At 34.0% G+C, this 57,671-nt stretch carries 56 protein-coding genes; 35 read left to right on the plus strand and 21 right to left on the minus strand.

Annotated features, from left to right (window positions below; genetic code table 11):
• Positions 1-88 precede the first annotated feature (88 nt).
• On the minus strand, positions 89-712 hold the full coding sequence (locus tag ACNHOZ_RS24035) for a hypothetical protein (protein ID WP_098334643.1): 624 nt from the start codon (positions 710-712) through the stop codon (positions 89-91).
• Between the two features lie 269 nt (positions 713-981).
• Positions 982-1,953, minus strand: coding sequence for a helix-turn-helix domain-containing protein (locus ACNHOZ_RS24040; protein WP_168761500.1), 972 nt, complete (start codon positions 1,951-1,953; stop codon positions 982-984).
• A 479-nt stretch (positions 1,954-2,432) separates the two neighbouring features.
• On the opposite strand from ACNHOZ_RS24040, the gene ACNHOZ_RS24045 reads away from it, so the two are divergent.
• On the plus strand, positions 2,433-3,581 hold the full coding sequence (locus ACNHOZ_RS24045; RefSeq protein WP_447697307.1) for a tyrosine-type recombinase/integrase: 1,149 nt from the start codon (positions 2,433-2,435) through the stop codon (positions 3,579-3,581).
• Between the two features lie 382 nt (positions 3,582-3,963).
• Here the strand turns inward: ACNHOZ_RS24045 and ACNHOZ_RS24050 are convergent, their stop codons facing one another.
• The 3 genes from ACNHOZ_RS24050 to ACNHOZ_RS24060 are packed head-to-tail and all read right to left on the minus strand — an operon-like array spanning position 3,964 to position 8,841.
• Positions 3,964-6,651 carry an AAA family ATPase gene (locus ACNHOZ_RS24050; protein WP_447697308.1) on the minus strand — a complete coding sequence of 896 codons (2,688 nt, stop codon included), beginning with the start codon at positions 6,649-6,651 and terminating at the stop codon, positions 3,964-3,966.
• Positions 6,641-7,177: an ABC-three component system middle component 1 gene (locus ACNHOZ_RS24055; protein WP_447697309.1), complete on the minus strand. Its 537-nt coding sequence runs from the start codon at positions 7,175-7,177 to the stop codon at positions 6,641-6,643. The genes ACNHOZ_RS24050 and ACNHOZ_RS24055 overlap by 11 nt, the downstream gene beginning before the upstream one ends.
• Positions 7,177-8,841 (minus strand): dsDNA nuclease domain-containing protein, encoded by a 1,665-nt coding sequence (locus tag ACNHOZ_RS24060; RefSeq protein WP_447697310.1) that lies wholly within the window; start codon positions 8,839-8,841, stop codon positions 7,177-7,179. Before ACNHOZ_RS24060 ends, ACNHOZ_RS24055 begins: the two co-directional genes overlap by 1 nt.
• 662 nt (positions 8,842-9,503) lie before the next feature.
• Between ACNHOZ_RS24060 and ACNHOZ_RS24065 the strand changes: the two genes are divergently transcribed.
• The gene (locus ACNHOZ_RS24065; RefSeq protein WP_447697311.1) at positions 9,504-9,863 is read left to right on the plus strand and encodes a hypothetical protein; all 360 of its coding nucleotides are present in this window, start codon (positions 9,504-9,506) and stop codon (positions 9,861-9,863) included.
• 119 nt (positions 9,864-9,982) lie between these two features.
• Here ACNHOZ_RS24065 and ACNHOZ_RS24070 read toward each other — a convergent pair whose 3' ends face one another.
• Both ACNHOZ_RS24070 and ACNHOZ_RS24075 read right to left on the minus strand, forming a co-directional pair.
• Entirely contained in the window at positions 9,983-10,204 is a 222-nt protein-coding gene (locus tag ACNHOZ_RS24070) for a DUF3006 domain-containing protein (protein WP_209369453.1), read from the minus strand.
• A gap of 2 nt (positions 10,205-10,206) precedes the next feature.
• The gene (locus ACNHOZ_RS24075) at positions 10,207-10,959 is read right to left on the minus strand and encodes a ComEC/Rec2 family competence protein (RefSeq protein WP_421545571.1); all 753 of its coding nucleotides are present in this window, start codon (positions 10,957-10,959) and stop codon (positions 10,207-10,209) included.
• A 568-nt stretch (positions 10,960-11,527) separates the two neighbouring features.
• Here ACNHOZ_RS24075 and ACNHOZ_RS24080 point away from each other — a divergent pair.
• Positions 11,528-11,872: a hypothetical protein gene (locus ACNHOZ_RS24080; RefSeq protein ID WP_421545558.1), complete on the plus strand. Its 345-nt coding sequence runs from the start codon at positions 11,528-11,530 to the stop codon at positions 11,870-11,872.
• A 185-nt stretch (positions 11,873-12,057) separates the two neighbouring features.
• On the opposite strand, the gene ACNHOZ_RS24085 is transcribed toward ACNHOZ_RS24080, so the two are convergent.
• The gene (locus ACNHOZ_RS24085) at positions 12,058-12,288 is read right to left on the minus strand and encodes a helix-turn-helix domain-containing protein (protein ID WP_421545557.1); all 231 of its coding nucleotides are present in this window, start codon (positions 12,286-12,288) and stop codon (positions 12,058-12,060) included.
• Positions 12,289-12,544: 256 nt separating this feature from the next.
• Here ACNHOZ_RS24085 and ACNHOZ_RS24090 point away from each other — a divergent pair, with 256 nt between their 5' ends.
• Entirely contained in the window at positions 12,545-13,066 is a 522-nt protein-coding gene (locus ACNHOZ_RS24090) for a hypothetical protein (protein ID WP_421545556.1), read from the plus strand.
• 433 nt (positions 13,067-13,499) lie between these two features.
• Here ACNHOZ_RS24090 and ACNHOZ_RS24095 read toward each other — a convergent pair whose 3' ends face one another.
• The 4 genes from ACNHOZ_RS24095 to ACNHOZ_RS24110 all read right to left on the minus strand — a co-directional run bounded on the left by ACNHOZ_RS24095 (position 13,500) and on the right by ACNHOZ_RS24110 (position 17,336).
• On the minus strand, positions 13,500-14,126 hold the full coding sequence (locus ACNHOZ_RS24095) for a tetratricopeptide repeat protein (RefSeq protein ID WP_421545555.1): 627 nt from the start codon (positions 14,124-14,126) through the stop codon (positions 13,500-13,502).
• Positions 14,127-14,163: 37 nt separating this feature from the next.
• Complete coding sequence (locus ACNHOZ_RS24100) at positions 14,164-14,877, minus strand: plasmid stabilization protein (RefSeq protein ID WP_447697312.1); 714 nt, start codon at positions 14,875-14,877, stop codon at positions 14,164-14,166.
• A gap of 142 nt (positions 14,878-15,019) precedes the next feature.
• A complete protein-coding gene (locus ACNHOZ_RS24105) occupies positions 15,020-15,874 on the minus strand; it encodes a hypothetical protein (RefSeq protein WP_421545553.1) in 855 nt (284 codons plus the stop codon).
• A 1,276-nt stretch (positions 15,875-17,150) separates the two neighbouring features.
• Entirely contained in the window at positions 17,151-17,336 is a 186-nt protein-coding gene (locus tag ACNHOZ_RS24110; protein ID WP_048407641.1) for a hypothetical protein, read from the minus strand.
• Positions 17,337-18,098: 762 nt separating this feature from the next.
• Here ACNHOZ_RS24110 and ACNHOZ_RS24115 point away from each other — a divergent pair.
• The 14 genes from ACNHOZ_RS24115 to ACNHOZ_RS24180 all read left to right on the plus strand — a co-directional run bounded on the left by ACNHOZ_RS24115 (position 18,099) and on the right by ACNHOZ_RS24180 (position 35,132).
• Complete coding sequence (locus ACNHOZ_RS24115; protein WP_447697313.1) at positions 18,099-20,075, plus strand: primase C-terminal domain-containing protein; 1,977 nt, start codon at positions 18,099-18,101, stop codon at positions 20,073-20,075.
• Positions 20,076-20,829: 754 nt separating this feature from the next.
• The gene (locus ACNHOZ_RS24120) at positions 20,830-23,844 is read left to right on the plus strand and encodes a TraM recognition domain-containing protein (protein ID WP_447697314.1); all 3,015 of its coding nucleotides are present in this window, start codon (positions 20,830-20,832) and stop codon (positions 23,842-23,844) included.
• Positions 23,845-23,959: 115 nt separating this feature from the next.
• Complete coding sequence (locus ACNHOZ_RS24125) at positions 23,960-24,805, plus strand: replication-relaxation family protein (protein ID WP_272816276.1); 846 nt, start codon at positions 23,960-23,962, stop codon at positions 24,803-24,805.
• A gap of 14 nt (positions 24,806-24,819) precedes the next feature.
• Positions 24,820-25,035 carry a hypothetical protein gene (locus tag ACNHOZ_RS24130; protein WP_025753473.1) on the plus strand — a complete coding sequence of 72 codons (216 nt, stop codon included), beginning with the start codon at positions 24,820-24,822 and terminating at the stop codon, positions 25,033-25,035.
• A gap of 12 nt (positions 25,036-25,047) precedes the next feature.
• Complete coding sequence (locus ACNHOZ_RS24135; protein WP_447697315.1) at positions 25,048-26,184, plus strand: conjugal transfer protein; 1,137 nt, start codon at positions 25,048-25,050, stop codon at positions 26,182-26,184.
• An 8-nt stretch (positions 26,185-26,192) separates the two neighbouring features.
• The gene (locus ACNHOZ_RS24140; protein WP_142326367.1) at positions 26,193-26,480 is read left to right on the plus strand and encodes a hypothetical protein; all 288 of its coding nucleotides are present in this window, start codon (positions 26,193-26,195) and stop codon (positions 26,478-26,480) included.
• 12 nt (positions 26,481-26,492) lie between these two features.
• On the plus strand, positions 26,493-26,894 hold the full coding sequence (locus ACNHOZ_RS24145) for a hypothetical protein (RefSeq protein WP_447697316.1): 402 nt from the start codon (positions 26,493-26,495) through the stop codon (positions 26,892-26,894).
• 20 nt (positions 26,895-26,914) lie between these two features.
• A complete protein-coding gene (locus ACNHOZ_RS24150) occupies positions 26,915-29,458 on the plus strand; it encodes an ATP-binding protein (protein ID WP_447697317.1) in 2,544 nt (847 codons plus the stop codon).
• Between the two features lie 43 nt (positions 29,459-29,501).
• Complete coding sequence (locus ACNHOZ_RS24155; RefSeq protein ID WP_447697318.1) at positions 29,502-30,074, plus strand: hypothetical protein; 573 nt, start codon at positions 29,502-29,504, stop codon at positions 30,072-30,074.
• Between the two features lie 2 nt (positions 30,075-30,076).
• Positions 30,077-32,323, plus strand: a complete 2,247-nt coding sequence (locus ACNHOZ_RS24160) for an MFS transporter (RefSeq protein WP_447697319.1) — start codon at positions 30,077-30,079, stop codon at positions 32,321-32,323.
• A 15-nt stretch (positions 32,324-32,338) separates the two neighbouring features.
• Positions 32,339-32,914, plus strand: a complete 576-nt coding sequence (locus ACNHOZ_RS24165) for a hypothetical protein (RefSeq protein ID WP_447697320.1) — start codon at positions 32,339-32,341, stop codon at positions 32,912-32,914.
• A complete protein-coding gene (locus tag ACNHOZ_RS24170; protein ID WP_447697321.1) occupies positions 32,895-34,025 on the plus strand; it encodes a bifunctional lytic transglycosylase/C40 family peptidase in 1,131 nt (376 codons plus the stop codon). The genes ACNHOZ_RS24165 and ACNHOZ_RS24170 overlap by 20 nt, the downstream gene beginning before the upstream one ends.
• Before the next feature lie 18 nt (positions 34,026-34,043).
• On the plus strand, positions 34,044-34,541 hold the full coding sequence (locus ACNHOZ_RS24175) for a hypothetical protein (protein ID WP_447697322.1): 498 nt from the start codon (positions 34,044-34,046) through the stop codon (positions 34,539-34,541).
• A gap of 204 nt (positions 34,542-34,745) precedes the next feature.
• The gene (locus ACNHOZ_RS24180) at positions 34,746-35,132 is read left to right on the plus strand and encodes a hypothetical protein (RefSeq protein ID WP_447697323.1); all 387 of its coding nucleotides are present in this window, start codon (positions 34,746-34,748) and stop codon (positions 35,130-35,132) included.
• A 237-nt stretch (positions 35,133-35,369) separates the two neighbouring features.
• Here ACNHOZ_RS24180 and ACNHOZ_RS24185 read toward each other — a convergent pair whose 3' ends face one another.
• From ACNHOZ_RS24185 to ACNHOZ_RS24195, 3 genes are all read right to left on the minus strand, one after another.
• Positions 35,370-35,579, minus strand: coding sequence for a small, acid-soluble spore protein, alpha/beta type (locus ACNHOZ_RS24185; RefSeq protein ID WP_447697324.1), 210 nt, complete (start codon positions 35,577-35,579; stop codon positions 35,370-35,372).
• Positions 35,580-35,941: 362 nt separating this feature from the next.
• Positions 35,942-36,862 (minus strand): CPBP family intramembrane glutamic endopeptidase, encoded by a 921-nt coding sequence (locus ACNHOZ_RS24190; protein ID WP_447697325.1) that lies wholly within the window; start codon positions 36,860-36,862, stop codon positions 35,942-35,944.
• Positions 36,859-38,058 (minus strand): hypothetical protein, encoded by a 1,200-nt coding sequence (locus ACNHOZ_RS24195; protein ID WP_447697326.1) that lies wholly within the window; start codon positions 38,056-38,058, stop codon positions 36,859-36,861. The genes ACNHOZ_RS24190 and ACNHOZ_RS24195 overlap by 4 nt, the downstream gene beginning before the upstream one ends.
• Before the next feature lie 205 nt (positions 38,059-38,263).
• On the opposite strand from ACNHOZ_RS24195, the gene ACNHOZ_RS24200 reads away from it, so the two are divergent.
• The 9 genes from ACNHOZ_RS24200 (at position 38,264) to ACNHOZ_RS24240 (ending at position 50,219) form a co-directional block, all read left to right on the plus strand.
• Entirely contained in the window at positions 38,264-44,902 is a 6,639-nt protein-coding gene (locus tag ACNHOZ_RS24200; protein WP_447697327.1) for a DNRLRE domain-containing protein, read from the plus strand.
• A 3-nt stretch (positions 44,903-44,905) separates the two neighbouring features.
• Positions 44,906-45,157 carry a hypothetical protein gene (locus ACNHOZ_RS24205; protein WP_447697328.1) on the plus strand — a complete coding sequence of 84 codons (252 nt, stop codon included), beginning with the start codon at positions 44,906-44,908 and terminating at the stop codon, positions 45,155-45,157.
• Between the two features lie 419 nt (positions 45,158-45,576).
• Entirely contained in the window at positions 45,577-46,137 is a 561-nt protein-coding gene (locus ACNHOZ_RS24210) for a hypothetical protein (RefSeq protein ID WP_154972815.1), read from the plus strand.
• Between the two features lie 244 nt (positions 46,138-46,381).
• Complete coding sequence (locus ACNHOZ_RS24215) at positions 46,382-46,930, plus strand: hypothetical protein (protein ID WP_447697329.1); 549 nt, start codon at positions 46,382-46,384, stop codon at positions 46,928-46,930.
• Between the two features lie 147 nt (positions 46,931-47,077).
• Positions 47,078-47,383: a hypothetical protein gene (locus tag ACNHOZ_RS24220; RefSeq protein WP_251440992.1), complete on the plus strand. Its 306-nt coding sequence runs from the start codon at positions 47,078-47,080 to the stop codon at positions 47,381-47,383.
• 65 nt (positions 47,384-47,448) lie between these two features.
• Positions 47,449-48,129 carry a hypothetical protein gene (locus ACNHOZ_RS24225; protein ID WP_447697330.1) on the plus strand — a complete coding sequence of 227 codons (681 nt, stop codon included), beginning with the start codon at positions 47,449-47,451 and terminating at the stop codon, positions 48,127-48,129.
• A 430-nt stretch (positions 48,130-48,559) separates the two neighbouring features.
• Positions 48,560-48,853, plus strand: a complete 294-nt coding sequence (locus ACNHOZ_RS24230) for a hypothetical protein (RefSeq protein ID WP_153252743.1) — start codon at positions 48,560-48,562, stop codon at positions 48,851-48,853.
• Between the two features lie 547 nt (positions 48,854-49,400).
• Positions 49,401-49,748, plus strand: coding sequence for a YxiJ-like family protein (locus tag ACNHOZ_RS24235; RefSeq protein WP_264195339.1), 348 nt, complete (start codon positions 49,401-49,403; stop codon positions 49,746-49,748).
• A 174-nt stretch (positions 49,749-49,922) separates the two neighbouring features.
• The gene (locus ACNHOZ_RS24240; protein WP_447697331.1) at positions 49,923-50,219 is read left to right on the plus strand and encodes a hypothetical protein; all 297 of its coding nucleotides are present in this window, start codon (positions 49,923-49,925) and stop codon (positions 50,217-50,219) included.
• A 191-nt stretch (positions 50,220-50,410) separates the two neighbouring features.
• Here the strand turns inward: ACNHOZ_RS24240 and ACNHOZ_RS24245 are convergent, their stop codons facing one another.
• Both ACNHOZ_RS24245 and ACNHOZ_RS24250 read right to left on the minus strand, forming a co-directional pair.
• Positions 50,411-51,268: a permease prefix domain 1-containing protein gene (locus ACNHOZ_RS24245; protein WP_226701695.1), complete on the minus strand. Its 858-nt coding sequence runs from the start codon at positions 51,266-51,268 to the stop codon at positions 50,411-50,413.
• Positions 51,265-51,603 carry a PadR family transcriptional regulator gene (locus tag ACNHOZ_RS24250; RefSeq protein WP_447697332.1) on the minus strand — a complete coding sequence of 113 codons (339 nt, stop codon included), beginning with the start codon at positions 51,601-51,603 and terminating at the stop codon, positions 51,265-51,267. The genes ACNHOZ_RS24245 and ACNHOZ_RS24250 overlap by 4 nt, the downstream gene beginning before the upstream one ends.
• A 313-nt stretch (positions 51,604-51,916) precedes the next feature.
• On the opposite strand from ACNHOZ_RS24250, the gene ACNHOZ_RS24255 reads away from it, so the two are divergent.
• On the plus strand, positions 51,917-52,465 hold the full coding sequence (locus ACNHOZ_RS24255; RefSeq protein WP_447697333.1) for a hypothetical protein: 549 nt from the start codon (positions 51,917-51,919) through the stop codon (positions 52,463-52,465).
• Between the two features lie 93 nt (positions 52,466-52,558).
• On the opposite strand, the gene ACNHOZ_RS24260 is transcribed toward ACNHOZ_RS24255, so the two are convergent.
• Entirely contained in the window at positions 52,559-52,996 is a 438-nt protein-coding gene (locus tag ACNHOZ_RS24260; protein WP_226701697.1) for a hypothetical protein, read from the minus strand.
• Between the two features lie 248 nt (positions 52,997-53,244).
• Here ACNHOZ_RS24260 and ACNHOZ_RS24265 point away from each other — a divergent pair, with 248 nt between their 5' ends.
• The 5 genes from ACNHOZ_RS24265 to ACNHOZ_RS24285 all read left to right on the plus strand — a co-directional run bounded on the left by ACNHOZ_RS24265 (position 53,245) and on the right by ACNHOZ_RS24285 (position 55,476).
• Positions 53,245-53,568 (plus strand): hypothetical protein, encoded by a 324-nt coding sequence (locus ACNHOZ_RS24265; protein ID WP_394557904.1) that lies wholly within the window; start codon positions 53,245-53,247, stop codon positions 53,566-53,568.
• Positions 53,569-53,854: 286 nt separating this feature from the next.
• On the plus strand, positions 53,855-54,331 hold the full coding sequence (locus tag ACNHOZ_RS24270; RefSeq protein ID WP_394557905.1) for a YrvL family regulatory protein: 477 nt from the start codon (positions 53,855-53,857) through the stop codon (positions 54,329-54,331).
• 151 nt (positions 54,332-54,482) lie between these two features.
• Complete coding sequence (locus ACNHOZ_RS24275) at positions 54,483-54,659, plus strand: hypothetical protein (protein WP_251388712.1); 177 nt, start codon at positions 54,483-54,485, stop codon at positions 54,657-54,659.
• 224 nt (positions 54,660-54,883) lie between these two features.
• The gene (locus tag ACNHOZ_RS24280; protein WP_394557906.1) at positions 54,884-55,186 is read left to right on the plus strand and encodes a hypothetical protein; all 303 of its coding nucleotides are present in this window, start codon (positions 54,884-54,886) and stop codon (positions 55,184-55,186) included.
• A 128-nt stretch (positions 55,187-55,314) separates the two neighbouring features.
• Complete coding sequence (locus ACNHOZ_RS24285; protein ID WP_235907366.1) at positions 55,315-55,476, plus strand: hypothetical protein; 162 nt, start codon at positions 55,315-55,317, stop codon at positions 55,474-55,476.
• A gap of 63 nt (positions 55,477-55,539) precedes the next feature.
• On the opposite strand, the gene ACNHOZ_RS24290 is transcribed toward ACNHOZ_RS24285, so the two are convergent.
• Positions 55,540-55,848 (minus strand): hypothetical protein, encoded by a 309-nt coding sequence (locus ACNHOZ_RS24290; RefSeq protein WP_394557907.1) that lies wholly within the window; start codon positions 55,846-55,848, stop codon positions 55,540-55,542.
• Between the two features lie 240 nt (positions 55,849-56,088).
• Here ACNHOZ_RS24290 and ACNHOZ_RS24295 point away from each other — a divergent pair, with 240 nt between their 5' ends.
• Together ACNHOZ_RS24295 and ACNHOZ_RS24300 are read left to right on the plus strand one after the other, a co-directional pair.
• Positions 56,089-56,436, plus strand: a complete 348-nt coding sequence (locus tag ACNHOZ_RS24295; RefSeq protein WP_349803212.1) for a YxiJ family protein — start codon at positions 56,089-56,091, stop codon at positions 56,434-56,436.
• A gap of 170 nt (positions 56,437-56,606) precedes the next feature.
• Positions 56,607-56,903, plus strand: coding sequence for a hypothetical protein (locus ACNHOZ_RS24300; RefSeq protein WP_328575487.1), 297 nt, complete (start codon positions 56,607-56,609; stop codon positions 56,901-56,903).
• Positions 56,904-57,118: 215 nt separating this feature from the next.
• On the opposite strand, the gene ACNHOZ_RS24305 is transcribed toward ACNHOZ_RS24300, so the two are convergent.
• Both ACNHOZ_RS24305 and ACNHOZ_RS24310 read right to left on the minus strand, forming a co-directional pair.
• Positions 57,119-57,313, minus strand: coding sequence for a DUF4083 domain-containing protein (locus ACNHOZ_RS24305; protein WP_328575560.1), 195 nt, complete (start codon positions 57,311-57,313; stop codon positions 57,119-57,121).
• Between the two features lie 184 nt (positions 57,314-57,497).
• Positions 57,498-57,626 (minus strand): hypothetical protein, encoded by a 129-nt coding sequence (locus ACNHOZ_RS24310; RefSeq protein WP_328575488.1) that lies wholly within the window; start codon positions 57,624-57,626, stop codon positions 57,498-57,500.
• Positions 57,627-57,671: the final 45 nt, after the last annotated feature.

The raw sequence follows: 57,671 nt of genomic DNA on the forward strand, positions 1-57,671 counted from the left end.
AGTACTGAAGCAGTGAAAAATGTTACTATCCTCTTAACAGCATATATAAATCCTGTAGGACATAAAGTTCTACAGGATTTATATATGCTTATTTTTTTACTGTAGTTTGACTATTTATAGCTGCTTTTTTAACGACTTTATTACCCCACACAGACGCTTCATTTGTTAAAGTAACTTTCTCCCAATTCCCTTTTAAAGCCAAATTGGATCTATATGAAGCATCTTTTTGAGATTTAGTATTTTGATAATACTTATTTCCAGTTTTTGCAGTAGTAGAATTTTTTGTAGTCGAAGCACTAATTGATCCACCAGTCGTACCTATTGTTACCGAAGCAGTAGTAGACGTGTTATAAGCTTGAATAGTTGCATGCCATTTTGTTTGAATATTCTTATGATCCGTTTTATTATAATTGGCTGAAACTTGATAATCTACTAGTCCTCCTGAATGAAGACTACTTAGCCAAGTATTACTATATAAAGTTCCGCCCGTATAACTCTTAACACTTCTTTTACTATTTGCCAGAATTGACATTTGACCTTCTGTACCATACTTTGGTGTTAACGCAGGTTGAGAATCCATTTCCGCAGCTGGAGTGGAGCTTTCAACAGTCGTCTCTTCATCACTATCTGCAAAAGCAGCAGTAGTTGATCCGAATGCAGCACCTAAAATAACCAATGAAGAAATAAGAGTTTTTTTGTTCAGTATTTTCATTTCAAAATATCCCCTTTAATTTTAAATTTTAACATTGTTAATAAAGTAATACTACCTTTCTAAATATTGTAAAATGTAATCTATATTTTAACATTATTTGATAATTAAAGTAAAAAAAATACATATTTTTTAAAAATTAAATTATAATATTTTACAAATGTATATTTACAATACTCGTTTTATTATATAAACAAGGGCAAGCCAATGAAAATTGACTTGCCCTTGTTTACTTCCTTCTTAAGATTGAGAACTTTTTAATCTAATTTATTTTATACTTTTTGTACTGCATATAATAACAACTCTTCCACATTCTTTTTGCCTAATTCCTTGGCTTTTTGCTGTAACTCTTCCTTCAGATTACTTGATACCTTTACACGTACTACTTCTAAATCGCTATCAATGTAAATTCCACGGCTGCGTTTATTAATCTTTCCTGAGACAAGAACTGACTCCAATAATTCAACGATTTCTTGTGCTGATTCTGTCAACAATACAGGTTTGATTTCAACGATAAATTGCTCTTTCTCTTCTTGTGGTGTAATTCTCATGTTAGTTGGGCTTAGGTACTGATAGAATAAATCCATGAGCTTATAAAGTTGTGATTTCGCGTAGGCTGTTTGCTTAAATGCAAATGTAGCATAGCCTTCTTTCGTAATCGTTTTTTTCGATTCAATTTCATAGGCTGCTTCAAAGCCGCGATCAAGTAATTCTTCTACCGTTATCTCTTCATGTTGCTCTGTCACTGCCATAATGGGATCTTCTACTGAGATAATACGGGCAAACTGCTCTTTCACTTCATCTTTCTTCACAAAAAGCTGAAAGAGTGCAATATTTTGTTCGGTATGATAAAAATGACGCTTACTAGGTTTACGGCCAACTTCATGCGTACGCTTAAACGCTTCTAAATCTTCTTCATTCACAAAATAACAATTAATACCCCGGTATTCTTCTTGGAATGCAGGTAAAAGTTCTTGCTTAATATACTTATTCACTGTTGTGACGGATATATCGAGTTGCTGCGCTACCTCTTTTGTCGTAAGTCCTGGCTTTTTTAACTCTTCTTGCAAACGAACGACATCTTCGATATCAAATTCATAACGTCCTTCGATATGCCAGTCATCTTTATTAATAGGATTTAATTTTCCTTGCTGAATATATGTATAAATCGTTTTCTTTGATGAAATAGATAATATCTCCATCACATCTTCAATAGTAATAATTTTAGTAGGATTATCAATCATAACATACACTCCTATTCTTTTTACTTCACCTAATAATTAATTATATCATATATACATATAGTTAGAGTTTAAAAGTTTTTATAATCAATATGTAAATGCTATAACTAACTTATAAATATTTATGTTTTATTATTTACTCTAAGTGATGACAAATAGGAGATTTTTCTACAACTTGTATAAGTGATAAACTATTTTTATAAAAAGTAAGTTTATACTTTTACTTTTAAATAAGTTAAAATTAATAAGTAATTACTATAATAAATAACTTTAAATATATACTTGATTATAGGTATATTAAATACTTGATGAAGATACTTAGTAGTTTAGATCTTATTATCAGAACTATTATTTCGTTTTAAAGGTTCTTTATCATCTAGGTACACATAAATACAAACTTAACCCTTACATAGTGAAGAAAATATCTTAACACAAGTAAGAACTATAAATAAGAAAACACATTTTTCAAAAGGAGAGGTTTTATGCGAGATTTCTCATTAGTACATATAGGAGCAGAAGTAAGGGAAAGAAAAGGAGATTTTAATAAAATCGTTTCACTAATGCTGGACACTACATACTACGATGCTTTGGAAGAAAGAAATGAGCATCACCAGCGAAAAAATGAAGATATGTTTAGTGATTTTACGGATGAAGAAATGATGTACTACTATGTCCATCAACGAAAGCATATCCGAAAGGATCGAGAACGAAAAGAAAATACAAAAACCGAATACTTACGGACTTTGTTGCAGTTTTATCAGTATGCGGTAAAAAGTGAGTCGTTCTTGCGCCAAGATGTTGACTATTATATAGAAGAAACTATTTTTAAAAACCTACGTCCTTGGCATATACGGAACTACCAGGATTATTTAAGCACCGCATTGTTAGGGAAGGGGGGAAAACCTTATTCACCTGCAACTTTAGATATTAAAATGACGATTTTAAAAAGTTTTATGAAATGGCTACATGAAACGAAGTATATACAGCATCCATTACACAAAGAAATCTTAAGCACGTCACTATCTGAGCAAGAAATTCCGAACCGAGATTTGTATTACCATGAAGTCAAACAGATTCTAGACTATTACAAAGATCATCCTATTAACCATGGATTGTTAACAATGTTGGCCATGACAGGATTGCGTGTACAGGAAATAGCTAAAGCTTCATGGGGAGACGTATATCTAGACAGTTTAAGTGGCTATTATCGACTAAGAGGAGTAGGGAAGGGGGGAAAGAAATTTGATAAGTTACTTCATCCATCGCTATATGAACGCATTCTTGCTTTTCGAGAACGACGTCATGTCAGTACAGTATTAAGTTCAAGTGACCAAGGTCCATTATTTCCAACTAAAGATGGAGGGTTTTATCAATATACAAACTTAAGTAATTATATTGTGCGTATCATTGAACGAACGGGATTACCTTTTATAAAAGAACGGAATGACAAGATTACGCCTCATTACTTCCGTCATTTTTATGCCATTTATAGTCGGCAGCAGGGAGCAGACATCTTTTTAATTCAAAAAGAACTAGGTCACAGTGATCGTAGGACCACCGAACGTTATCTGGAAAAGGTTTTACAGCGAGAACAAGAAATTGGTCTGATGTGGAAGGAGCAAGATTTCTAATAAGACAAAGAGCAGGGAGCTAGTAATAAAATACAATGTTTGAATCTACGAAGATAGCCAAGGAATGCTTATGGTAAATGTGCCTGAGGAAATTCACTTAGTTGGGGTTTTTAAGGTAGTTATACTCTGTTAAGGATGTAGGTAATAACTGTAATGAATAAAATTAGATAACTGTTAAATACAAACATTTCAAAAAGTAATCATTTATTTTTATGAATGATTACTTTTTGAATTACTAATTCTCTGCATTAATGGTCTTTAAATATGTTTAAAATAATGTAGATATTCCACATAAGGCAGGAAAGAGTGATAAACATGAAAAATCATGTTGAATTTATGCACATTCTCACCTGAGATTTAGTATAGATATACTATTTTAAGGTTAAGTAAAATGGATATGCTCAACCTTTTCATGGTCTAAATAGGGGCTCATAAAACTATAAACCTGAATATCCTTTTTTCTGTATTCATTCTTCTTAATAAATAACTTTAGAAAGTCTAAATCGTGGGTTGAGATAATTAATTGTTTATTTATGTGACCCAGTATGTCACAAATTGAATATTGATTTACATCATCCATATTTTGAATTGGATCATCAATAGCAATAAAATCAAGGGAATGTGTTTTCTGACTTTCATTTATTGCAAGAAATATTGAAATGGCTAGAACGTTTAACTGTCCGGAACTTAATGCATTTTTAGCGTTACTAATCATTTTATTATCTGTGTCATTTCTATCAAATATAACTTTAATATCTAATTTTTCATCTTCACTTTCAAAATATAATAAACTATTAGACGGTAGAGGGTTCAGATACCTATAGAATTTTTGAATTGAAGAGTTCTCCCTATTAAAAAAGTCTTTTGCCTCATTACCAAATAGGTTGGCTGTTTGAGTAATGTGTTTATGCAGATCTTCTATTACATTATTTAGTTCCTTTTTTTTCTTAATCAATACTGAACGTTCTTCCACAATTTTGTTAATTTGTTGTTCAATATCACTATTAATTCTTAAGGCCATATGCATCTCCGAAATCTTTGATAAAACCGAAATTTTACTATCTAATTCTTGAGATACATTATTTGCTTCTGATAATATATCGATTAAATTTTTATTATATTCATCCAGAGAAACGAACTCACTGATACGTAACATGATAAGATCTAAATTTTGTAGTTCAGATTTTGTCCTTTGAACTAGGCTTTCTTTATTAGTAATATAATTTTCAACACGATTTTTCGCTTTCATAAATCTTATTAACGAATTATTAAGATCAGTTTCTAAACGAGCTTTAAAGTTTTTTTGCCCTTTTGTATTATTTATTACTTCTACATCTCTTAGGTTATCATATAGTGTTTTTAAATTTAATAAAGTCTCTGCACCTTGTTGGTGGATATTAATCTGTTTTCTAACACCTTGTAACTTATCTTTTAAATCTTCCTCTGAATATATGTCTAGCTCCTTATCATACAATTTGTTTGATATATATTTATTAGTTTCTTCTTTAAGTCTTTGTAAAAGTAAATCATTATTTTTGATCTTGGTTGATATTTTATTAATTTCTTCGTTAAAAGTCTGCATTTTCTTTTCTAACTTGTTTTTTAACTGCAAAGATTTTTCTAAATAAGTTGTATCTTCTTTTATCTTAGCATTTAAAATAGTCAGGTTATGTTCAATGGAACTGTTAAGACCTTGTTCAGGTGTTGATGAGCAAACAGGACATTCGTATGAGTTGTTTTTGTTTACATAATTCTGAATATCTTTAACGTTTGATATTAGCTGTACTAATATCTTATTTTTATTGTCATCAATGGAATTGGATAATTTTTCAATTAAACTCTTCGCTCTATTTTTTTTGTTTAAAATTGATTGGTTCTTATTTATCAGTGTTTTATTTTCATCAGGTATAAATTGAATTTTTTCTAAATTCAATGTCAAAGATTGTCTTATTGATATTTGATATTCTAATTTTAACGCTGTATCCCTTAATGACCTTAATTCACTATTTACTCTATCAAAATCAAGTTCCTTAATCTCAAGCTTCCTCAAATTATTTTCATTTTCTCTTATTTGAAGTCTTAATTTATTATATTTATCTAAATGCTGCTTTTCTTTCTTTAGTCCTTCAATACGTTCTGTAACTTTTGTTAATAAAACTTTACTATCTTGAACTTTTATTAAATAATCCTGTTGTTTATTTTCTTTGTATGTAATTTGGTCAATTATCGTACTAACAGATTTAAAGTTATTTAAATTTAGGTCATTATATAATTTTAAAAAGTTTTCATTTTTGCTTTTAGCATTTGTTATTTCTTGTTCTAGCTCTTTACACTGATTTTCAACATTATCTGTTAAATTAATAATCCCAACTTGGGTTAATTTTGAGTTCATGTCAATAATATCAACGACTTGTTTAGTTTCTTCTTTACTTTTTATCGATTCATTGTATTGTATAAGGGTATTATTAAATGTTCGATCTTGTGTCTTAAGGCCAGACAATATTTTTTTGAGGTTATCTGCTTCATTTAACATTGATTTAAACCCCATTATATTTACCAGTGCTCTGTATCGTTCTTCTGAGTCTTCACTTGTTACAAAGTCTACTACTTGATCTTGAGAAAGTATGTACGTTTGCTTAATTAGCTGTCCATATGCTCCTTTTCCAAATCTTACATCTTTAAAATAATCCAACTTTAAAAAATTTTCAACATTCTCCTGACCTCTATGAATTTTCCCATTATGTTCCTTAATTTTCACTTGTGTGTTTCCTATTTGTTCATTATTTATATTAAACGATCTTGTTAGATGGTTGCCCCCAAATTCGATAGAAACTGAAACCTGTGTAGATTCTAAGTCGCAATTCCTATTAATAATATCTCGTTTAATGTCTCCCTCAGTTCCATCGAAACGATCTATCGTATTTGTAAAACACCATTCTATTGCATCAAAGAAAGAACTCTTTCCGAAACCGTTATCGCCGTGCAGTATAGTGATTTGTTTAGAGAGGTCAAAAGAAACTTCACCACTATAGTTCTTAAAATTTTTAATAATAATTTTCTCAACTTTCATATCGCTTATCCACCATATCTATAATCATTTTAATTGATGCTTCTACTTCTGTGGGACTAAACTTATTTTGACGTCCATTGTGTGTTGTTATGAAATCAAATATTCTTGTTAGGTAAGGATTTTCTTCCGAATTTGTAGTTACATTTGGGTCGATTTTTTTATAGCCTATATGATTATCTATAAAAGGAATTCTATCTAAATCTAAATCATTCCTTATTACATATTTTCGAAGTGATTTAGTATCCCTCTCAACCATGAAAAATGTTTCATAATTAATATTCTCACTAACACAGAAGAACAAATAAGCATTCCAGATATTGATTTTCTGACTGAGCAAGATATTCCTAATTTCAGCTGCGTAAGATTTTATATTTTTTAACTCTTGATGGTTATGAATTTTCTTCATTACTACATAATTTATTGATGATTTATATGTAACTGCCCCCAAATTCTCTATTTCTAATAAATCAATAGATTCAAATCCTTTCTCAATTAGTCGATTATTTGTTGAATTAAAAATGTCCACTAAATTTCGCCTCCTTGATAATTCCCCCAAATTTCTTTTAAACTTGCCTGAATATTGGTCTCCTCTTCTATAGATTCAAGGAAGTCTGCTATCAACATTTCTCCTGGGATAATATTCGCTTCTAAAGGTACTTTATTTAACTTTAAATCATTATCAAACTCTTGAATGTCTAAATCACTTCCATCACTAAATTTCCATTTCATAGATGAAATAAATTTTCTATCATTATAATTTTGAACTACAATATGTAGCTCTTTATCAATTAAAAATAAATGTTCATCTAAATCGTAACTTTTTACAATTGACTCTATTTTTTGTAATACATTTTTAATATTTTTTTTCTTTTCCATACTAAAAAAAGAAAACATTTGATTTTTTGTCTCACACTGTTTTGAAAGAAGCCCTCTATTATTAGTAAATCGAAGAAACGATTCCCTACCAATAATTAGGATGAGTATGATGTGAAAAAGTTCTTGTAGTCTGACTTCCCTATCTGTATCACCTAACTTAGAATAAATAGAGGTGCGAGTAGTACCGTCAATATAACGCTCTAACAATTGCCTAATATCCCCACCTTTTGATATCCACTCTATTAAATACTCTTTGTACGTGTATAGCTTATCTTGAATAAAACCAATATGATCGGATTCTTCAAGCTGCTTCAATAAATCTTCTATTACTCTATTAGTTATCTGAACGCTATCATGTTTATTAGTTGCCAAACTAGCAGCAGCAATACTTTTTATACGTATTTCTCCTAAAATTTGTTCAACGGATTCTTTTGTAATCATAAGTACTTCTGGATCATTTTTATACGTACATTTAGTACATAGATGTCCAATTAACATATGAAGATCTTCTATTTGCATGGTAATACCTGATCCAATGTCTTTAAATAACCACTTATTTAACTTCATACATAGATGATGTTTAAATGTTTCTATCTCGCTCAAGCTTAAACCTGTATGAATGTAAAATCTGCTTAGCAGTTGAGGAACTGTTTCTCCACAAATATTCTCATAGATGTAGGGTACACCTTCTTTGTCATGTACTGGTTCGGATATTTTTTTAAATAAATGATCATCAAGAGGAATGACCTTGTCATAACCTTTATTATCTGTATATATATCTAAGTTATAATCTCTTGTTTTAATAAAATGATAACTAGAATAAAGTTGGAATTCTGTTTTAAAACCAGAAGATTCCGGAGCTATTTCTGCATTAGATATTAGTTTATCTACCCAGCTATCATTCTTCCTAAAGGTAGCTTTTCCCATGGTTTTCAATCCTCTACTATAAATACCAGATGCCGGGCTAGCCGTAACGTCAATTTTTATCTTCTCACTAGTTTTAACTTGAATAAATCTGATATGATTTTCTTTACCAACAACAACATCGTCATGATGTTCCATAACTACATAGTCCCATTTACCTTCTAGCATTTCTAAAATGTACTCTATTGTCACTAAAAATTGATAATAAAATCCTGAAATTGCAGTTAAGCCACCACTCTCTTCTGCAGGAATGCTTGTTAAATAATTTGCTATTTCTTCACTTGGTTTATTTTTTATCTGATTATCTAATAGGTTTTGCCTATCATCATCTTTATTTTTATCTTTAATACTATTTAAATATTGTTCTATGATTCGGTCTCTACTTTCCACTATGTTCTCCCTCTTATAATTCGCCTCGTTTTAATTTCTTACAGTCAATTTTTATTGGACAGGTAAGTAGCTAAGATAATGATGTCTTCTATGATTATTATCAGGACTCTACGTTTTCAAATAGAGGTTTCTTATCATAATATTTCTGTAGCGATTGTCTTATTGAAATAATTAACATGCAGTAAGTACTATTTTATAATAAATAATGTCAAACAACTTATTTTTTTAGAATATTTTTACTTATATAAGAGTCAATAGTTTTGAAATGTCTATGAATGTGTGTTTTCAAGGAGTAAAAAGGTAACGAAATGTGTCTGAGCATTGATTCTGGTATAAGAATTTAAATCAGTTATAGTAATGAATCATATTTAAATACTTATAATATTCAATATAGAATGGATGTAATTGTATTAGTCTAATAAAAGCCAAATAGAAAAGATTGATTAACCTGGAAGAAACACAGGAGCGAGAAATTGATTTGGAGAAAATGTACGAATATGCTTCATTTCCGGATAAGGTTAGTGGGCGGTGCAATCACTGTACCTCAGCTTACTTCGTAAATTCTGTAAAAGGTGGCGTTTTCCTACATTAATATCGACAATGTGGTGTGAAAAAGAGCATATAACAATATATTTTCTTGAAAAATACGGGGGGATTTTAAATTGTGGGCTATTCCTATTGAGTCATCATTTACAGGAAGTTTGGCAAGTAAAATGTCTGAGCATTTCGAGGTATTTAAAGAGTATACAATGTCAGAAAGTGAGCTTTTTTATCTATCATCTTTACATCTTGATAATATTAGTACAGAGGAGCCTTTGAGAGCTTCTTACAGAGCTAAAGCCTTGTTGCGTATATTAAACGGCATTTTATTGCTAACAGATAATTATGTACTTGCTTTTGACGTGGAGAATATTAGTTTTATTAACCATATTCAAGGGGAAACCACTCATTCTTATTATTCATATATGTTAGTATTATCTATATCACATAAGCTTTATAGCAATTCCAACTACGGTGAATAGAGCACCTTCAAAAGATTTGTAGAGGGTAACACGTCATAACAAAAAAGCCGAAAAGGTAACTCTCGGCTTTTTGAATCATATGGTATCTATATAACTGTGTATACAATTAGCAAGGGAGTTTAATCTTCCCAAACTTCATTCATTAAATCTTCAATTTCTTTTGCCAGCTTTTTCGTTTCACTTTTATCAATCTCAACTTTATCTCCCGTAATATAAACGACATCTCCAACTTGTGTATTCTTGGGAAAGATATCTTTAGGATAATCTTTTGTCTTTCCTTCAATTTCAACAACAGCAAATCCCTCTTCAAATCGATCAATAATCCCTTTTATCTTTTTCATAATTACCTCGATTTTTTAACAGAATAAGATGTTCCATCACCAGTGATAATAATTGTACCACTTTGGTCTGTTCGCAAAATACTTGCTTTAGAGTTCTTTAGCAGGTTCACAACTTGAGAAGTAGGGTGTCCATAGCTATTTTTACCAACGCTAATAACCGCATACTTAGGCTTTACGGCATCTAAGAAATTCTTACTCGTAGACGTTTTGGCACCATGGTGCCCTACTTTAAGCACATCTGCACGTAGTGTCTTCTTTGCCTTAATCATGTCTGTTTCTGCTTTTGTTTCAGCATCGCCTGTAAATAAAAATGTATTTTTCTTATAAGTCATATGTACAACAGCACTCCAGTCATTTAAATCACTGTTGGCATATGTTTTGGTAGGCCCTACAATTTGAGCATTTACATCTTTAACAGGTAACTTTACGCCTGCTTGTGCTGTTTGAATCTTTAGTTTTTTCTTTTTAACAGCATTCAAAAAGTCTTTGTAAGCTTGAGTGTTATTACTTACTTTTGGTGCATAAACATTTTCTACTTTAAATGCATCAATAACTTCATCTAACCCACCAATATGATCAGCATCAGGGTGAGTAGAAATTAATACTTCTATATCGTCAACTTTTTGTTTCTTTAAATAATTTACAACCTCATTTCCTTTTCCCTTGTTTCCACCGTCAATAACAATGTCTTCACCATTAGGAGCTTTAATATAAATGCTATCTCCCTGACCGACATCAATATAATGTACTTTCATGGTCTTAGGTGTTGCTGCGTATGATGAAGCAGGAGCTGCAGCAATCCCTATCCCTATAGCGAGCGAAGAAACAATCTTGATAACACGACTTTTCATTGTTTTATCCCCTTTTGATAAATATATTTTTACTTGTATTTTTCATTTATAGCAAAATTAATTTTACTACATGAAACCATTTGTTAATACAAATAAATTTGAATATTTTTACTTATAAAGGTGAAAAAAGTCATGTTATATGTAAAGGTAAGTAACAAAATGGAGGTAAATAGTAATGAAATGTGCTATTTTAAGAATTAGGTGAGATTGACTTTTTAGTAGAAGTGGACCTTATGATCAAGCTACTACATATAGTTAATTCTAAATTCCCAATATGGACAATTAGCTTGAAAGAGAGGTGTTTTCAGATATTATGTCACAGGCCAACAACTAAAAAGTGATGGGTGTAGAAGATAAGCAACAAAGTATTTGTTGTGAAAGGTGTTTCTATACTACATAATCCAATTTAGCTTGAGCTCGGTGGTAACTGTAGTTTGACTGTTTTTAAAATCTTATAAAGGGGGGCATGTGAATGAAGAAAGAGCTCTTATTTAAATCGTATGTCTTGCTGTTTGATATTGAAATAACACTTGCCAGTATAATAGAAAAAGAAATGACCACACATTATGGACATTTATGGCGACAAATTTTTTTCGCTGAAGGTGGAACTCAACTCTCCGATAATCTCCCCTTATTATTTCGATTAAATTTTCTACAAGGTATCTTCACTGATTATGAATTACATGACCTATGTATATTAGTAGATGTAAAAAACACTTTGAGTCAACAATCAACTATTTCTCAGGATGATTTTGACCACCTTAAGTATTTTTCTCACCAACTAAACAGAAAGAAACTTCTCTCATTATCTATCTAACTTTATTTAAAGTGAAAGCTCTTAAAAACACCTAATCATAATAAGAAGTAAATAGGAGTTATACTTTTAAGCACTCAATTGAATATGAAAAGCCTACTTGGTCTTATACAAGTAGGCTTTTCTGCTACGTTAAAGTCTATAAAACATTTACGTATCATTCCCAAAATAATTATAGCATTCTCTATTCATATTTGTAGAAAATCTTCTACTTTTACCTCTTTCTTTAGCTGTCGCAACCCCTTATTTATTCTATAGATAGTGGAGTATTTAGGTATGTAGTCTTTATCATTACAAAGCCTAGATATAGTTGGGCGACTTAACTTTGTTGCCTTTTCGAGTTCTAATTGATTAATATCCTCCTGCTTATCTAACCATCTTCCAAATCTGGTTCGCTTCTTCCCTAAGCCTAGAATCATACAGCCATCTCCTTTAATAAGAAGTATGGACATTATGTAACTTTTTTAATCATTAGAAAAAAAGTTACATATAGGACAAGCATTAGTTCATATCATAAATTAAGACGTCAGAAAGAGACGTCAACTTAGACTATCAGGAATGGGGAGAATCAAGTGACAAAAGAACTAGCAATCTCGCTAATAAGTCGAAAAGACGTCTATTTAACGCTAGAAGGAAAACAGATGTTAGAGGTCATCTTGAAAGAGAAAAACGCGTATGAAGAGAAATAAGAAGTCGAAAAATCAAGTTGATACCTATCGACCAACCGTGCGGTACCATTCTATGTATCGTACATATGTAGATAGCCTGTTTCAAGCTACAGAATTAGATCGAAATCAAATTATGAGGTGTGCGCTTTTTACTGCAGCGCACAATCCTGTTTTCTTAGCATTAATGAATCAGTATAAAATGAGTGACGTCCCTCTCCCCTCCTCTCCGTGGCAGCCTTCTTCCCACCCGTTATGGATGGAACAAGAGCCAAACATCGAAAAGAAAGGAGGAGGAGAACATGATGACCTTGAGCGAAAAGGAACGGCTACAAACACTTCTACGTTACTTAGAACATCAACAGATGGCCAATCAATGTCAGGAGCAACTATTCAATCCAAACAGCAGCCTTCTACCAGTGAAAAGGCAGCACGAATTACGAGACGTCAGCAACCGATTGAGAGACGAACAAGGGCGGTTCCTACCTTGCAATTATCAAACAATGGAGGAATTAGACTCGATTTTAGATAAAGAAGTAGAAATACAACGAAAACTGAAGATAGAGCCAATTGAAGGTTCTTACAATAGCTATGTAGTGGGTGAGAAGGAAAAGAGAGATTGGAGTGGAAATATCTATTTAGCCTGTGTGGCAGCTATTTTAGCGATAGCCTTTTTTATCTGACGTCTTTTTAGAATAGTGTCGATATTTTGGTCATAAACATATAGCATGAATACAATTAAGACCGCCTTATAAACTGATACATAATGGGCGGTCTTTGTTGTAGATATTCTTCCAAATTGAATTTCAAACAGGAAAAACTGTCTCGCCCTAGATCAAAGAAAGAAGGTTTTTTTTACGAACTATTGGCTAATAAAACATCAGTTATTTATGAGGTGATATGTGTTTTCTCTGTTGTTAGTCTAGTCAGTACAGTCTTGGCTGAAGTTAAGCTACTATATTCAGCTATTTAATCACTCCATGGATTAAATATTTACCCCATTCCCTCATCGCAATGGTTTCTCCAGCTTCAGCTGCTCTCTGTAACCACTTTTCACCTTCCACCACATTCTGTTTCAACTCATGTTTTCCAGTTAATAATCGGTAGCCTAATATTCTCATAGCTATTGGTTCATGTACGTCTGCTGCTTTCCGAAGCCAATACTCGCCTTCTTCTACATTTTTTTCTATATCTAATCCTTCAAGTAACCTGTATCCTAATACTCTCATAGCCATTGGATACTCCAACTCAGCAGATCTTCGAATCCATTTTTCACCTTCAGCTTGATTTTCATCCAGGTCTTCCCCGACGAGCAAACGGTAACCCAACTCCATCATGGCCCATCGATCTCCAGTATCAGCAGATTTTCTGAGCCATTTTTCGCCTTCTTCAGCTTCTTGTTTCACTACCTTGCCGGTTAATAATTGGAATGCTAGCTCATTCATTGCTCCATTATCTCCAGCTAAGGCAGCTTGCCTTAACCATTTGATTCCCTCTTCTACATGGATGTTACTTTTTTCTTTCTTTTCATTGAAATCGATAATATCAGCCATGTGTTCACTCGTTGGGTTCTCTTCTTCATTTTGAGTCAAGACGTTCTCCCCCTAAGCACTTATACTTTCAATTCACTTATTTTTGATATTCATAAGTAACAGGAACTTTGTCCATTTTGACAGTTTTGGCCACAACATAACGACGATAGCCATCTTTTAAGATTTTAGACTCTTTTTCAATTGTCAACGGCTCATCTAAGCGTCCTGTGCGCTTCACAAAATCAATGACCTTTTGTGTTTTTTCAGGGTTTGGACGTGTCTTTAAGAACTCTTCAGGTACGATAATTTCATCGAAACTTAGAAGATCCTGTGTCCCTTTTGGCTGATTTGTTATTTCTTTCTTTTGTGGCTCCACCTTTTTCTCTTGAACAGGTGTTTCTTTCACTTCTGTCTGTACTTTTTCAGCTTTCTTCTCTTCATTCGCTGCAGAAGCCTCTTGTTTGTCCTCTTTCTTATCGTTTGGTTCATTGTCTTCTTTATCTTTCTTGTTCGGGAGAACGGTAATCTGGAAGCAGATTACACCTACTTCACCAGGGCATTCATCAATTGGAATGTCTAAAGTTGGTTCTCCTTGAATTAAGATCTTTTCATGCATAATACTTTTTTTCGTGAGACCTGTTTTGTTAAAAGCCTTCTTTGCAACAAATACTGTGTACGAAATAAACGTACTCTTCTTCAAGCCTTTAGGCGCAGATGGTGACCCTTTTTCACGCATATCAAAGGCAACATAGCGATCGTATTCTCGTAGTGGTCCTGTGGCTGATCCAGTTAAGGTAATTTTATGCGGCATTGTACTCCTCCTTCTACGAACTTAATAATATAGCTATATTTTATATAAGATAGTAAATTAAATAAATCCCCAATAATGAAAATAATGCAAAGAAACTCAGCCTAATAGCCGAGTTTCTTTATGTAAGAACTAAAAGTTTTACTTATTTGCCAAACAGTCTCGAAATAAAACCCTTCTTTTCATTCGTAACAGCTATATGTTCTTTAATTGTCTTCAATTCTTTTAATACTTCTTTTAGCTGTTCTTCCCTCTCATTTAATTCTTTTTGAAGTTCCATTTCGCGATTCTCATTTTGAATCTGTTGTTCAATATAAGAGTTTTTTAATTCAGAAAGAGTTCTTTCATTACTCTCGGTGGAGGACTTATCTTGCAGCCGTAAAGTTTGAAATTGATTGAATGTTTCCTTTAAAGTACTTTCTTGACGTTCCAAGTATTGAGACATTATATTCCGTACCCGTTCCTCTATCCGTTCCTCTTGTAAGAGTAAGTGTTTTGCTAGAAAACTTTCTATTTGTTCCTCGATTTTTTCACTTAGTCGTTCCTCTATCCGTTCTCCTAAACTAGTAATTATGTTATTTTCTATATTTCCAAGTTCATGCTGCAGTTCATGTATTACATCTTTTAATATGAGATCGTGAACTTCTTTTTGTGCTTTATCACGATCATTGTCCCGTAAATACGAAGATAATTCCTTAGTATCCCTGTCTAAAGGGGCATAGTCATTTGAAATAATTTGTGCTGCATGAGCCTTAGTAACATTCGGCTGAGCTAAAAGAGATTGGAATTTACGTAATGCAATAACATCGTGTTCTGTGAAAGCACGATTATCTCGGTTTTTTCCGTCCTTTACTTTTAGGAATTTATAGCCGTTTTTCTCTAGTTCCAGGCACCATTTTCTTAGATAGCTATCACTGATTCCTAATGATTCAGCAACTTCCCTTGTCCAATATGCTTTTGGTATTTTGTCACTTATCCCGTTCCACTGTTCTTCGTTCATAAATTAGTTACCTCCTTTTCAATTTTAAATGTTACATTTATGGATTTTTATGTTCTTTAGCCGTTCTTAAATAAATAGTGTTTCAACTCTTTTAGGAGTATTCAGTTGTAGGAACCGATTTGGATAAACAAGAACGGTTCCCGTTCCAACGTTCTATTTCTCAATTTGGAATAAAGTTTAAGAGAAAAAAGCGTTCTTGTGAAAATAATACTGACGCTAATAAATTGCATTGTTTTATGGCTTACTTTGTAAAAATGAATTTCAATAAATTAGTTCATGCTTTTCCAAAATAAAAGAACATGAACTAATGAAATATTGGTATTTGAAAGTATTGTTTTTAACATGAATATACTATCTAGAGTATATGGTTGTAAAGAACTTTGAGGTTAAATTAATTAACTGGTATCTTTTTATTGTTACATTTATATCATCCTCATTAGCTTACATTAGTCTTTTTATTTACAATAAGCATTCATTTCTGTTTTATAGATAAATGTGTTGGATGTTATTGAAACGTTCTGTATTGTTTAACTAAAATGAGTTATTTACAGGACAATAAACAAAAATTTTAGATAGGAACGGTTCCCGTTCCAATAAGTTTGTTTTTGAATTTGATTGATTATTATTAAGAAATAAGTGATCTTAGACCGTTCTTTCTATATTAATAATGAGGTTAATAAAAGTTACATTTGAGGTTGGAAATATTGTTTATAAAGGGGAACGCAACCCGTTCTAATGATTTACACAAAGAATTTGATTGAGTAGTTATAAGAAAAATCCGTTCTTATTCAAATGAAATACAATTCTACATGTAGAAAAGAGAAGAATTTTCTTCGTTTTAAGGAACGATTCCCGTTCTGTCCTTCTTATACGATTGGAACACATAGAAGAACGCAATAATAATGCGTTCCAATGAGAGGGATATAAATGAATATAGCAGATTTAGTTAAACTTAAGATGAACTTTTAGTTTTGGTGGAGATGATTGTTTAAGGGATAGGTGTAATAAGTTTAACTTAAAGTAAACTAAATCTTTTGGAAGGTTGTTTATTGTACAGCTAACTACTTTTAGTTGACCTTAACTTCAACTAAAAGTAGTTAGCTGCTCTTAATCTATAATATTTTATAAATTTGCTTTAATTTAAAACTAAAATATTATATTCTTTAAATTTCTAATTAGGCAATTTTCAAACAAAAAAACAGATTAGATAATCTGTTTTTTAATAAGTTTCAGGCTATAAAGGTTTCATTGTATATTTCATGAAGAATGTTTTGTATTAATCATGAAATCGATATATAGATGTTCCTTTTTTTGAATTAATTACGTACTCGTGAAGAATATGTCTTATTAGTCCAGCTCTTGTGGTACCACTATTGTTCAGAAAAGCTATTACCTCAGCATCTTTTTCTTTATCCAAGAAGAGCTCAATTCTTTCTTTTTTATTTTTGTCAAAGCTAGGCATTATTATTCCTCCATTAGTAGAAACAGCATTAAACAAATTGAATGTATTATTACTTTAGTCGCTAATCTTGTTATTTATAGTTTAAAATATAATAAATATATTTCTTTTACCGGTATTTTACTGTTCTTGCTTGTCAGAGTCAACATTACCGGTATTTTTTATCTAGAATTATTAATTTTTTATGGTAAAATATTCAATGAGCTATTGACAGAGTAGGTTATATACCGGTAAAATACCGGTATATAACGATTTGAATTGTCCTTCTTATTTCATGAAATGAAAAGCAGGTAGACGAAATATCTAAAAAGAGGTATATTGAAAGAAAGAAAAAACAATAGAAAAGATTAAGAGTTTTTTATAGTCATAACTTCAATTATAAAAAAAATAGATAACGTTCAAAAAAAAAGAACGTGCTGGAAACACGTTCTTTTTTAAAAAAATCAAGCCCCGCCCCGACCAAAGTTTGTGGCTTGAAAGTAAATGCCCAAGAAGACATTTGTTTATACTGTTATACACACATAATAACAGTATTAAACTTTTTTGACAAGGTTTTTTATGCGATATTATTGTAATAATTTCTACAAAAATAATAGAATTGTAGACAAATTTTTCATATATGTATTTTGTCTCTATCGTATAAACCTTTGAAAATAACTAAACTTTTGGGATTCTTTCAAGAATACAAGGCTGTTTGCAGGCATGGAGCTTGCGAACAGCCTTTTTTGTTTTTTAAAACAATCATTCTTAAGAGGAGGTAACCCAATGAGTTTAGTAAGTGTAGCTATAAATATATATAAAAATCAACTAACCAATAAAAAGAAGAAGCAATCTCAGAAGCAACAGAACGGTTACAATAGCCGTTTAGGCTGGGTATTCGTATCAAAAGATTTTACAAAAGAAACCACAAAAGCCGTTCGTACATATGGTTCGTTATTTAATGTCAGCAAAGACTATACATACTTTACGCCAAATACGTTTTATCGGAATGACCTACGTCGTTTAAGTACGCTACGTTGGATCAATGCGATGTCGATTGATATTGATGCAAAAAACGGTGAGAACGAGGGGATGACTCTTCCAGATGTGCAAGAGTTGATTACAGAAGCAGGACTTCCAATGCCTTCTTTAATCGTTCAAACGCCTTCTAAAGGGTTTCATGTTCACTGGTTTTTAGAACAATCAAAACGGGCTTCGGACAAGTTGAATGCACATTATAGTCGTATTCAAACGTGTATTGCTGAGATGTTAAAAGGAGACATAAATGCGATTGGTCCGGAGCGACTATTCCGTTTACCAACTGAGGAGAATACGGTCTTTCATTCCCAAGAGCGTATATCGTTTGATGACCTATGTGAATGGTTCCAACTAGTTCAAGAGCAAGATCAACAAGACATACATACATACAAAAAAGGGTTCTGTAAAGGCTATGAATCTCTTTTACAACATCCTGCTGTTCAAAAAATCCTAGAAGGTGTACATGAAGGTCAACGTGACACGGCTTGCTACACGCTTGCTCTTGCTTATAAAGCAGCTGGATACGCTGAAAAAACAGCAGAAGCATACTTACATAACTGGAATCAAAAAAATACACCTCAAATGCGCAAAATTGAGGTTAAACGAAAAGTAAAGAGCGCATATAACGGCCGTTTCCATGCTCCATCTGCGAAAAAAATTCGCGAGTTATCGGGCATGCTATTTAGCTATGTCATTTGGGAAGAAGCGAAACCACGTGAAGAACGTACATATAGTCATATCCAAGAGTGGGAAGGGGATGTATTAGCATTTATTCGTGCGCAGGGAGGACGTGTATCAGGGGCACAACGTGATCTTGCTGAACAAATTACGTCAAGTGTGAATGCTGACAAGAAAATCCCTTATGCTACGTTTAAGAAAGTGATTGCTAGATTGGAAGAGCAAGAAATCCTTTCGAAAAAGGTCTCTGGTAAAGGAAGAGGGGCTTCAACAGAGTTATGTATCATTGACGAAATAAAAGCTCATAGAGCTCAATCTGAAGCCTCAAAAAAAGAACAAGACACTGCTCCTAAAAATAATGGGCTCAATTCAAATACAATTAAAGATACGGTGGTGGGTGGGACGGCTCTATCGCTTTCTCAGGGTACAGAGGTTGCTCGTTCTTCTGAACATGGTACCTTAAATTTACCGTCCACGTATTCTACTAGTCTACAGACGGCACCTATTCCGGGGAATGTTCCTTCCTCCTTTACTAGTGCGTTGTTTAACCGGGGTTTTACAGATGGTCGTTTTATCTTTAGGGCCTGGGGGAAAGTTCAGTTAGCCTTTAAAGAGTTTGCTATTTCTTATCGCTCTATTTCGTCTACTCCGGATTATGTACGCTTCTCCGTGGAGGCCGTTGGCTTAACGGTTCAGAAAAAAGGTTCTGTGATTGCAGGAGATTTCCAAGGAGAAGATGTCTTCTTTAAGTATCTCTTTGGGGTGATGAAAGGGCTGTTCAAGAAGCATCGATTTTCTCAGTTGACTCAATTTGTGGAAGAGATTGAGCGTTTAAGTGACGTTATGTTGTCTCATGTGGGCATGGAGTTAGAAGATACATTGAAGAAAAAGCATGTAGTGGATCGAGAGTTGCAGGTTGCTAAGTTAAGAGAGGTAGAACGTGAAGAGTCGGCTCGTCAAAGACGCAAGCATTATACAAATCATGCTGCTTTTGATCTTACTTCGAGCTTGAATCAGTTCAAACTTTTTATGAAAACAGATGATTAATGTTCATAAAAAAAGCATCAAGAAAAGATCTAAAATTCTCTCTTGATGCGACTCACGAACGTAACTATTCTCCTTACAGAATAATCACTGTCATTGTATAAAAAGGATGAACAAATGGCAATTGCAACCTCGATTTTGTCAATGTCTGATTAAAGCTTGAAGAGGTATATGACTCAATAAAATAGCTCATACATAATTGACTAAATGTGCGCATGTTTCGTGACAAATATGCATTAGGATGAAAGTAATGAAAATAGGAGGTTTTATTACAGTTTTGTTAAAAAATGTGACCTTAAAGGGCTATGTAGTAAAACTTCTACTAGGTATTAGGTTGTTTTCTCTGGAAATCCCTTGAAGCACGTGTGGGGAAGGAATATCATGGAAGTAAGCAACAAACATCCTACTTTTTTCAAGATACTTTCCCTGAGGTAACATTGATTACGCTAGTAATCATGTACCGATGGGAGAAGTCCTACTAGTACTCCTATTTTTATTTGTATCAGTCATTCGTATTGGCGGCGGGCGCACCTAGCGTCAAACCAACATGGCCTTACACATGCTGGCAACCATACGAACCGATGCACTTCACCCTAGAAACGTACTTCACTACAACTCGGAAACGAACACCCTATGAACCTCGTTCCTTGAAAACTTCATAGCTCTTTTCCTTCCTCTCTTCGTAAGGAGGGGAAACAAAATAAACCAAAAATCATCTAAAAAACAATCGACCATCTTTGACGATATCCTGGACCAATTGATTGAACATCCACGGCAGGGGATAGGGATTGCTGTTCTTGGTTTGGCTGGCATTGGTATTTGGAAGAAAGAATGGCTTTTGTCTCTTTTGCCATATCGTCCAGAAATCATTCAGCATTGGCTCACACTCTTTATTCATGGCATTCAACTACTACTGGCTTTATTGCTGTTATTTCTCGTGATCCGGTGGATATGTGCTGTCTGTCGCATTCAACGACAGTTTGAATATGTTCAATTGCTGCCACATGCAGATGATGGCGTGTCGAAAGAAATGCTAGGGCAATTAATGAGACGCATCCACGGAACAAAGCGTAGATGGATTGAAAGGATCTTTCTTGGGAAGGAACGCTTTTCATTTCTCATCCACCACGTAGTAGATGAATCTGCAGGGATTCAATACCGTTTCTATATGGGAGCTGAAAAGAATCAGTTAGAAGCCATTAAATCCAATTTTCAGAGTGTCTATCCAAATTTAACGTTCTTTCCGGCAGATGACCTAGAATTCCCAGAAAAGAAGGCAGTGGGTGGACGATTGAAATTGAAAAGCAATAATTTGAAAAAGTCACTTCCTCTTTCGCGGTATAAGTCAGATCAACTTCCAGGTATCATTTCGCATATGAAGCCTGGTACATGGTTACAAGTAGGGTTCACACCTAATGATGGATGGAAGCTTCGAAAAGCTATCCAGAAGCTTGAAAAGGACTTAAAAGGGGATAGACCTTTCAGAGATCAGTCTGCATTTGATAAAGAGGAATTAGTGGGCTTGAAACATCGTTATTCAGGCAATGAAGTAGCCTTTGACTGTACAGTGTCCATAGCGTCTGAATATTACCCTGGTGTACCTGTGGTAAAAAGTATGGCCAACGCGATTAATTCCGTCTTACATCATGTGAATGAATTGAAGTACAAGAAGTGGAAAAAGGCTGTTCAATGGTATCCGACTATGAGTCCGTATCGGATGACATGGACGGGTGGAGAGCTTGCGAATCTTCTTCATTTACCACACTTTGATGAACGAACGATTATGCAAAAGCTCGCAAAAGAAGTCCCACACTCGAAACGTGGTGAAGAACTTCTTCCAGACCATCTTTTGAGTCATGAAGAAGGGTCTGTCGATTTCGGTGTACAATATCATCCGTTTGTGAAAGATCGGACCATAAGGATTTTAATGAGTGTTCTTCAGAAGCATTGGTCCTTGCTGGGGGTGACGGGTTCGGGAAAATCCACTCTACTCAATAATGTGTTGATGAGTTATGTTCATCAATTTATTAAGCAAGGCATGGAAAACAAAACATCACCTGGTTTCTCGTTTGGTGATCCTGCCAGAAACACGGCCATGATTTTATTAAATCAAATGCTGAAAGCTGAATATGATGGGGCGACCATTAACTGGGATAAAGTTCATTGGATCTCTTTTAAAGATACGGAATATCCACCAGCTTTAAACTTACTTCATCGTTTTCCAGGTGAATCACCTGAACGAGTCACACAAATCGTCATGCGGATTATCGGTGAAAACTTCCAAGTAGCGAAACAAACGGAACGTCTTTTGGTGAACTGTATTAAAACGCTTGTATTGGATGTAGAAGGTCAACATACGATTTTGGGTGTAAAACCATTAGTGAATGATTTTACGTTCAGAAAACGGATTTTGAACCGTCTAGAGGATAATGTTGAAGCATATGACGTATTGGATTTTTGGGAGAACGAAGCAGAAGATCTAATTGATGCTAGTCGCATTGCATTATTTAATCGCTTAGACACCTTCTCAGCCAACCCATTACTACGTCGGATGTTTGGCCAAAAAGAATTTACTCTTCCTATTCGAGAATGGATGAATCAAGGTCATATTATCTTTTATGACTTTAGTGGATTAAGCGAAGAAGAAACCGGGTTAATTGGTGGGTTTCTCACCTACTTGTATTACCGAGTGGCTGATACAAGGACTCCCAATCCTTTAATGCATCAATTCGTGTTTGATGAAGCTGCCAGACTAGAGAAAATGACGATTCTGCCTCGTATCATTGCGGAACAACGTCAAAAAGGATTGTCGCTGGGAATTGGTACACAGTCTATGCATCAACTAGACCAAGAACTCAAAAATGCCCTAACAGAAGTTCAAGGGAATTTCTTTGTTTGTCGACAAGGGGCTGAAGGGGCAGCCGCAGCCAGTAAAATGTTCAGTGTTCAAGGCACCAAAAAAGATCAGCCTCTTTTTTCGGAATCGTATTTTCGAAACTTGCCTGACCTAGTAACGGTCATTCGTACACAAGATAATGTAAATGGTGTGGATGAGATTGTGCAATGTGTGGCCAAGTTACCTCCGTTAGATCGATATATGCCGAATGGACAAAAAGCACGATACAAACATGCAACGGAAGAAGCGAAGGCGGATGCTTGGACAAAAGCCAAAGTAAACGAGTTATCATCAAAAAATGGCCATCATCAATCTGAAGTTGATGTTATGATTCGGGCTTATTTACAAGGTGAAACGTATGAGCCGAAACAAGTGAAGAAATTACAGCCCAAGAAACCAAAGGCTCCGTTGCGAGCGCAGCCAGAGGCGCCGGTTTCCTTAGAAAAGAAAACGGATTCAAAGGTTGAGTCACTAAAAGGCATTGCTGCAGAATCTATTGGTGAAGTTAAACCAAGTCAAAAAGAGGGTGTGAAGCAAGAGAATGAATATCAAAAAGATTCTTTTGCAACGATTACCCTTTCAAAAAAACAGAGAAAACAGCCAGAACAAGAAAAACCAGTAGTCCATGCGCCTTTCAAGCCGATGCTTACCCTTTCGTGGAAGAATTCTATCACGAAAGAAGAAGCGCAAGGAATGAATGAAACGGCTGCAGCTGTCGAGCCTGTTTCAGAGGAGAAAGAACATGTTCCAGAAATGGATTCTACATCGATGGAACCTGACGTGAGACCTTTAAAGGAAAAAATAGAAGATTTACCAATGGAACCACAGCCCATTGTGTCACTACGAAAGAAAAAACCTTCAGAAAAGAATGAGTAGAGATGGCAGGAGAAGAGTGGAGTAAGCGTTTTACTATAAACAGAGATAGAAAAATAGATTAATGGCTCACGAACGTAACGTTTCTCTTACAGACAAAGGAGAGAGGGGAAACAACATGAAAAAATATATCACCCTGAATGAACAAGACACAGATTTATTGATTAAGTTACATGACTTCATCTACATTGATTCAAACTTTATTGTGGATCATATTTTAACGAATTACGCAGACCGAAAATACGTGATGCAGCGCTTGCGATTGCTGGAAGAATCCAAGTACCTTAAGAGCTTTACCGTTCCCATGCCAGGCTATGAAAAGCCAGGGAATCTATATACACTGGATGCGTTTGGCGTAGAGAACGTACAGGAATTGCAAGGGTTCTCGAAATGGCAGAAAAAATGGTCAACAGACGTACCTGCCTGGTACCAACATCAATTAATGTTAAATCGTTTAGTTTTATCCTACAGAAAACAAGCAGAAGAAGTAGGGCTAGCCGTTAAGGAATGGATTCCAGAAGCAAGAGGGACCTTCCAATATGGAAAGAGCAAGTCAGAGGTCATCAAACCTGACGGCGTATTGGTTGTGGGAGAAGCAGATAGCGAGCAAAATATTGGCTTGTTTATTGAACTAGAACGTAGTGTAGCCAAGCGACAAAATACCATTCAAAAGATCCAAAGGTATAACGACTTTTTGAAACGTGGAAAAGAAACGCTCGAAAAGTATGATCTTTATGTGGGCTTTGAAGAACCTGTTTTAGATTGGCGAGTCTTGTTTGTTGCTGGAAATCAAACAAACACGAAAAAGACCATGCGTGATATCTTAAGCATTCCAAGTCAAGAACGGTCACATATCAAAATCCCTGTTTTGACAGCAAACATTGAAGACGTACAAAAAGACGCCTTTGGAGATATTTATCACTATGTATTCAGTGAATCAATAGAGGTAAAAAGAGGGTTGTAAGGAGGGAACGTCTAGTGGTTCGTAGTTTATTTAAAACCCTTCTATACATCGCTGGAATTTGTCTCGTAGGAAGTTTTATCCTACGGACATTCCCAGAAGCGAACGTACTTTGGGAGACAGGGAAAGAACAGTTTTCGGTTTTCTATAACCAAAGTGTAGCAAGTTATGGCGTGACAGGTACACTCATCATCATAGCGATTGTAGCCTTCTTGTTCTTTGGTAAAAAGTAAGGAGGAATGACGATGAAGAAATGGCAGAAGAAAAAGAAGCCTGCTTCTACTGACCCTTCACAGGTGCCAAAAGAAAAAGGAAAAGAAAAAGTCGGTTCGTCTAAGAAATATATGCCGAATTTACTGAAGAGAGATGAAAAAGAAAAGCAACAAGAACAACGGATGATTAAGCGAGCAACGATGAAACGCTCAACAGCAGCCATTATAGGAAGAGCTGTCATGGTTCTAAGTCTAGTCATTATAGCTTTAGGCGTCTTTAGTGCCTTTCGCCACAACTTGGCCATTAGTGATCTAGAAGATAAAGTGTCAGCTCAACAACAAGGTACGAGTGAAGATAAAAGTCAAAATAATCAAAATATTAAAGCTGTCGAGTACTTCACTACTCAGTTTATGCGTCAGTACACCAGTATTGAGCCAGGAGAGGATAAACAGAAAGCAAGGGAAGATGCGCTGCAGAGCTTTTTAGCAACCGGTCTAGATAAAGACGCTGGAATTGATTATGCCAATCTCCCTGGAAGCCAGCGTTATGAAAGTAGTGACGTCGTTTCTATTAAACAAAAAGATGCCCACATCTCAGATGTATCCATAAAAGTTCAGGTCACAGCAACAAAAGAAGTGGAGAAGAAATCGAAAGACAAAGATGGAAAAGAGAAAGTAGAGAAAACGAAAGAAGAGAAGCCGGCTACCGTTTACTATCTAGTGAGAGTCTACGAAGGCAAAAACGGTTATAGTGTCATTGATCTGCCACAACCGTATATGCCAAAAGAAAATCAACGCGTCACGGTTTCTGAGAATGAACAAAACAAAAATACGGATTCAGTTGTCAATCATGAGGTTCAAAGCTTTCTAGAATCGTTCTTCAAAACCTATACAGCAAAAGATCGAAGTGATGAAACCAAATTCTTCTTTAAAGATTCGAAAAAAGCGCAGTCGTTAAATGGATTAATGAACTACAAATCTTTAAATAAGGTATCGGTCTATGAAGAGAAGTCTTCTAAAGGAAGGTACATTGTCAGATGTTCAGTCAAGTTAGAACAGCCGACTACAGGTATTCAAAGTAATCATAGCTATGAATTTAATGTCCAAACGGATGGACAAGACAAGTTTGAAATTTTAAACATGAAACCTGTCTCATATGACATTCAATAAGTAAACCATTGGAGGGATTCAGTATGCTTACAAGCTTCTTACACACATTTATGCTAGGCGACATTAATTTACAAGGTGTTAGTAGTCAAGGTGACACCAATGTAATGGGTGTTTTACAAACCGTGTTTATCTGGGTCGTGCTATTTGCGATCATCGGTTCGTTGGTCATGAAAAAATACCGTGGTGCCCTTATGGTTGTTGTCTTCGGCGGGGTAATTGGTGTTTTCATCTACGGTCCAAGTAACATCGTATCGCTAGGTGATTCCCTTTTAAAATTCTTTGGTCTTTCAACCTAAGGAGGTCTAAGCATGAGACGTGTTACCGGATATTGTACAAACAAAATTTTTGCCATTCCAAATATCGTAAGAGGGCTAGCTGAGGGAAGGGAAAGCATTTCGCTTCCCTTTTCTGTTACTGTTACTCAAATCATTGTGATCTTTATATTTTTTCTTCTTAGTCTTCTTCTCGTTGTTCCTTTAACCCCTCTGATTCCTAATAAAATTGCACGCGTCATTGTTGTTTGTATGGCGGCGCCCATGTTCTTTGGTTATCTCGTTGGCTCTCAGACGAAAGAAAACATGAATATTATTCGCTATTGGCAGGTGAAGTTCAAAACGTTCATGGAGCCAAAGGAGCTCTTTCGATTTGAAGAAGTAGAGCAAGCCAAAAAGATTACGTATAAGCGCAAGATTCCTATTTACAGAAAATAATGTAAGGAGTGGTGATGGCAATGGATATCCAAAACGACATTATAGCTGTTTGGCAAAATACCGTTATAACAAGGGATGCACGAGATCAAGGCTGGTTTAAATTCAGTGGATTCCATACGAGTTTTGATTCAGAAGCCCAGTTGATGGCTCACTTCTCAGAGTTGAAGCGCTTATTTAAAGAAATTAAACGAGAAATTCAATGCATCGTTGTGCCAACACGTCAATCCATTGATGATGTTCAAGAAAAATATGCATCGATGATTCGTGGGAACTTGCGAGTCGTAGCAAGCTCTCATATCCAATCTGTTTTTAATTATCTTAAAACAAGTGATGAATTAGGCGCGGAAGAGCGTCGCTATGACTTTTATATCGGTGTTGAACTAGGTAAGAGCACACTAGATGACGAGGCTGAGGATATGACATACAAGGAAATGTATCAAGCCTTAAAAGATTGGGTGTCTTCGAAATTTGCCAAAATCCGTGGAGATAGTCATGTTCATTTAACTGAAGATCGCTTACGAAGAATTTATCGTGCTAATCGAGAGGTCACACGGTTGCTTGAAGGGCTGCCATTCACATTTACGCCTGTTACACCGGAAGGAATGACAAAGTTAATTCCATGGATCTTTAACATAGGATTAAGGTTCCCACCTAATTGGCAGAACTGGGAAGATCGTTTTACTCCTATTTTTAATAAAAAAGGAGAGCTTATTGCTCGTATTCAAACGGAGGAAGACGTGCTTAATCTTCAATTAACAGGCATTGAAAACCCTCGATCACGTCGATATTTAACGCTACATCAAACCGATGCGAAAGGCTATAACCATCAAACCCACGTGGCATTCTTGCATATGGTCGGCATGCCCGAAGAGATTCATTTCCCGGAAACCCGATGGCTAGAAGCCTTACGGTCTCTGCCTTTTGCGGTAGGTGTTAATTTGAAAATGAGCTATCAAGATGCAGATCAACGGTTGCGCAAGTTACGTCGCAAGAAATCCAATTTAGAAGATCAAGCCAATCATTTAAATACATTTGGAGAAGATGCCGGATCAAATGTGTATCAAGGGATTTCACATGCTGAAAGTATTATCTCCAATGTAGAAAAGGAACGAGAGGGTGGCTACTTAATGAGTGCGATCTTCTCGGTCAGTTCGTCTGATAAAGATGAATTAATGCAACGAGTGAACGACCTTATTGATGAATACGCTGGAATGGGCATTACCTTACAAAACACATACGGCCTTCAATTACGTAGTTTGCTTGAATGCTTACCAGGTTCAAGACGCTATGTAACGGAGTTTATCCAAGACGTAGACATTAATGCTGTCACAGCTAGCTTCTTTGGAAACCGACAAGAGTTAGGTGATGAATACGGCTATTACGCAGGCAGAACGTTGAGTGGTACGGCCGTTTATGTCTTACCTGGTCTTGCTGCATCAGGCGCAGCCCTTACACAGTCGCTCGTCACGGTATATACAGGGAAAACAGGTTCTGGTAAATCCATGGCTGCCAATCGAGATATTTATGAAACAGCATTGAGTGGAGGCAAGGTCTTGCTGTTGGATCCAAAATCAGAACGTAAGGACATCTGTAAATGGGATGAAAAATTAACGGAATTGGGAAGTGAGCTCAACTTTATCTCCTTCTCTACCAAAGATGAAGATGCTGGAAAGTTAGATCCGTTTCTTTTGTTTGATAATCGAGCCGAAGCTGTAGAAGTTTCAAGAGAGATTATTTATTACTTGTTAAATATCAACATTCGAAACGATAGCGTCAAAAGCTCGATTGTCACCAAAGCCGTGAAGCGTGTTGGTCAATTGGCAGAGCCGTCTATCCGATTTGTAAAAGATGAGTTACGAAACTTAGTACAAGAGCATGACACGTTACCAGAAGATCACCGTCCAATGGCCTTAGAGTTAGCTTCGGTTTTAGAAGAATTTGAAGATGTGTCACTGGCTCGTTTGATTTTCGGTAAGCGCATGAATGATGAAAACGTCTTGAATTATGCCAATCAATTCAATGTACTGCAAGTTGATAATTTACAGCTACCCAAGAAGAGCACATCTGCAGAAGAATATACAGAAGCAAACATTGTATCCGTCGCCATTTTATTTAGTTTAACGGCCTACATGATGAAGTTTTTACGGATGTTTCAGAATGAATTAACGGTTGTGGCCATTGATGAAGCATGGAACTTCTTCCAAAACCCAGCAGGTGAACGTTTAATTGATCGTTTATTCCGTGAAGGACGTTCTTTGTTTTCACCCATTTATCTAATGACTCAAAATCTAATGGATATTCCAAGTAGTATGCGCGGCCAAATAGGTACGGCCTATTGTTTCCGTACGGATATACCAGAGGAAATTGAAACGATTCAAGAGTTTATGAAACTAGAAGATAGTGCCGGGTTAGAAGATATGATGCCTAAAATGCAGTCGGGTTATTGCCTGTATCGTGACTTGCATCAACGAACAGGTGTCATGCAAGTTCGTATTTTGCAAGAACACCTATTTGATGCCTTTGACACATCTGTGGACGTGAGAGAGCTTGCAAACCAAGTATAGAAGGTTAATCCTTTTAAGAGGTTTAGAGAGAGGGAGACTAAATATGAAAAAGATACTTGCCTTTATTTTGGTTATTGCCGTTGTTGGTATGTTAGCCAGTTGTGGAAATGATGAGGCCACCACAGAGCCAAAACTAAAAACGTGTGAACAAACTGAGCCTTGTAATTTAGCTTTAAAATATACAAATGCTGTAGAACAGGGGGCAGCATTAAAAGTTTATGAGTATGAAGCTAAAGGAGAAAAGGGTCCACACATCTATGACACAAAAGAAGAAGCAGAGGAATCCATATCTAATGATTATAGCAAGTATAAAAATAAAAAAATTGAAGAATATGGCGTTGCAGAATACACAATACAAAGGGGACAAAGCTATTTGTATAAATTCAAATATAAAGCTTTGCGAGAAAATGAGGCTGGAACAAAGAGTCCAAGAACTTTATTAGTTCATATCTATAAAAAAAATGAGAGATATTACCCTATAGAAGTTTTTGACTACCCTGATTTGAAGAAAATTCAGGGAAATAGAGAATTAAAATCTTCACAGATATATTATTCATCAAATTTAACAAGTAAGGAGAAAGGTAAATTCAAACCTAAGGCTATAGAAGGAGAATGAAAATGAGAACAAAATTTCTGTTAAAGCTAATTTTATTCTTTTTTGTACTTGCTGCATTTTGTCCAGTAACTACGTATGCAGCAGCTCCAAATGTCATGGACGAATTAATGCCAAAAAGTAATTTACCACAAACGAATGCACCTTTACTTCGATACGATGAAGTTCCTCTGGAGAACTACGACATTGATGTATATGTAAAAGAAGATGATGATAAAGGATGGTTTGACTCTATTAACATTTTTAAAGTTGATGAAAAAGTTTATAACAACATTGCAGCTTTTCAACAACAAATCTTAAGTGGCATTTGGTACGGATACTTAGTAGTTGTCAATTTTGGGATTTTCTTAATGGAGCAAGCTTTTACTTTTGACATCATTGATAGCATGCTTTCGTATATTACAGGATTTATTTCAGAAACTGGTGGAACGTATGGCATTGGCCAGTTTATGGGTTTTATGATGATTATGGTGGCTGGATGGCTGGTCTATTCTTTTGCTCAAAAGAAATATCGTGCTACCGTTTCGGGGCTCTTTATGGCAGCACTTTTATCTGCAGTTTTTACCGTTTATGTACAGAATAGCGATCAGCTTTTAGGCCAATTAAATCAAGCTCGTAACTATATCTCAGGTGCTGTTTTAACTTCTTCTACCTATTCATTAGGTGATGGAGATGAGAAGGCCATAAAAGAAGAAATGATTGAAGACAGACAACGAGATCAAGCTACACAAAGCTATAAGGACACATCATCTGTACGTTATGGTGTATCAAGAATACGAAATTTAATGCACGATTTATTAATTGTGAAACCGTACTTGTTACTAGAGTTTGGTACAACAAATTACGGTGTTATTGGTGGAGGAAAAGATGACAATGCTTCACCAGAACAGATAACAAAAGGTAAAGAGACAGTCAAAAAGTTATTAAGTAAAAAACCGGGAAGTCAACAAAGAAAAGGTATTATTAAGCAAAATGCTGATCATTCTCTTTTTGCTCCAGAACATACAAATAAACGGATTGTTTTATCTCTGTTAATTTGGGTTCCGGCACTTGTCATATTAGCGATGGTAGGCTATTTAGCCACGTTTATTCAGATATATGGAGTAGGTTTCTTACTCACAGCCATTACAGGGGTATTTGTTTTATTTCTTAGCATCTTTCCAACGTTTCAACGGTTTGCCAAACAATTTGTTGGTAAGTTAGTAGGGTTCCTGGCTATGTGTATCGGACTTACGGTTTTACTCATTTTATTATTTAGTTTTGTTAACATCACCTATAAAGTCGCCAGTGAGAATAATTGGGCATATGCTCAAACCATCGTGGCCGTTCTGATTGTGGTTGCAGCCATATTTGCTCTTCAAAAACAGCTTTTTGGATATAAGATTTATTCAGAAAAGAAGCAACAAATCCAACAAGCTTGGAGACAAAAAGTGGATGCCATTAAATTTCGAGATGCACAACGTCAATATGCGCACGTAGAGCCATTTTATACAGGCGATAACGTACATTCACGTTCGAAATCTGGCCAAAGGGGAACAACAGACACAAGAGCTAGAGAACAGATGGAAAAAGCGATGGAACGACAAAGTAATAAACCTACTTTACGAAGAAATAAACCTATCGATAGCAACGGGAACGTAATTGAAGATACACCCAAACGAAATGTCATGCCGTTTAAAAAACGACAAGATAAAGAACGAAAAAATAATTTATCGTCTGAAAAGGGTGTAATTCCTAATCCTCACAAAAAGGGTCAGGCATCAAATCATAATCAAGCTGTGTCTAATCAGATTGATAGGCAACAGAAAAAACAAGAGCATGCACCTTTGAAGGCACAGCCTAAAGGACCTCAACAAGAGGGTGTAAAAGAAAATGCACCATTGAAAGCACAGCCGCAGCAAACATCAAGTTCTTCTCAATCCAGTAAAGTTGTAGAGCAAATGAGTAAACAAGAGGCGCGTTCAGAAAATCAGCAAGCACCCATTCAACGTTCTCGCCGTTTGGTCCCAGCTAGTGGAGACGTCTCAACGAAACAATTCAACCAAGAGCAAGCACCGTTAAAAGCACAACCTAAACCACCACGAACAGACAAAACACATCAGCAATTTCATAAACAAATGAGGCAACAACAGGCACGACAAGAAATTCAGCAAGGGGAAGAAGAAGCTTCTGTTGCGAATGAATCAAATGGAAGTCATATAGACCGTTCTAAAGAGATTGAACAAATGAGGCGACAGTCTCAACAAGATTAAAAGGGAGGGCTTTTCATGAGTGTTCAACAAAAGAAAATGCTTGTATTTCTAAGTATCGTTGCCTTTTTGGGCATTATGATTAGTTCTTTTCTTTCAAAAGAAAAGCCTGCTTCTTCGCAAGGGGAGAAGCAAGCTCCTTCTTCTGAATCTGTGCAACAAGAGAAAGAAGAGGCTACAGAAGACAATAAAAACCCCTATGATCAGACACAACGAAATACAAAAGAAGACTTACAGAGTACGAAAGAAATCGCAAAAGAGTTTGTCAAAGCCTTTGCTAGTTTTGATGCTAAGAACCCTTCAGAACATATTGAAAAAGCTAAGCCTTATATGTCAGAGGACATGTATGGAAATTATAAAGAACAAAAAGAACGAGGTACGCTTACTTATGATAAGGTTGTCCCCAAAAACCTTGAAACGACAGAGGTTTCAAATGATAATACCGATGTTATTCAATGGAATGTCATCATGCAAGGGGAAGTGTACGACGTAGATGGAAACTCTGAACAAGAGGAAGATTGGTATTTAGTCACACTTGAAAAGCAAGAGGCCGGATATAGGGTGGTGGGTGTTCGTGTCAACGTACCGAATTAAGCCCATCCATAAATTGAATCATTCTGCTAAACGAAAGTCTAAAATCTTACTAGCTATTATCGCAGCTTTACTAGCGCTAGGCATTGTGATGAGTGCGATGGCTATGGTGAGTGTGTTTGGTATCCTTTTACCAGATCAGGAAGACGTAGCAGAATTAGACGGTACAGCTGTAGATTTCGGAGATATTCAAATATCCAAGGTTGGGGAAGGTCAGATACCAAAAGAATATATTCCTATTTATAAAGCAGCAGGTGAAAAATACAATATCCCTTGGACACTCATTGCTGCGATTCACCGCGTCGAAACGAACTTTGGGCAGGACTTAAATACCTCTTCAGTTGGGGCCATTGGCCATACGCAATTCATGGTAAAAACATGGGTGGGATGGTCTTTTCCAGGAGGAACGAGGCTGGGTGACGCCTCTATTCCCAAAGAAACGCTAATGAGTCCAGCTGCTATATCAAAATACGGCGGTTTTGGTGTTGATGGCGATGGAGATGGAAAAGCTGATCCTTATAATGTCACGGATGCCATGTATTCAACAGCGAATTATCTGGCTGCAAATGGTGGAGCTTCTGGAAACTATCAAAAAGCTGTTTTTGCTTATAACCATGCCAGTTGGTATGTTTCACGAGTGATGGGATTTATGAAAGAGTACACAAGTGGGTCTGTTGAAGCTGTTTCAATCAAAGGTGGTTCTGCAAAAGGTTCAGAAGCCATTGAAAAAGCGATTAAGGTAGGATCATCTATTGTCGGGAAAAGCCCTTATGTATGGGGTGGTGGACGAAATCAAGGTGATATTAACGCACGTAAATTTGATTGTAGTTCTTATGTGAGATGGGCTTATAGTTCAGCAGGAGTTGATTTAGGACCGGTAAGTGCTACGACAACAGACACCTTAGTTAAACTTGGTAAAGTCGTGAAGGCAAGTGAAATGAAGCGTGGAGACGTCATTTTCTTTGATACGTATAAGATAAATGGCCATGTTGGAATATACCTGGGCGATGGGAAGTTTCTTAATGACAGTAGTTCACAAGGCGTATCGGTGGGGGATTTAAATACGAAGTACTGGAAAGATCGATTTAATGGAAATGTGCGGCGTGTAGCTTAATGAAAAGAGGGTGAGTTCATGGAAAAAGAACAAGTTGAGGGCATAAAAGACGTTGTAATTAGGAATGTCAAAGGCGTCTGGAGAGATTATTGGCTACCTATTACGGCGTTTGTTGTGTTGATTGTTTCGTGCCAGTTGTTTAATTTAACTCATAGTGGATTCTTTTATCCTCTTATGTTTGTTTCGGGATGGATTGTTGTGATGTTTGCCTTGAAATTTAAGAGTGAGAGTGCAGTATTCTCTTTGAAAAAACTTACAAAACAAAGGCAGAAGGATACTTCATATGAAATGTATACGATCTTACGTATTTACACCAATGACTCAGACTTTCAAGAATATATGCACATACGAGAGTATTTCGATAGTCAACATATCCAATTGGAAAATAGAGTGATTGATCATAATCATGATATCGAATCGCAAATCATGTTCATCCGAAATCCGGAATTTACGTATTGTTATCACTTATTAATGGATCGAAAAAACGAAATGTATCTTATAGGAGAATATGTGTAATAGAGAATAATCACCTTAAATAAATAGAAAATAGGGTGTTGCTGAGAAGCGCTGTGGCAAATTTAACTTTTGTTTTATAGATGGATGGTCAATTAAATTCGAAATTTAGTGTTTCTTACAATCAATCCCTAATAGGGTAGTTAGTTTACTGGGTAAAAGTTGATATAGGTTTAAAATATAAATAAGATTGGGGAAAAAATTCTTATGTCAAATTCCGTTATTATAGCATTAATCGCAACAAGTTTAATTTTTATTGTAGTTACTGCAGTTGGTAAGGCTAACAGGAAAATAGAAATTGAAGCTATTAAAAAAAGACCTGCGATGGTAAAGACGTTCATTGCTCAAAAAGAATTGTTACTAGAAAAAACAAATCAATTGTTAAAACAAGGACGTCTTCTTATGCTTCTATCTTTAGTTGCAAGTATTTTCTTCAAATATGCAGTGCCTTTTCCTTTACTTGCTCCTTTGTTTTTTATTGCTACTTATGCATTTCTAGTGATGTATATCCTTACAGCAATCATAAAAAGTAGCTTAACAAAGCGAATTGAAGAGTTGAAGAGTTATTCCCCTAAAAGGAAAAAGGTAAATTGATAAGATTGAAGTGAAATGGTATGTCTTTCTTTTTATCGTTGCTTTTGTACGTATGTATAGACTGATAATAAGAAGAAAAACAATTGTTAGGATAGGATTTATAGTTAAAGTTTTTTTATGATAGATAGTCGTACATTAAGTGTAGAAAGATTTATATTTATTAAGATGCTTTAAATTAGTTATGGAAAAAGGAAGAATCTATATGTATTCTTCCTTCAGTCGTATTATACATTTGTGTTAGCTACGTCCGCCGCCAAGTTGTTGCTCAGCCATTTGTACCAGACGTTTAGTGATTTCGCCACCAACTGATCCGTTTGCACGAGCAGTTGCATCAGGACCAAGGTTTACACCGAATTCGCTAGCGATTTCATATTTCATTTGATCAATCGCTTGTTGTGCACCATATACTAATAATTCATTTGTATTGCTATTTTTATTGTTTGCCATACTGTTCATCTCCTTTATCGTTTATAGCATTAACATGTGTAAAAGAAGAATGATTTATTCGTAAGATAAAAATTATTTTTATAAATTCCTATATGAAGCAGAGAAACTGACTATTTTTTTCATCTAATTATATTTTTTTATAAATTATAAAATAAAAAGAGGAATGGCATATATCTATACCATTCCTCTTTACAAAGGAAAAATGAATTTCTCGCTTTGTATACCAAAGTCATTATAAAACAACTATAGTTACTGTTTAAATGTAAAATATACTAAATAAAGGTGAATATGTATCTATATTCATAGTTTGATCTCTTTTTGGATTTACAATCTGCAAACACTAAATGGATAGTGTAAATTTGTTAGGCACTTAACGAATCTTCGACTTGAATTACTTCTTTTTTTATCTTCCGCATACATAAAAAATAGAAAGCAACAAACGTGATAATAGACCAAATAAGAGATAATCCGGGTGCGTCATTTATAGCTTTAAATAAACTTGGAATTGCACCAAATGAAGAATCATCATTTACAAGAAATAAGGCAATAAACATATTATTGGCTGCATGGGCTCCAATTGTAATTTCCAGACTTTTTGTTTTAACTGCAATAAAAGTTAAAGCAAATCCTGCGACGATATAATCTAAGCCTACCAATAAAAATGATTGATTCATTTCAGGGTTAGCAAAGTGTCCAACTGAGAACATTAGACCCACAATAAGAGAAAGTACAACAGAATTTTTCACCTTTTTGCTCACCCATTGAAGGAGAAGGCCTCTAAAAAATAGCTCTTCTGTTGTAGTTTGGATAGGTACTAACAAAAATGTAATGAGAACTAAAGGAACATATTCCTTAAAGCTTACATGGTTCCATGCATAATCCTTGTGGTTAAATGCAAAATCAATTAATTGCGTAATGATCAATAAAGCAGACAAGAGACCAAATGACCACAAAATTCGCTTCCAATTAATTTGTTTATTAGCAGTTATTAAGGACTTCATTCTTCTTTTATGGATAAAACGAATGCCAATCCATAGGCCAAAGAGCCAGAATAAATGAACAATATGGGATAGTAAAAAATCAAGAGTGGCATTCACACCTACGGCAATTCCCTCATCGTAATCAAAGTAGGATTTACCACTCTCATCTAGTGCAACCATAACCATTTCAGCCACAATATAAATAGTAGACCCTACTAGCATGAACACGGAAGCCAGTATTGTTGTACTTAAATAACGCTTCCAGCTATTTTTCCCTTCTTTCACATCTAGATAATTTTTCATTTTACTCCTACTCCCTCAGCACTCTCTTCTAAATTAAATGCTTCTTTCTTATTTCGTTTTCGTCCAAACACTGTATAAGCACCGATTCCACTTATCAAGACAAGTAGCCCTATAAATACTTCAAAAACCGTCTGTCGCTGCATTTTTTGCCCTAATTCATAATAATGTTTATACATAGCAACAGCAGTTTTAGTATGTTTATACTTTGCTGGAATGGTCATTGTATCGCCTAACTTCCATCCTGCCTCATATGCATCTTTTCTTAACTGATTAGCGACTTTATTGGATTGAAATCCTTCTTTATAGGATTCTAGTAACTGCGTATTAGTCTGATACGCAGAAGGGCTGTGGTAAGTCGTATATGTAAAGGCTGCGTTAAATCCTTCCTGTCGTACATCTTTATGTCGCTGCTTTTCACCTTTGGAATATCCCTGTTCAAATGCTGGTGCTGCTTCTGAAGATAAATCTGAAGGGACTGATAAATCCTTTAAAGCATACCCTTGTTTATATCCCTCTTGCTTATATTCTTTTTTTAGTTTTTCTACCTGTTCTTGTTGCCCACTTTGGAAGCCTTCTTCATATGCTTTTCTCGTGATCTCATCTGCACTATAGAGATCTGGCATATTCAATGCTTCTCCTTCTAAACCTTGTGTATGGCCATCTTTTTTCGCTTTAATGGATAGATCCATAATTTCAATCGCCTTTGTATATCCAAGGGAGAAACCTTTATTCCAATCTTTTGATTTAGCAGGTGTTTGAGGTGGAGTATAAGCCACTGTAGCATGCTTATAATCGTCTAATCCTTGCTGATAGCCTTCTTGCTCTCCAGCACTAACTTCTTGTTCTTGTTGTAGTTTTACTTCTTCTTGCTTTCGTCTTTTTCCTTTCTCATAGCCCACCGTATATCCCAACATCAACCACTGAGATTCTTTAGCTGTTTTATCGGTAAACGTACTGTTTGAAAGGCTTTCGTCCTTTTTCTCTTCGTAACCATCTTTTTCTCCTAGGGAGTATCCTTCATCATAGAAAGGATTAAAGATTTCCTTTTCCCCTGTTTCTTCCTGTAGAGAAGTAGTTGTGTTATTTATATTTGCTTCTTCGTTTGGACTAGCATATACCTCCCCTTTTGTTAGTAAGTTCCCATTCATGATTAACAAGCAGCTTACAGCACTTGCTATTATTACTTTTCTTCTCAAAAATTTTTCACCCTTTATCCTGAATTCAAAAAGAATCATATTATAATAAGAAAGTTTCCGGTCTTTTTTACCATTTATAAGGAAAATAAAGTATCACAATAAAATTTATTCTTTTTATGCACATATATAGTAATACAAAAATGTGTTGTAATGTAAAGAATATTACATTATGATTACAAAGTCACTAAAAAAGAGGAGGTATATCATGAGAAAAAGTGCATTAAGTTCCATCTCAAGAATGATATGTCTGCTTCTTGTCTTCACATTAGTAGTTAGTTGCCTACCTAAACATGAGTGGGCCGAAGCTACTGGAACAAGCAACAATACAGAACAAGCTAGTTCTATAACTGAGAGTCAAGATGCAACACGTATTAACAAAGAAATTGCTAAAAATCAACCGGATGTGCCCGCACCACCTGTCGATCCGGTTCAAAAAGGGCCCGTGGCCAATCAACAAGAAGAAAATGTTGAGGTCACACAGAATGGGGAAGGGGATTATACAAAGAAAGTCTACTTAGACCCTGTCCAACGAAAAGATGAACAAAACAAGTGGGAAGGGATTTCTACTAATCTCGAAACTAATCCAAAAGAACAAACAATTGAACCTGAAAACGCAGCTATTGATGTTGCATTTGAACAGAAAACAGATCAAGGTACATATGCTACTGTGCAAGATGATTCAAACAAAGTTGAGTATAAGCTAGAAGGTGCGGAAGGTGATAAACCTTTTACAAGTTCAACAGATGTAGCAGCAGAACATAAAGATAATCAAGTATTTTATCGCAATGTTTTATCAAATACTGACTTACGTAATACGGTATTTGATCAATCCATTAAAGAAGATATTATCCTTCAAAAATACGATGGATTCTATAAATTTCGTTTTCTAGTTACGACTAGCCTAGAAGCAAATTTAAATGAAAATGGAAGTGTTTCGTTCAAGAATACTAAGGGAGAAACAGTATTCAGCATTCCAAAACCTTATATGAGCGACTCAAAAATTGATGAAGCATCGGGAGAACCTCAAATTTCCTATGATGTTCATTATAAATTAAAAAAAGTAGACAACGGATATGAGTTAACAACTATCGCAGATAAAGATTGGTTAACATCGAAAGACAGAGCTTATCCTGTTTACATTGATCCAACTATTACATTAGGGGCAAGTGATGATACATTTGTTTCAAGTGCTTATCCGACAACTAACTACGATAAATTCTGGGAATCATCTTCTGGTTACTATTCATTAAAAGTAGGGTTGTATGATAGTACGACAGGAACGAATTACTCTTATGTAAAGCCTGATATCTCAAAACTGCAAGGAGCAGTAGTCGATTCAGCAAAATTTAATATCTACACAGCTCATTCATACTCATCTACTGCTTCAAATGTATGGTTAGATCGTGTAGATGGAAACTGGTCACCAGGATCTTTAACTTGGAATACCAAGCCTAACTCAACAAATATTGCTACAGCGTCTACGGCTAAAGGTCAAATGGCAAGCTTTGACGTCTTAAGTACTGTTAAAGATTGGGTGGCAGGTACAAAACCTAATTATGGCTTCAAGCTTCATGAAAACGGCAATGGACAAACCTACTGGAAAAAGTTTTACGCTTCTGAAAATAGTACAAATAAGCCATACCTAGCAGTTGATTATCACTATCCAACACTAAATACACCAACCGGAACAGCAACCTCTAATAATGATGGTTCAGGCTATTCTAATCTAAGCTGGAATGCGGTTGCTGGAGCAACAGGTTACCGTATTAAAATTTTTAACGGGGCAAGTTACGAAACATTTGATGTTGGTAATACAACAAGTTGGTCGACTAAAGGAAAAGGCATTTGGCCAACTGCTGATGAAATTGCAGCTGGAAAATATCAACTTCACCATGATGGAAAAGGGACAGAGCTATCTGCCTCTCCAAGTGAAGTCTATGGTAATGCTGGTACAAAGTACGCATCATCTCGCTTGTATTACTTCCGTGTGAGTGCTATTTTCCCAGGGGGAGAATCAGATAACTCAGATGCCTACACGCCTATCTTGCCATTAAATCAGCCAAAAGCAACTCCGTTTGCTAACTCAACAGGTGGAGATAATGGCTATGTAAAGTTATCATGGGATGAAGACCCAAAAGCCGATGGTTATAAAATTTGGGTTTACAACGGCAAGAACTATGAAGCATTTGATGTAGGAAAAGTTACAACATGGACAACACAAGGTAAGGGGATCTGGCCGACTGCTAGTGAAATTATAGCTGGGCGTTATCAACTTCATACAGATGGAAAAGGAACAGAGTTAGCGAAAGATCCTTCACCTGTCTATAAAAACTCAGGTGGAAGGTATCCAGATAATACAAACTACTGGTTCCGTGTAACCTCTTACGGATCGCAAGGGGAAAGCTCATTATCTAGTCCAGCTATGCCCAAAATGCCAGGTTTAGAAGCAAACTACCTTGGTATGGAAGACTTTTGGGCTTCTTTTGATGTTCCTGGGGGACAAGTAAATGCCTTTAATGGTAACTTAGTCTTTGACGAAACTGACTTCTCTCTAGATGGTAGAGGACCAGGTATTGATATTTCTCGAACGTATAACAGTCAGGATAAAGAAGTAGGTATTTTCGGAAAAGGCTGGAACAGTTCATTAGATGTAAAAGTAAAAGAAGATGCAAACGGTGATGTTTTATACATTGAACAGGATAAACGAATTCATCGTTTTAGAAAAACAACTGATGGTTATCAAGCTCCAACAGGTATTTATTTAACGCTAACGAAAGATAGCAACGGTTTTTATTTTAAAGATACAGATCAAAGTGTGACAGCTTTTAGATCTGATGGCAAACTAAGCTATGAAGAAGATTCAAATGGAAATAAAACGACTTATAGTTATGTAAATAATAAGATTACAAGCATTACTGATGCATCAAGTCGTTCTGTATCTATTAGTTATACAGGAGATTATGTTTCTAAAATTACGTATGAAGACCAAATTACGACTTTCACATATACAGGGGATCAATTAACAGAAACAAAAACTCCAAACGGCCGTACATATAAGTACGGATACGAAAATGGACAATTACGTTTTGTCTACGATCCTAAACACACGGATGCTAAGCCATCTGTTACAGAATATACGTATGACAGTGAAGATAAATTAGTTAAAGTAACCGATGTATTGAAGAAAGAAACAACCATTTCATATGATACTGATGCTCGTCAAACCACTGTTACAAAGCCTAAAGGCAGTAAAGATATTTATGAGTATAATGAAGATGGAAATCCATCTAAAACAGTGGAAGATGCAGATAATTTAAAGTTAACCACTACGTATGAATATGATAACAATAATCTCGTTAAGAAAACCGATCCAAATGATCAGGCAGAGGATAAACCATCTGAAGCTTATACGTATGATAAGAACGGCAACGTTTTAACAGAAACAGACGCTCTAGGGAAAAATACGTATGAGTACAACGCTAACAATGATATAACAAAGTCCGTCGATTCAGAGGATCATGCAACAACGGTGGCGTATGATAATACGAATGCTGTATCTGAAACAGATCAATCGACAGAAACATCATCCATGTCCATATATGATGCTTATGGAAATGTAATTAAAAATAGTGAAGAGTTGAGTTCAGCTACTAATCTATTAGCTAATCCTAGCTTTGAAGATTCTATAGGTACTGAATGGTCAAAAATGAACAATAAAGATACTGGAGCTTTTAGTGCTATTTCTATGCAAGCACCGGGGAGTTTTTCTGGCGAAAAAGTTTTAAGTATCTCTCCTCAGCGTAAATCTGGATTGGCTGAAGGAGAACAGTCTTACATCGCAGCTGTACAAACTCTCGACATTGAACCAAATCAAACATATACCTTAAGCGGTTTAATTAAAGGACAAAACTTAAAAAATGCTACCGCGTTTTTTAACTACCGTTTGCTTAACGCAAGTGGACAACCAGCTGGTTCTGGATCAAATAGATTCAATAAAGTGACGGGTGATACAAAGTGGAAAGAAAGACAATTAACCTTTAAAACGACTAGTACATCTGTAAAAGTCGAGATCTATTTAGAGGTAGAAAGTCACACTGACTCTTTAAGTGGAGCAGCTCTGTTTGATAATATTCAATTGGAAGAGGGACCTGTTTCTTCTAGTTTTAATATTGTAAATAATAGTGGTTTTGAGAAGGACGATACTGGATGGGTAAAGTCAACCAGTTCTTCTACAGAAGGACTCACAAAATGGGCTATTGAGCCTGAAGGTTTTTCGGGGAATCAAAGTATATCCCTGGAACGTACATCAACTGGTCAAGGAGCTGTAAATATCCAACAAGATATTACGTTAAACCAGACTACAGCACGTAATATTACGTTAACGGGCTTATCAAAAGCAGAGAATGTAAAGAGTTCAAATAATCAATTGAGCCAAGATTATTCATTGTGGGCCTATGTCACATTTACAGATGGATCAACAGGGAATTATCAAGCAAAATTCCCCCTAGGTACCCATGATTGGAGTCGTAGTGCTGCTACGATTAATGCTGGAGATTTAAATAAAACAATTCAAAAAATCCGTGTACATGCTATTTTTAGGAATGAATTTACAGGAAAAGCATATTTCGATGATATTCGTCTGTTAGAAGATAATCATTTAATTCAAAACACTTATGATCCAGGCGGAAATTATTTGACTAAAATTACAGATGAAAAAGGTCGAACGGAATTATCTGAATACGACGTTTACGGAAATAAGAAATCTGAGACGGATTCTAAAGGTTACAAAACAACTTATACTTACAATAAGGATAATGAACTAACAGACGTCTCTTCTAAAAATGGAGCAACTATAAATTATCAGTATGATGCGAATGGAAACTTGATTAAAAAATCAATTGCATCAGATTCTACTCTTCACAATATTTTTTATGATTTTACATTGGATGATAGACTGCTTTCTTATACCAATGCCCTAGGTCTTCAAACTAGTTATACTTACGATGAGAATGGAAATAAAGTCAAAACTACATTTCCAAATCATCATATACTAGAATGGACATACAATGGAGCTGGATATAAGACAAGTGAAAAACATGATGGAAAAACAGCTTTTGAATTTGAATACGATAAAAATGGGAACAATACTAAAGTAACGGATTCTGTAAATAATAATATTCGTACTAAAACTTATGATAAAGCTGGTCAAATGGTTGCAGCGACTGATCGTGATGCTACATTTGTGTGGAAGTATAAGCCTGATTCTACAAAAGTTATAGAATCAATATTTACTCAAAAAGGCACTTCATATAAAAACAATTATGAATACAATTCCCTAGATCAAAATACAAAACTAACAGATTCTAAGGGAAACAATTATTATTTTGATTACGACGAAGATGGAAATATAATTAACTATACGGCTGGCAATGGAGCTGGATCCTCTCTCACCTATGATGTAACTGGAAGAGTAACTTCATTAGACGTTGGTACAGCAGATAGTAACAATATTTTATCTGAATCATATAAATATGATTCTAATGATAATTGGACAGAGGTCACATCATACAAAAAAGATGGAACAATAGATGGAGTAATTACGTACGAATATGACTCAGCTGATCAATTAATTAAAGAAACATTAATAGACGGAACGATTAAAGAATACACTTATGATAAATTTGGAAATCGGACATCTATCAAGGTAATAAAACCAGGAAAAGATACTGAACAAACAAATACTGAATTTAATGCGGCTAACGAACTTACTAAATATGGAAAAGAAACAATTGCATATGATGAAAATGGAAATCGAACATCTGACGATAAATATACCTATACATGGAATTCAAGGAATCAATTAATAGCTGTCACTAAGAAAGGTGAAGATACTGCTTTTGCTACTTATAGATACGATGAGGACAACCGTCGTATTGAGAAGAATATAAATGGAAAAGTAACGCGTTTTTACTATGAAGGGGATAGTATTGATCCATTATATGAAACGGATGAAAATGGAAATGTAATTCGTTCCTACGTCTACTCTTCCGATGGAGAAAGGCTAGCAATTCAAACAGGCGGTAAAACTTATTATTATCATTATAATGCTAATGAAGATGTAATAGCTCTAACTGACGAGAATGATAATGTGATTATTAGATATTCTTATGATACTTGGGGGAATGTTCAAAAACAAGTAACGGCTAATCAAGAAGATATAGGTAATCCGTTTACCTATTCTGGCTACATGTATGATGAAGAAACAGGTATGTATTACTTAATATCTCGTTATTACAATCCAAATCAAGGCGTCTTTATTTCTTTAGATTCAAATCCGGGGGATTTAGATAATCCTATTACTCAAAATGGTTACTCATATGCTGATAATAATCCTGTTTCAAATAATGATTTAGTTGGGACTAAATCCAAGCACAAAAAGTCTAAGAGTAAAAAGAAGAAAAAGAAAGCCAAAGTAAGAAAGTTTAAATTTGATACTAATAGTGAATCATACCAAATAGCTTTAAATATGGTTGGAGGAAAGTCCCAACGTATTTCAAAAGCTGCTAAAGCTATTGAAGCAGCAGTTTCTAAAGTAGGAATGAATAATTATAGAGCGCTTAATAACTATAGCGTCGGTGCCTATAAAAATATTTCTTTAGATTTAGAAAGAGGGGGATCTGGATTAACCAATATTCATCTAAAAGTGGGAAAAACAAAGTACTTTTATAAGAATGGAGAATTTTATAGTAAAAGTGGGGAGAGGTTACCTGCTAAATTGAGGAAAGATAAGAAAATACAAAATGCTCTTAAGAAAGCTTTACAAAAAGAAAAGAATGGATGGTAAAAAATGAAGAAAACTAAATTTGAAGAGGTCAGAAAGTATATTAAGTATAATGAAGATGATATTTTAGAAATTTTATCCGAATACTTATATACTGATTGTGAAACTGAAACTATTCAATCTAAGGCAGCCTTAATTGGAGAACCTGGGAAGGACCTTCGATTTGTAGCTGTTGTAGGCGATGGTGAAGATGATGAAATTGCTGAGGTAGATTTAGAAGATATCGACCGTACTATAGAGTTTAATGGTTCTCATTAAACCACTATATATTCTATAATTTATTTTTTAATAGTAAAGATTTTTGTAAGATGTATAATTGTAAAAAAGCCTGTCTTATTATATATACAGGCTTTTTTATATTTTCCTGGATTCTCTTATACTAAGTTATATTTAACCATTATCACGGTTTATATTAATTACATTTTTCTTCCTTTTACCCTACTATAAATGTTCGTAAAAGTGTATTCATTCCAAAGTACGTTCGTAATTTATTTTTAAACTTAAACAAACGCCCAAAATAATAGGTTTTCTATACAAATGAAAAGTTCGTAAAGGTATACTTTTGTGAACATTATTTACTTTATAGGAAAAAATACACTAGAGTCCCTTTCTTCTATGTACCTATTAATGTAAAATTATCCTTATGTTTAAATTTTTGGATAAAGAAAGGGAATTCTATGAAATCTTTAGTAAAAGTAACATGTACAGCATTTATACTTACAAGTTTAATGGCAGCTTGTAATGAACAAACGACATCAACAAAGCAAGAAGAAACAAATCATAAAGTAGAAGCAGCTACTCAATCAAAGAAATCAAAAGAAATGTCTGAGGAAGAACGACTGGAAAAGGGTATTCTGCTATATGGTCAAAGCTCAAAAGGCGGATATTACGGAGCCACAGTTGAAAATGCAAAATATGAAAAAGCAGATAAAACAGGGTACATTACGGCTCGTATTACGATTAATAATGTTCGAGAGGATCAAAAAACAATCGATCTTTCGGAGATAAAATATTCCGTTAAAGATGAAAAGACGGGAAAAACTTATAAAGGCCAAGCCACGCCTATGTACGAGGATAAATTTAAAACTGTTCCAGCTGGCTATTCTTTAACTTTTGAAGTTTCATTTATGATGGAAAAACCGCCAAAAGACTTAAACAATATGTATTTATATATGGATAGTAAAGTTGATCCATTTACTGATACCCATTGGAAACTTGATAACTTAGTATCTAAATAAGCAAGGACGCCCAATAGGCGTCTTTTCTTATTTAAAGAACTATACATAAAAGGCTAGGGATTATATAGTCAGTATTATTTTCACTATGTATTAAAAAACGTCTTTCTATAATGGGTGCTTATGTAAAATAAGGGCGTATAATGTATTTAATTAATAAAATGACTTTTATGATAAAATTAATTTTGTTTTGTAATATATTACACATTTACAAAAAGAAAGTCATTACAGATATGAGGAGAAAATAATGAAAAAATTAAGATTGCTATTTGTATGTATAGTAGTAACAGGTTTGTTAATTTTCAGTGCTGTAAATATTCTTAATTTTATGGACAGTAAATCTGAGGCTATGGAAACTAAAGCAGCGCAGGTTAACGAAAAGGTGGATATAGCAAACCGTGAAGATGAAAATGTAAAGAAAGCTATTCTTAAGGTTAATAACTCTCTGTCAAACATGATGGATAGTTATAAAGAAGAACAAGCAACCCGTTTTGTAGAGGATAATCGTTCACAGTTAATTAAAGACCAAAAGTTAATTGCAGATCAAACCTATAATATTCACAATAAAAAAATACGCAAAGATATACAAAATGTAGTAGGTCTGTATAGTATTTTTATCTATGAAGCTCCAGATGGTGAAAAACTTTCTGATGCTCAGGGTATTCTACAGGATATAGAGGATATTATGAACGGCCATACACAACAGAAAGGGAAAAGTGGTTATTCACATTTTGCTGAAGGTAAGCACTCAAAAGATGTCGACTATGCTGCTAATGTCTTTTATGGAGAATCTTAAAGTAATTAAAGATTCATATTTACTTTAAACAAGTGGACTCATTCGTTAATCGGTTGAGTCCTTTTCGCTAATTATAATGAAGGTTATGCTAACTCTATTATAATTAAAAATAAATTAATACTCATTAGAAATGCGGTGAAATAAATAGTGGATGAAAAAACTATAGGAAAAATTACTCGTAATTTTGCAATAGCTGGTTGGATCTTTGTTTTTCTTTTTATTATCGGATACATATTTCCATTCTTCTTTATTTTAGGTTTTTTAGGCTGGGGAATAGGAGGTATTTTATTTTTCTTTAATTTCTTGTGCTTAATTTGGTTAGTTATTTGTGTTTGCAAAAATGTAAAAGATAAATTTTACATCAGACATTTGATTTTAACTGTCTCATTTGTAATTGTCTATCCTATATTTTTTTATATTGTTCTTAAAAATGCTCACAGTCTTTTAAATTAGATGTTAAGTTTTTATAAAATATTTGTTCCTTAGATTCCGGTATTTTACGTTAATGGAGTGAGAAAATGACAAATGCAAAATTGTTTACAGCTATTTATATACCATATACACCTTTTCAAGATGAAGTACTAAAACCAAAGAATGCTAGAAAATATAAATTTAAGTTGGAAGAAAGTGAACGTCTAACAACTACTCTTTACCGTTTTGTTTATAGCAAAAAGGAGAAACAAATAAATTGTTTTTACATAGTTGATGATTGGGAAGATCCTTATCGTTATCTCTTTATAGAAAATAACGAATTATATGATGAATTTACATCTCAATTTGGAGTAGCAGGCGTTCAAGGCGGTTATTGGGAATTCGGAATGGATACATATTTAGATACCGATTCTCCTGAAATCATATTTAAAAAATTAAATAAGGCTATAAATCATGGTTATGATGAAGACACGCCTATGCCAATATGTCATATATACGGTCAAGATATGTGGCACGGAGATGCTTTTATCGTAGCTAATCGTACAGCACTAGAAGAAATGCGTAATGCTATTGATATTGCTTTAAAACATGGAGAAATCAGAACAACTTTATCACCTTCTGATAATGAGGGATATGACTTATTTATTTCTTGTGTAGAGGATAAATTTGATTGGGACTCGGTAGGAATGCCTTATCATGACCACGAATTTTTTGAAAAACCTAAAGTTCCTGTTAAAGCTTTTAGAAGGTACAAAATTAAGAAGTAATCAGATATTTTCCCCTTTTATCTTTAAATTTATTGAAAGCATGCTATAAGATCTAAAAATAAAAAGCTATCTTATGGAATAAGATAGCTCTTTCAGTAAGTGGTGATTAACTTACTAATCGACTTGTAAATTATAAATAATTGGATAATAAAGTAAATTATTTTCACTCTTCGGCATATGAATAAAAGGTGCACTTTTTATTCATCTTTAGGTCATTAATCATGATAAGAAAAGCTGTCATATCAAGGATGTATAAAAAGCTGCATAAAGAAGAAACAAGGCCTCATCGAGAACCCTACTCCCAAAAGGGTTCTCTTTTTTGATGTGTTCCGGAAAGAGTGTTTATGTAAACTAGACTTGTATACGATATACATATTTTATAATTTGGTTTTATATGGTATTATTTTCTTTATTTGGAGGTAATATTCAATTGAGTATAAACAAAGAATTTAAGTCTATTTTTTTAACAGTTTGCTTATTAATAGTTACTTTGATTGTCTTTACTCTTGGTAGAACGTTTCCTAATGATATTGGTAGATTAGATGTCACTTTATGGATATATCTATTTATAGATATTGGGTTTATTGTTTCTCTAATTTTAGGAATAAGAACTAAAAAGCCAAGAATTATGTGGTTCAGTATTATAGCTAATGGAATGTTAATTATTTTATTGTCTGCTTTTATGTTTTTATTAGCTATTGCTTATGGGATTTCTGGACCCTAAATACTCAAAAAAGCCTTGTATTTATCTATAAGGCTTTTTTGAGTTCCTAGAATATTGATTATGGTAATTACAAATTAGATATCTTATGTATTTTTCTTTTTATTTGGTTTTAAATACTTCGTAAAATAAGCAGCAAGTAATAGCAATATCATATTAACGATCCAACTTATTGTACCGTTATAATTTAGCCACATCGATAAAAAACAATTAATGGATATGATATAAAAACATAAACTGGAAAGAAGTTCTTTAGGTTGGAAACCTACCTTTTTTATCCTAGCTCTTAGAATAAAAAAGTAGAGCACAGTTGTTAGTACTAAAAGTGGTATTACTACATGTAACAAATAAAATACACTCCTATTTCTTTAAATCCTCTTAAGGGTCATTTTACCATATAATCGAATCTGTGCCGATAACGCTGACTATGTTAACTAAAAGTATATAGAGGATACACATATCTTTTATAGTGAACCTTGTGTAAACAGTGGTAAGATAAAGCTCTACATAACAAGAAAAGGTGGAGTTTAATATAAGGAAACTAACTATATTGGATGAATTAAAAAAGCTTAATGATGATTTGTATCATCCATTTCCTCATGAAGACATTTGTAAAATACAAGATAAATTTAGTGTGAAATTACATGAAGACGACCTGTTAACCGCAGACTTTAATAGCTATTGGATGAATATTGCTGGCAGTTTAAGTTATATGTTAAAAGGTAAAACCAAGAAAATTCCTCGAAATCAGATCGATGAATTAAAGTTAACTTTTTTTGAAGCCTTTCCCCAATATTCTTTTTTAGAAGAAGAGATTTCTACCTATCCAAATTTGTATGAAGAATATAAGGTTTATGAGAAAGCAAGAGAGCTCATGTTAAGTTATTTATTTAATTAAAGCGAGTAAAAAAAAGAGACGACTTTCTAAATAGCCGTCTCTTTTTTGCGGATAAACTACATTATGTGAACTAAGGTTGTATATGATATACATGGTGAAACAAGCTCAATTATTTGATAAAATGGAAATATATTGATTTTAGAAATAGAATAATGAATAGAGAGGAACATATCAATGCTTGGGGATACTTTTACACTTTTTAGACCGGTTTATTATTTAATAACTCTTCTTTTAGTATGTAACTTCATGTATGTAGTGTTTTTAAACAATAAAATTAGAGCAACTAGCTATATATTATTCAACTCCTTATTCTTTGTAATAATTGCAGCAGTTTTATTGTTTCAAGAAGGGATAATTGTGGATGAAACAAACTTAGCAGGAGATCCATTAACTTTTGATTTAACAATATTTTTTGGGGTTTTACTTATAGCTAGCTTCATTTTTAGAAATAGAAAGAAGAGGACAGCTTAAAATCTCCTCTTCTTTGTGTTGTTACCGATAAAAGGTTTTATTAAAATTCAGCGTGAATAATAGCATACCTAGCATGAGAAGGACTAGAATTAGAACAAATGAGCTCAAACTAAAATATTTCATTAGTCCTTTCTCGTGTTTTTCAAAAGCTATTACTCCACATGAAAAGCCAGCCAGATAAATTGTGACTCCTAAATGTAATCCTCATAAAATTCATCATGTTTGCTAGGGATAAGACCTTGTTTTGCTGTAAAATAATAAATTAAATAGCCTAGAATATTAAAGAATACAAACATGAAAACCCATCCAATTCGTAACCTTTTTTGATGATAGGCATTAATAATTGCCCAAATAGTAAACAGGGTCCAGTAGACAGTCATTCCCACAAACAAGACGGCGGCTTCTAATCGACTAAAGCTTCTATTATCTATTGAAACGAACCATTGTTCATCACCATTTCCAAATGTGTGAAAGTTTGCTCCTAACCATTTTGGAGCCCAAATGGTTCTTTGATATTGAAAATCTGGCTGCACTCCCTTCCAGTGATAGTCAATATAATTTTCGCCAGATCGGCTTATTATATTTTTTGATTTATAAATAGTAACCCCAGAAACATAGTTTGTGTCTTCTACTAACGCTTCTATTTTTCTTTTCATGTCTCTGGTTATCACATCTTTATCTTTCAATTCATAGGATATCAATGAACCTGTGTCAGATATTCCTTGAGCTGTTGATTCTTCCACTTTCCAAAGAAAATAAAAGCTGGACATTGTGACGATTAAACATACTACTGCTATGTATAGGATGCGCTTTGCAAATATCTTCTGTATTTCAAACAATTGTCCAATCACATTTCGTATTTCTTTTTCTTCACCAAACCGTTTAATTGCTATTACAATGGCCTGTTGTTCTGTTTTGCCTTCTGCTTTTAATTCATGGACGGCTTCCAACAGATGATTGGTCATTTCTGCTTTCAGCTCATTAATTTCTTGTTGATCTCCTTCTACATTCAGGTACATAGAATCCACAAATTTTTCTATTCTCTTCACTTAGTGCCTCCCCATAAAAAAGAATCCATCATTTTCTTTACAAATTGCCATTCTAAACGCTTGGCTTCAAAGTTTTGCGTACCTAATGATGTGACTTTATAATATTTCCTTCTTCCACCAGGGCCTTGTTCATCTCCCCAGTACGAAGAAACCCAATTGTTTTTTTCCAGTCTCTTTAAAGACAAATAAAGAGTCCCTTCTTTTAATTCGAATTGTTCTTCACTTTTTTCACGAACAATCTTAGCCAATTCATAACCATACATATCCCGTTGATGCAGTAACGATAAGATTAGCGTATCAATATGCCCTTTCAAAATTTCTCTACTAATTTCCAAGTTATCCACCTCTTATGAAATTATAAAAAATAATACCTTTTAATACAAGGTATTATCAAAAATATGTCGCATGAAATATAGAATTAACTCCTTCTTTCTGTGAACATGTAATAAGAGATTAATTGTTTTCCTTTTTTGTAGAAAAATGTGAAATGATTGTATGCTTTTTCGCTTCTCATAATACGAATTAGGGTAACTAGCGTTTTATAATATATTCAACTCATAAAATGGCTTTTATGATAAAATTAATCTACTTTTGTAATATATTACATATTTACAAAAAGAAAGTCATTACAGATATGAGGAGAAAATAATGAAAAACTTAAGATTGCTATTTGTATGTATAGTGGTAACAGGGTTGTTAATTTTCGTTGCCGTAAACGTCTTTAATTTTATGGACAGTAAATCTGAAGCCATGGAAACTAAAGCAGCGCAGGTTAATGAAAAGGTGGATATAGCAAACCGTGAAGATGATAATGTAAAGAAAGCTATTCGTAAGGTTAATAACTCCCTGTCAATTATGATGGACAGTTATAAAGAAGAACAAGCAACCAGTTTTGTAGAGGCTAACCGTTCGCAGTTAATTAAAGACCAAAAGTTAATTGCAGATCAAACTTATAATATTCATAATGAAAAAATACGCAAAGATATACAAAATGTAGTAGGTCTGTATAGTATTTTTATTTATGAAGCTCCAGATGGTGAGAAATTGTCTGATGCCCAGGGTATTCTACAAGATATAGAGGATATTATGAACGGCCATACACAACAGAAAGGGAAGAGTGGTTATTCGCATTTTGCTGAAGGTAAGCACTCAAAAGATGTTGACTATGCTGCTAACGCCTTTTATGGAGAATCTTAAAGCAATTAGTGTTAAATATATTTTGACACTATCAATTTAAACAAGAAGAGCCTTTCGGGGCTCTTCTTGTTTTATGTATCAGCTCTTGCCGAATTAAAAATTTTGTTCAAGCGCAGAGCTTCGTTGTATTTCTTGTGTGTTAAAGTCATATCGAATAACCTCTGTTTTATGTTCATATCTCATAGTTATTTTAATTTGTTTATCGTTTTGCCAATTAAGCTCATATTGATTTTGACCATTTTGTCTCATAGTGTTTGCTACTTTGATTTGTTCTTTATCTACTATTGTTCTAGATTGGTCTTTAAAGTAGACATTTACCTTATGAGGACCGTTCCATAAACTGTTCCCATATTCATCAATTTCTACTTGATTAACCTTATTAGGAGATTCACTTGTTAAGAAAGGGGTCTCTTTAAAATACATCCAGTAGATCATATATAAAATTAAAATGATAAAGAGAATACCTAAAAGTTTAAAGGATAGCAGCTTTCTTCTCTTTTTATTTTTAACTTCAGCCTGAGTAAATTCCATTTTATCTCCACTTTCTTTATACTTAATTATGTAATATTCCCCTTTTTTATTAAAACATGGATTAAGCCATAAAGAAAATATTGATTCCTATAAGCTACATTATGGTAACTAAGGTTATATATACATTTGACGAAAATTGGGTTCAAAACCTAGGTACATACTGAGCATATCTGATACATTTAAGATTGTTGTAAATAATAATATCTATGTTATTACAGTAATACTAAGATAGGGGATTTTAAACAGTAATGAAGTACGATGAATACGAACTGCTTGAGTTATTTGAAGATGAACCTGTAGTAATGGTCGATGAACAGACTGGTATGTTTATGTATAGTAAAGATGACGATCATGGCTTTTATTTGTTATTGGTGATGTCGGTACATGAAAGTCAATGTAGCGTAAGCTTAGGTTATAAACATTTTAAGGGATTAATCTTTGATTTTGAATTAGAAGATATTAGAGAAATTAAAGGTGAGAATAATCGCTTAACCATTCTGGGGAATGACGGTAACAGAGAAGTAAAAATTAGTTTCAAGCCGCACTTTTCGTTAAAAACTGTAAAATTGTAGTTTTAACTAAACCTTTGCTAGCTAGAATTGGTTTTATGTTAACTAAGGGTGTATATACACATTAATTATATCGTTTAAAGAGATTGATTTACTAAAAACCATTTTTGTATATAATTGGATGAAAGGAGGTTTTTTATGACTTATAATAAGAATAACTTAAAGCTAGTAGGGGCTACTTTATTTGGATCTGGAATTGGAGCCATCTTAGGAATACTAGCTTATACTCACAATTGGCTAGGATAAATACATTAAAGAAAAATTAGCAGCAAGGGGTGTAAATGTTAACTTGAAAGCAAAGAAAACTGGACCCTCTCACAATATATCTAATTTTTTTGCTAAATCATTTACTGTTATTCTTATAACTTTAATTGTTATTATTGCTATTTCATTAATGCTAGGAGCATTTGTGTTTGGATTTATTGGTTTATTTAAAATATTTGGGGTACAATACGAATCATTTCTATCTCTATTAATATTCCTCTTACTGTTTTTTATTATTGGATTTATAGTTGATTTACTATCCATATTTCTTATTAATACATTTTCTCAACAAATTAGAAATTCTAAAAGAAAATTCCTAGTGAGACTGGTCATTGAGTGTAGCTTTGCTTGGTTTGCTATACATACTGCTGATGAATTAATTAGAAGCATTACTATTCCCTCTATAACTGAGCTTATAGCTGTGTTTCTTCTCTTTTTGTTAGAAGTGGTAATGGATATGAATAGCAAAGGAGAAAATAATAAGAGCTCACTGGTACCTTGAAGTCTTTGGGATTCTGGTGCAAAGATTACTTCAACCTAAAAGAACACCTTTCATAAATATAGCTGTAAGAAAAAAAGGTAATGTATATTATGTTTTATATTTCATAACACTGGCTCCAATTGTTTGTTCAATATTCAAGGGAGGGATGTTAATGAAAAATATATCGAAACATCATGATCTCCAACGAAAATACAGAGAAAAGCTACAAAACAAACAAGAATTAAACACATATGTGAGAGGTTGGTTCTTGTTTGTTTTATTTGCTGTACTTCTCGTAGTATGGAGTTATTTTTTTGGCGGAACGTTTATGCCTTACCGAACAATGTAGGAAAATGAACGTTAATATTTTTATAGTATTATAAATTAATGTCATAAAAAGCAGAACACCACATTTGATGTTCTGCTTTTTATATTAATACCATCTATATTAGGAAAAATATTTAGTTAATAGTTTTCTTTTGTTACATTGAAAAAAATAAAAATTAGTGTAAAATTACACTAATCGGATAAAATATATCTTATTTAGAGTTTGTTTTGGAGGTGTAATATATAGTGAAAGCTAATGTATTTATATGTACTTTTCTATTTTCAGCTACTGTATTAGCAATATTTGGTCAAGATATTTCTTATTTTATGGATAAGAACATAATAAAGTTAAATCCAATCTACTACCTGACTGTTATAACAGGTATAAGCATTTTTTTATATCTAATTACAATTGTATTGACTTACATATTCAATAAAAAAAATAAACTTAAAAAGAGTACCCTGGATGTTTATTGGCTTGTTGTTTTAGGACTTAGTTTGTTTGTTTCCCTATGGTCAATATTTGTTTTAGTTATGTGGTGGGGATAATTTTATTAATACTGATAACTTCCACTTAAGCTGTATTAGGTAAACTGGTTTTGTATATGGCATTCATTGATTTTTCTCTCTTTATAATGTGTTAAAATGTAATTATAAGGAAAAAAGGAGATGGTAAAATGGAATTTATTATAACCTTATTTGTTTTTCTTTTTTTGCTTGCAATTAGTTCAACTTTAAATATACTTTTGAAAATGACAGATAAAAAGGATTGGATCATCTCTTTGCTATTAAGCATGATTTTATCGATTACAATAGTGACAGTCTTGGGAGCAACATAAAGGTAAGAAGCCGTAGGAACTGCTTGTTCCTATGGCTTCTTGTTTGATTTATATATATTAGATTTAACTGACTTCTACTTCCATGTAAGGGATACCAAAAAAAGTGTAGTACGTAACGCGATAATTTTTAATTGATTTTCGCTCTACAGTGTTCCACTGATGTCCATTTGATTTGGCTTGGTAACTCTGCACCATAAATTTGTCCAGTGGTCTAAGTGACCACTTTCGGAAATCTCCTTCAAGTTGTTCTACCTTTTTTTCTTCTGTTGAACTTAAATCCTCTGTTTCATTACTTATTATTCGCGGTATACCAATAGCTAAAATAGTAGTAATTCCAATGATAATGCCCCACTTCCACAAGCGCTTTTTCACCTTGGATATTTCTCCCTTTTTATTTCATTATAATATATCTGTTGATATACCACTAATACATTATTCTAATTAAACTAGTAATCATTCCTTGTTATATTTCTTCTTAAAATGGTGACTATGTTAACTAAAAGTATATAGAGGATGCACGTATCTTTTGTATTGAACCTTGTGTAAACAGTGGTAAGATAAAGCTCTACATAACAAGAAAAGGTGGAGTTTAATATAAGGAAACTAACTATATTGGATGAATTAAAAAAGCTTAATGATGATTTGTATCATCCATTTCCTCATGAAGACATTTGTAAAATACAAGATAAATTTAGTGTGAAATTACATGAAGACGACCTGTTAACCGCAGACTTTAATAGCTATTGGATGAATATTGCTGGCAGTTTAAGTTATATGTTGAGAGGTAAAACGAAGAAAATTCCTCAAAATCAGATTGATGAATTAAAGTTGACTTTTTTTGAAATTTTCCCTCAATATTCTCTTTTAGAAAAAGAAATCTCTACCTATACAAATTTGTACGAAGAATATAAAATTTATGAGAAAACAAGAGAGCTCATGTTACGTTATTTATTTAATTAAAGCGAGTAAAGAAAAAGAGACGACTTTCTAAATAGCCGTCTCTTTTTTTGCGGATAAACTACATTATGTGAACTAAGGTTGTATACATATGGTGAAAAAAGCTCAATTTTTTGATAAAATGGAAATATATTGATTGAAAAATAGGACAATGAATAGAGAGGAACATATCAATGCTTGGTGATACTTTTACACTTTTTAGACCGGTTTATTATTTAATAACATTGCTTTTAGTATGTAACTTCGTATATGTAGTTTTTTTAAACAATAAAATTAGAGCAACTAGCTATATATTATTCAATTCCTTATTCTTTGTAATAATTGCAGCAGTTTTATTGTTTCAAGAAGGGATAATTGTCGATGAAACAAACTTAGCAGGAGATCCATTAACTTTTGATTTAACGATATTTTTTGGGGTTTTACTTATAGTTAGCTTTATTTTTAGAAATAGAAAGAAGAGGAAAGCTTAAAATTTCCTCTTCTTTGTGTTTTTACCGATAATTTTGATTATGGTAACTAGATTTGTATAGGATATACATAAATTTAGCGTCTCTTTTTATCATGCTCTTTCTGAGTGTCTTTTATTGTTTTAGTCATAGCGAAGAATATAATTAATACTATAACGAGGCCAAGTACAATTCCTCCAAACAATAAGCTACCCCCTTCCTAATTCTTGACTAATCTGTTAGTCTTTTTTCTCTTTTTCAAGCAATTCAATTATTTTATCAAGTTTCTTATCGAGTTCGATTGAATGGTTGGTTTTTAAAGAAGAGTTAATAAGCAACCTTCGGATGAATAGGCTAAAGGAAACTATAAACAAAGCAATAAGACCAATGACTATAACAAGGTATACTATTGAGAGCAGATTGAAGCTATCTATGACACATCACCCTTTTCTATTTTTAGATAATATATCGTATTATTATGATTTCAAGCTTTTATATTTAACTAATTTTCAAAAGTATTTCCGATAAACAACCATTATGTTAAATATGGGTATATATTTAAAAAGAAAGGATTCTAGCTTTTCATAAAAGAAATGTTAGAATCTCTTTTTTATTTCTTTAAGATGGTAATTTTTTTGAACTTCTGACGACTTTGCTTGCAGCAAAAGAAAAAGCATCTGGAACATAGAAAATAACACTTAAGATTCCTCTCATAACTAACTTGGTCAGTGAAAAAGCTAATTCCATTATCCATCCCCTCCTTCTTATTACATATTTTACTGAAAATTCTTT

It is taken from the genome of Priestia sp. D51, assembly GCF_053345675.1.

What these genes read in the sequence shown, in the direction of transcription:
- ACNHOZ_RS24035 (WP_098334643.1), bottom strand. Translation starts at nt 712, where the DNA reads ATGAAAATACTGAACAAAAAAACTCTTATTTCTTCATTGGTTATTTTA.
- ACNHOZ_RS24040 (WP_168761500.1), bottom strand. Translation starts at nt 1,953, where the DNA reads ATGATTGATAATCCTACTAAAATTATTACTATTGAAGATGTGATGGAG.
- ACNHOZ_RS24045 (WP_447697307.1), top strand. Translation starts at nt 2,433, where the DNA reads ATGCGAGATTTCTCATTAGTACATATAGGAGCAGAAGTAAGGGAAAGA.
- ACNHOZ_RS24050 (WP_447697308.1), bottom strand. Translation starts at nt 6,651, where the DNA reads ATGAAAGTTGAGAAAATTATTATTAAAAATTTTAAGAACTATAGTGGT.
- ACNHOZ_RS24070 (WP_209369453.1), bottom strand. Translation starts at nt 10,204, where the DNA reads ATGAAAAAGATAAAAGGGATTATTGATCGATTTGAAGAGGGATTTGCT.
- ACNHOZ_RS24075 (WP_421545571.1), bottom strand. Translation starts at nt 10,959, where the DNA reads ATGAAAGTACATTATATTGATGTCGGTCAGGGAGATAGCATTTATATT.
- ACNHOZ_RS24080 (WP_421545558.1), top strand. Translation starts at nt 11,528, where the DNA reads ATGAAGAAAGAGCTCTTATTTAAATCGTATGTCTTGCTGTTTGATATT.
- ACNHOZ_RS24085 (WP_421545557.1), bottom strand. Translation starts at nt 12,288, where the DNA reads ATGATTCTAGGCTTAGGGAAGAAGCGAACCAGATTTGGAAGATGGTTA.
- ACNHOZ_RS24090 (WP_421545556.1), top strand. Translation starts at nt 12,545, where the DNA reads ATGAAGAGAAATAAGAAGTCGAAAAATCAAGTTGATACCTATCGACCA.
- ACNHOZ_RS24100 (WP_447697312.1), bottom strand. Translation starts at nt 14,877, where the DNA reads ATGCCGCATAAAATTACCTTAACTGGATCAGCCACAGGACCACTACGA.
- ACNHOZ_RS24105 (WP_421545553.1), bottom strand. Translation starts at nt 15,874, where the DNA reads ATGAACGAAGAACAGTGGAACGGGATAAGTGACAAAATACCAAAAGCA.
- ACNHOZ_RS24110 (WP_048407641.1), bottom strand. Translation starts at nt 17,336, where the DNA reads ATGCCTAGCTTTGACAAAAATAAAAAAGAAAGAATTGAGCTCTTCTTG.
- ACNHOZ_RS24115 (WP_447697313.1), top strand. Translation starts at nt 18,099, where the DNA reads ATGAGTTTAGTAAGTGTAGCTATAAATATATATAAAAATCAACTAACC.
- ACNHOZ_RS24125 (WP_272816276.1), top strand. Translation starts at nt 23,960, where the DNA reads ATGAAAAAATATATCACCCTGAATGAACAAGACACAGATTTATTGATT.
- ACNHOZ_RS24135 (WP_447697315.1), top strand. Translation starts at nt 25,048, where the DNA reads ATGAAGAAATGGCAGAAGAAAAAGAAGCCTGCTTCTACTGACCCTTCA.
- ACNHOZ_RS24145 (WP_447697316.1), top strand. Translation starts at nt 26,493, where the DNA reads ATGAGACGTGTTACCGGATATTGTACAAACAAAATTTTTGCCATTCCA.
- ACNHOZ_RS24150 (WP_447697317.1), top strand. Translation starts at nt 26,915, where the DNA reads ATGGATATCCAAAACGACATTATAGCTGTTTGGCAAAATACCGTTATA.
- ACNHOZ_RS24155 (WP_447697318.1), top strand. Translation starts at nt 29,502, where the DNA reads ATGAAAAAGATACTTGCCTTTATTTTGGTTATTGCCGTTGTTGGTATG.
- ACNHOZ_RS24160 (WP_447697319.1), top strand. Translation starts at nt 30,077, where the DNA reads ATGAGAACAAAATTTCTGTTAAAGCTAATTTTATTCTTTTTTGTACTT.
- ACNHOZ_RS24165 (WP_447697320.1), top strand. Translation starts at nt 32,339, where the DNA reads ATGAGTGTTCAACAAAAGAAAATGCTTGTATTTCTAAGTATCGTTGCC.
- ACNHOZ_RS24175 (WP_447697322.1), top strand. Translation starts at nt 34,044, where the DNA reads ATGGAAAAAGAACAAGTTGAGGGCATAAAAGACGTTGTAATTAGGAAT.
- ACNHOZ_RS24180 (WP_447697323.1), top strand. Translation starts at nt 34,746, where the DNA reads ATGTCAAATTCCGTTATTATAGCATTAATCGCAACAAGTTTAATTTTT.
- ACNHOZ_RS24185 (WP_447697324.1), bottom strand. Translation starts at nt 35,579, where the DNA reads ATGGCAAACAATAAAAATAGCAATACAAATGAATTATTAGTATATGGT.
- ACNHOZ_RS24190 (WP_447697325.1), bottom strand. Translation starts at nt 36,862, where the DNA reads ATGAAAAATTATCTAGATGTGAAAGAAGGGAAAAATAGCTGGAAGCGT.
- ACNHOZ_RS24200 (WP_447697327.1), top strand. Translation starts at nt 38,264, where the DNA reads ATGAGAAAAAGTGCATTAAGTTCCATCTCAAGAATGATATGTCTGCTT.
- ACNHOZ_RS24205 (WP_447697328.1), top strand. Translation starts at nt 44,906, where the DNA reads ATGAAGAAAACTAAATTTGAAGAGGTCAGAAAGTATATTAAGTATAAT.
- ACNHOZ_RS24210 (WP_154972815.1), top strand. Translation starts at nt 45,577, where the DNA reads ATGAAATCTTTAGTAAAAGTAACATGTACAGCATTTATACTTACAAGT.
- ACNHOZ_RS24215 (WP_447697329.1), top strand. Translation starts at nt 46,382, where the DNA reads ATGAAAAAATTAAGATTGCTATTTGTATGTATAGTAGTAACAGGTTTG.
- ACNHOZ_RS24225 (WP_447697330.1), top strand. Translation starts at nt 47,449, where the DNA reads ATGACAAATGCAAAATTGTTTACAGCTATTTATATACCATATACACCT.
- ACNHOZ_RS24240 (WP_447697331.1), top strand. Translation starts at nt 49,923, where the DNA reads ATGCTTGGGGATACTTTTACACTTTTTAGACCGGTTTATTATTTAATA.
- ACNHOZ_RS24255 (WP_447697333.1), top strand. Translation starts at nt 51,917, where the DNA reads ATGAAAAACTTAAGATTGCTATTTGTATGTATAGTGGTAACAGGGTTG.
- ACNHOZ_RS24260 (WP_226701697.1), bottom strand. Translation starts at nt 52,996, where the DNA reads ATGGAATTTACTCAGGCTGAAGTTAAAAATAAAAAGAGAAGAAAGCTG.
- ACNHOZ_RS24265 (WP_394557904.1), top strand. Translation starts at nt 53,245, where the DNA reads ATGAAGTACGATGAATACGAACTGCTTGAGTTATTTGAAGATGAACCT.
- ACNHOZ_RS24275 (WP_251388712.1), top strand. Translation starts at nt 54,483, where the DNA reads ATGAAAAATATATCGAAACATCATGATCTCCAACGAAAATACAGAGAA.
- ACNHOZ_RS24285 (WP_235907366.1), top strand. Translation starts at nt 55,315, where the DNA reads ATGGAATTTATTATAACCTTATTTGTTTTTCTTTTTTTGCTTGCAATT.
- ACNHOZ_RS24300 (WP_328575487.1), top strand. Translation starts at nt 56,607, where the DNA reads ATGCTTGGTGATACTTTTACACTTTTTAGACCGGTTTATTATTTAATA.
- ACNHOZ_RS24310 (WP_328575488.1), bottom strand. Translation starts at nt 57,626, where the DNA reads ATGGAATTAGCTTTTTCACTGACCAAGTTAGTTATGAGAGGAATCTTA.